We start from the raw sequence: 54927 nt of genomic DNA, 5'->3' as shown, positions 1-54927 counted from the left end.
GGCCCTCGGGCTCGGTTGCCGTTGCCATGCCCCGGCGCGACAGGGCGGCGTGGTCGGGGTAATGGCGCTGAATGGCAAAGAGGCGATCCTGCGGCAGGGCGGCAAGATCGGTTTCGGCCCGTGGATTGAAGAGCGCGATGCGTCCTTCCCTGGGCAAGGCGATGCCGCCAGATGACAGGGCGTGAGAGAGGCGGGAGGCGCTCATCGTGCGGCGACCGGGCGGAGCGCGGTCACTCTTTCTCCATGGTGCATTGCAGCGGGTGCTGATGGCGGCGCGCGAAATCCATGACCTGGCCGACCTTCGTCTCCGCGATCTCGTGGCTGAAGACGCCGACCACGGCGACGCCCTTCTTGTGCACGGTCAGCATGATCTCGAAGGCTTGGGCGTGGTTCATTCCGAAGAACCGCTCGAGCACATGCACGACGAATTCCATCGGCGTGTAATCGTCATTCAGAAGAAGAACCTTGTAGAGCGGCGGACGCTTCGTCTTGGTCTTCGTTTCGACAACGACGCCCGCGTCGCCGTCATCATCGCCGTCGCCGGGCGGACGGGCCGCCTGGAGGAGGGGCGTGTCGCTTTGGGGCAAATCGGTCATACGAAGGAAATTCTGTCTGCTTTGCTCGGGCCTGCTCCGGCAGTATATAACCCACGTCCGCGTTAAAAAAAGTCCCAAGACAAGGTGGAAATCGATCCGATGCGAAATCTCAGGACGCTGGCTTTCGATGCGGACGACACCCTCTGGCACAACGAGCGGTTCTTCAAGCTCACTCAGCAGCGGTTCGCAGAACTCTTGGGCGACTACGCCGATCCCGAAGACCTGGGCCAGCGGCTGATGGAGGCCGAGCGGCGCAATCTCGGGCGCTACGGTTTTGGGGTGAAGGGGTTCACCCTGTCGATGATCGAAACCGCGCTCGATGTTACGGAGCACCGCGCACCCGGCCATGTCATTCGCGAGTTGCTGGATGCCGGCCGAGAGATGCTGACCCATCCGGTCGAGCTTCTGCCCCATGCCCGCGAGACGATCGAGGCGCTCGCGGAGAGTCACTATCTCATGCTGGTGACGAAAGGCGATCTTCTGCACCAGGAACGAAAGCTCGCGCAGTCGGGTCTTGGGGATTTCTTCGACGGGGTCGAGGTCGTGTCGGACAAGACCTGGCCGGTCTACGCTCGCATCTTCGAGCACGTGCCGGGCGGTGCGGCCGGGGCGATGATGGTGGGCAATTCGATGAAATCCGATGTCGTGCCGGCCATCGAGGCGGGCGGCTGGGGCGTCTTCGTTCCGCATGAACTCGAATGGGATTTCGAGAAAGCGGAGACACCCGGTTCCGCGCGCTACCGACACATCGCAGATCTTGGAGAGCTGCCGCAGCTCGTGGAAACCATCGGCTGAGAGTCGCCATACCGCTGCCGTGATCCCGCCTTATTTGCGCCACAATCGCAGCCAGTTGTGGAGCGGCGCTTGCCTGCGTCTAGATGTAGCGCGACGCGTGAGCCACGGCGTTGAAAAAATGCCTGATATGAAGGCTTTGCGCGGCACCCTTCGTGTGCTACCTTTTCTGCAATCAAGGCAAATAGCCATACAACAAGGCCCAACCGGAACACCGGGGGTTGAGAGGCAGAGAAGGCGAGAATCGTGAAGGTACCGCGCAGGCAGGCGGGCCATCCAGGCCTGTATTTTTTCACCGCATTCTGGTTCCTCGTGCTCCTTCCGCTGAGCGCCATGGCCGCCCCCTATGCGGGGATGGTGATGGATGCGCGGACGGGCGAGGTCTATTACAGCGAGAATGCCGACACCCAGCTTCATCCGGCGTCCCTGACGAAGATGATGACCCTCTACATTGCCTTCGAGGCGGTGAAGAACGGCGAATTGTCGATGGACACCGAGGTGACCATCACCCGCAACGCCGCGGCTGAGCCGCCGTCCAAGCTTGGGCTGCGCTCAGGCCAGAAGATCGCGCTGCGCTACCTCGTCCGCGCGGCGGCGGTGAAATCGGCCAACGATGCCGCGACCGCGATCGGTGAGGCGATCGAAGGGTCGGAAGCGGCCTTTGCCCGGCGCATGAACCGCACCGCCAAGGCGATGGGCATGACGCGCACCAACTTCAAGAACGCGCATGGGCTCACCGAAAGCGGGCACCTCTCGACCGCGCGGGACATGACGATCCTCGGACGACACGTGCTTTACGATTATCCCGAATACTACAATCTCTTCAGCCGCATCACGGCGGATGCAGGAATGCACACGGTCTCCCACACCAACCGCCGGCTCCTGCAAAGCTACTCCGGTGCGGACGGCATCAAGACCGGTTATACCCGCGCGGCAGGCTTCAACCTCGTTGCCTCTGCCGAGCGCGGCGGCGAGCGGGTGATCGCCACGGTCTTTGGCGGCCGCTCCACCGCGACGCGGAACGCGCAGGTGGAAAAGCTGCTCGATCTGGGCTTCTCCAAAGCGCCGACGCGGGTGGCTTTCAACGCTCCCAAGCGACCCGCTTACATGGGCAAGATGGGCGATATTCAGATTGCCAAGGATGCCGATCCGTCGACGGGCCACCGCGCGAAGTCGATCCGTGTGGCATCGGCTGCCGTGACACGTTCCTTGCGGCCCGCGCTGCGTCCGGGCTCCGAGCCTGCGCCGCTTCTCGTCGCCGAGGTCGGTGCGGATATCCAGGCCGTGGTCGAGGAAGCTCAGGCGCTTGCCATCGCCGAGGCCGCCGCGACCGACAGCGCGCCCAGCCAGGACGAGATCGCGAAGATGCCCGAGGTTGCCTCGCTCAATACCGACGAGATCGTGGCGGCGGTTGCCGCGGCGAGCGAGGGCGCGCCTGCAGCATCGCTCGCGCCGAAATCGCGGCCCGAAGGCGTCGTCTTGGCCTCTCTTGGCGGGGAGACCGCGATGGCCGAGGCCGCGACGGCCGCCCCCGCACCCGAGCGTGAAGTCGTCAGCCGTATCTCCACCTCCGGTGGGCGGCATTGGGGCATCAATATCGGGACCTATCCGAGCCGGTACTCGGCAGAGCGCATCCTTCTGAAGACCGCGCTGCAGGAGACCGGGACGCTTGGCGGATCGCTCCGCAAGGTGGTCAATCGCGGCAACGGATTCGACGCGAATTTCATGGGGCTTTCCCAGGACACGGCGCAACTCGCCTGTCAGCGTCTTGCGGCGCGGCAGATCGAATGCACGGCCATCGGCCCGAGCTGACAAGAAAAGAACGAGGGACAGCTCGTAAGGCAACGAGAGCGCCGGGGGATCACATCCCCCGGCGTTTTCATGTGCGCTGATCCCGTTTCGCCTCGCGGATCACCCATCGCAGGAAGTCCTTGACCGGCGGGCGCTTGGCACCGGGCAGGGTGACGGCGTGATAACCGGCGTCGCGGCGCTCCTCGAAGAGCAGCCGGAGACGACCGGCGCGCAGGTCTTCCTCTACCGCGACGCGCGTCGAGACCGCGATGCCCTGACCGTTCCGCGCCCCGTCGAGCATGAGGTTGCCCGGCACGTGGATGCCCCGGATCCGCGCGTCCTCGAGGCCGCGGCTCTTGAGCCACTCGGTTGCTTCGGTCGTCCCGAGCTCCTGCAGCCAGGGCAAGCCGGCAAGCTCCTTGAGGTCCGGGATCGGGCCATCGCCGACGAGGCTCGGTGCGGCGACGATGTTGATGGGCGAGCGCATGAGCTCGGTGCTGTCCATGCCTGGCCAATTCCCGTCGCCATACCGGATCGCGATGTCGGTGCCGCCGGGTTCGAGCGGCACGAGATGCGGCGTCGGCGCGATCATGACCTCGACGTCCGGGTGCTCTCCCGCGAACCCCGCAAGGCGCGGCATCAGCCAATTGGCGGCGAAGGTCGGTGACGTGGTGACCTGCAAAGGCCGCGCGGCATCCGCCCCGGTCAGCGCCTCGATCGTCCGGGCGATAAGGCCAAACCCCTCGGACAGCGCACCCGCCAGCTCGTGCCCCTCATAGGTCAGAGACAGTGAGCGCCCGCTGCGATCCAGAAGCTTGAGGCCGAGATGCGTCTCGAGTGCGCGCAACTGCTGGCTGATCGCCGCGTGGCTGACATTGAGCCGCCTCCCCGCCTCGGTGACAGAGCCAGTCTCGGTATAGGCCGAAAAGGCGCGCAAGGCAGAGAGCGGCGGCAGGCCATTCCATTCCATATGTCACCCCAGCTTACATGTAGTGAGAATTCCTGATTGGCGTTCCGGCATTGAAAGCACGATATGGAAGGTACGCAGCGAAGGAAAGGATGCGTATCAATGTTGGATATTCTTGCAAAAAGCCTGATGACGGCAGCCGGCAATCACAAGAGCGACTTCACGCCTTGGGAGCGCCGCATCGAAACCCCCACGCAGGAGCGGATCCGCTTCCGTGCTCCAAAGGAGGTCAGCAAATGAGCCTGAACCACATCCGCAAAACCGGTCAAAGCCTCTGGAACCGCCTGCCGACGGTGCAGCAGATCAATGCCTACCTGCCGCCGTCACTCTGGTCCGAAGGACGTCCCGACCGGCCTTGGCACGAAGATAAAGGGTCGCGATGACCCCTGAGCGCGATGCGCTATCCGATCGGGTCGAAAGCGGCCGAAATCAACGTCCGGGTATACTCGGTTTGCGGGGCCTCGAAGATGTCTTCCGTGGCCCCGTATTCGACCACGTCGCCCTGCTTCATCACGATGACCTTGTGTGACATCGCCCGCACGACCTTCAGGTCGTGGCTGATGAAGAGATAGGCGAGGTCGTATTTGCGCTGAAGCTCGCGCAAGAGATCCACGATCTGCACCTGCACCGTCATATCGAGCGCCGAGGTCGGCTCGTCCAGCACGACGAGACGCGGACGCAGAACCATTGCGCGTGCGATGGCGATGCGCTGGCGCTGACCGCCGGAAAATTCGTGCGGGTAACGATGCATCGTGGCGGGATCGAGCCCCACTTCCCGCATCACTTCCTCCACCAGCTCGCGGTGCGGGCGCCCGTCCGGGGAGCCGTGCACGCCAAGACCTTCGGCGATGATCTGCTCGCATGTCATCCGCGGGCTGAGCGAGCCATAGGGATCCTGGAACACGATCTGCATCTCGGAGCGCAGGCGACGCAGCTCCTTCGTCTTCCAGCTTCGTACGTCGCGGCCGCGAAAGGTGATCCCGCCTTCGGACTGGATGAGCCGCATGATCGCGAGCGCGAGCGTCGTCTTGCCCGAGCCGGATTCCCCGACGATGCCAACGGTCTCGCCGGCCCGCACGCTGATCGTGGCGTCGTTGACCGCCTTCACGTGCCCAACCGTGCGCTTCAGAAGGCCTTGCTGGATCGGGAACCAGATCTTGAGGTTGTCCGTCCGCGCGACCTCTTCCGCGCCATCCTTGACCGGGTCGGGCGTGCCCGTGGATTCCGCCGACAGAAGCATCTGCGTGTAGGGATGCGAGGGGGCGTCGAAGATCTCCTTCGTGGGGCCGCTCTCCACGATCTCGCCGTTCTTCATCACGCAGACGCGGTCGGCGATGCGACGGACGATGCCAAGGTCGTGGGTGATGAACAGGAGGCTCATGTTCTCGTCGCGCTGGATCTCGGCCAGCAACTCGAGGATCTGGGCCTGGATCGTGACATCGAGCGCGGTGGTCGGCTCGTCAGCGATCAGAAGTTCCGGACCGTTCAGAAGCGCCATCGCGATCATCACGCGCTGGCGCTGCCCGCCCGATAGCTGGTGCGGATAGGCGCCAAGGCGGCTTTCCGGCTCGCGGATGCCGACACGGGTCAGAAGGTCGATAATGCGCTTGCGGGCCGCATCGCCCACCAGTCCCTGATGGATCGCAAGGCTTTCGGAGAGCTGCTTTTCCAATGTGTGCAGCGGGTTGAGCGAGGTCATCGGCTCCTGGAAGATGAAGGAGATGTCGTTCCCCCGAACCTTTCGCAAGAGTTTGTCTTCCGCGCCGACCATTTCCTGCCCGTCATAGACTGCCGAGCCCTCGACATGCGCCGAGGGGCCGAGGAGCGAAACCGTGGAAAGCGCCGTGACCGACTTGCCTGACCCGGACTCGCCCACGAGCGCGACCGTCTCGCCCGGCGCAATGTGAAACGACACGCCCCGCACAGCTGGTATAGTCACGCCATCCTGCGTGAAACTCACCCGCAGATCGGTCACATCGAGAAGGCGGCTCATGAAAAGGTCTTTCTGGGGTCGAACGCGTCCCGCACCCCTTCGAAGATGAAGACGAGGAGCGAGAGCATCACCGCGAAGACGGTGAAGGCCGTGAAGCCGAGCCATGGCGCTTGAAGGTTCTGCTTGGCCTGCAATGTCAACTCACCGAGGGAGGGCGCGGAGGAGGGCAGGCCAAAGCCCAGGAAGTCGAGGCCCGCCAGCGTCGAGATCGTGCCGGTGACGATGAAGGGCAGCATCGTGACCGTCGCCACCATCGCGTTCGGCAGCATGTGGCGGAACATGATCTTGCCGTTCGACACCCCGAGCGCCTTTGCCGCGCGCACGTATTCGAGGTTGCGGGCGCGCAGGAACTCGGCGCGCACCACGCCGACGAGCGCGATCCATCCGAACAGGACGGTCAATATGACCAGAAGCCAGAAACTTCGCCCCAGGATCGCGAAAAGGATGATGATGATGTAAAGCGACGGGGTCGACGCCCAGATCTCGATGATCCGCTGGAAGATCAGGTCCGTCCAGCCGCCGAAATATCCCTGCACCGCACCGGCGACGATGCCGATGAGGGACGATGCGGTGGTGACGATGAGCGTGAAGAGGATCGACAGCCGGAAGCCGTGGATCACCCGCGCTGCGACGTCCCGCTTGGTGTCGTCGGTTCCCAGCCAATTTTCCGCGTTGGGCGGCAGCGGCGCCGCGCCGGGCCGGTCCACGGGCGTGTCGTAGCTGTAAGGGATCGGCGGCCAGAGCATCCAGCCTTTCTGAAAGTCCGGGTCTTCGATCGTGCCGGCTTCGGCGGCTTCGATAAAGCCGTCCGGATCATCGAAACAGTCGACCAGCCCGCCCGTCGCGATGAGGCAGCGCACCTCTGGGTCGCGATAGGCCGCCTCGGTGCGGAAATCGCCGCCGAAATCCGTCTCGGCATAGAAGGAGAAGATCGGCATACGGATCTCGCCGCGATAGCTCACGAGGATCGGTTTGTCGTTTGCGAGAAACTCGGCGAACAGCGACAGCCCGAAGAGGACCAGAAAGATCCAGAGCGACCAGAAGGCGCGGCGGTTCTTCTTGAAATTCCGCCAGCGGCGCTGATTGAGCGGGGAGAGCGCGAAGCGGCCCTTGGGCGGCTGCGGCGCGACGGTCTGTCCGGGCATCGGCTCGGGCGCAGCCGTGCTCACGCCGGGCTCGGTCTTGTGGGGATCGGGCATCTGCGACATCTCAGCCCTCCCGCTTCTCGAAGTCGATGCGCGGATCGACAAGGACATACATCAGGTCCGACAGGATGTTCACTACCAGCGCGATGAGGCCGAAGATGAAGAGCGTGCCGAAGATCACCGGGTAGTCTCGCGCGACTGCCGCTTCGAAGCCGAGCCGCCCCAGCCCGTCGAGGGAAAAGATCGTCTCGATGATGATGCTGCCCGAGAAGAAGACGCCGATGAAGACCGCCGGGAAGCCCGCGATCACGATCAGCATCGCGTTGCGGAAGACGTGGCCGTAAAGAACGCGCCGTTCCTCGAGGCCCTTGGCGCGCGCCGTCATCACGTATTGCTTCTTGATCTCGTCGAGGAAGGAATTCTTGGTCAGAAGCGTCAGCGTTGCAAATGCGGCGATAGTGGATGCGAGCACCGGAAGGGTGATGTGCCAGAAGTAATCCGCGATCTTGCCGATCAACGAGAGCTGGTCCCAGTTGTCCGAGGTCAGCCCCCTTAGCGGGAAGATCTGGAAATAGGACCCGCCGGCGAAGAGAACGAGCAGGAGAATCGCAAAGAGAAAGCCGGGAATCGCATAGGCCACGATGATCGCCGCCGAGGTCCAGGTGTCGAAGCTCGTGCCGTCTTTCACCGCCTTGCGGATGCCGAGCGGGATCGAGACAACATACGCGATCAGCGTCGACCATAGCCCCAGCGAGATCGAGACCGGCATCTTTTCGAGTATGAGGTCGATCACCGAGATCGAGCGGAAGTAGCTCTCGCCGAAGTCGAGCCGCATGTAGTCCCAGAGCATCGAGAAGAAGCGTTCCAGCGGCGGCTTGTCGAAGCCGAATTCACGCTCGAGCTCTTCGATGAAATCGGCCGGCAGGCCGCGCGCACCGGCGTAATCCTCACTGCCGCCGCCTCCGCCGCCCGCATCGCCGCCGCCGGCAAAGCCCTGGAAGACGTCGCCATCGCCCTGCACACGTGCGATCACCTGTTCGATGGGCCCGCCGGGCACGAACTGAACGAGCGCGAAATTGATGATCATGATCCCGAGTAGCGTCGGGATGATCAAAAGCAGGCGTCGAAGGATGTAGGCGCCCATGACTGCTCCGGTCCGGTGTTGTTATCGCTCAGAGAGCGCCCGCCTCGCGCAGCGCCTCGGCCTTTTCCTCCGAGTACCACCAGATCGATATCTCGCCAATGCCGAAGCGCGGCGGCGTGTCCTCGTAGGGGCGCTCGAACACGTCGAAATACGCGATGTTGTGCACGCCGCTATACCATTGCGGCACCCAGATGTGCAGCGCGCGGAGCACGCGGTCGAGCGCGCGGGTCGCCACTTCGAGCTCCTCGCGGCTTTCTGCAGTGGCGATGCGCTGGATGAGGCCGTCGACGGCCTCGTTCGCAAGGCCCGCGACATTGTTCGAGCCTTCGACATCGGCATTGTCCGAGCCGAACACGCCGCGCAGCTCGTCGCCCGGCGTCGAGGACATCGCATAGCGCCGCGTGGTGATATCGTAATCGAACCGCTTTTCGCGCTCGAGCGATTCAGCGGCATCGACACGGGTCGCGTCCGCTTGGATGCCAAGCCGGTTCAGATTCTCGATATAGGGGTTGATGATCCGATCGAAGGAGGGGCTGTCGTTCAGGACAGAGATGGTGAACCGCTCTCCGTCCTTGTAGCGGAAGCCATCGTCGCCCACTTCCCAGCCGGCCTCGTTGAGAAGCCGTCCGGCCTCGCGTAGCGCACGGCGGTCTGCGAGTTCGGTGGACGAGGATTCCGCCGGGCTGAAGGCCTCTTCGGTGAAGACGGAGTCCGGTAGCTGGTCGCGATAGGGCTCGAGCAGTTCAAGCTCGGCCTCGGACGGCATGCCCTCTGCCTGAAGCGTATCGGAGTTCTCGAAGAAACTGTCCGTGCGGTTATAGAGCCCGTAGAAGAGGGACTCGTTCGACCACTGGAAGTTGAAGGCCATGCCGATCGCTTCGCGCACGCGCGGATCCTGGAACTTGTCTCGGCGCAGGTTGAACCAGAACCCCTGCGTGCCCGAGGGACGTCCGTCTGGCAGCACCTCGACTTCGACCCAGCCGTTTTCGACCGCCGGGAAGTTGTAGGAGGTCGCCCAGATCCGAGACTGGTATTCCTGCCGGAACAGGTACGCCCCGCCCTTGAACGCTTCGAAAGCGGTCGTGTAATCGGCGAAGTATTCGATGGTGATGCGGTCGAAATTGTTCTGTCCGACATTCACCGGCAGATCCTTGCCCCAGTAATCGTCTCGGCGGACATAGGTGACAGACCGGCCTGCATCCACGCTTTCGAGATCATACTGCCCCGACCCCATAGGCGGCTCGAGGCTCGATTCCGCGAAGTCGCGATCCGCGTAATAGGCCTCGGAGAGGATCGGCAGACCGGCGGCGGTCATCAGAAGCTCGCGCAGCGGACCGTCTGGGTTGAAGGTGAACTTCACGCGATGGTCGTCCAAGGCTTCGACGGATTCAAAGTCCTTGAGCGAGACGCGATAGGATGGACGTCCCTCGGTCACGAGGATGTTGTAGGAAAAGACCACATCGGAGGCAGTGACCGGCGTGCCGTCCCGGAACGTCGCCTCGGGACGCATGTTGAAGATCGCCCATTCGCGGTTTTCGGGATACTCGACGCTTTCGGCGACGAGCCCGTACATCGCGTCCGGCTCATCGAGATTGCCGGTCATCAGGCTGTCGTAGAACACCGTGGACAGCGCGGCGGGATTGCCGCGCAGGGTGTAGGGCGTGAGGCTGTCGAACGTGCCGAAAGCCCAGGTCGAGAACTCCCCGCCCTTGGGGGCGTCCGGGTTCACGTAGTCGAAATGTTCGAAGTCGGGGCCGTATTTCAGCTCCCCGAAGGAGGAGACGCCATGCGCGGTGATCGTCTCTTCGCCGGTGTCCTGCGCCGAGGCGAAGGTCGCCGCGAGGGCCAGTCCCGTGACAAGCGCGCCCGCGAGCCACAGGCGGAGCGGTCTGTCGCGGTCCTCCCGGCGAACCTTGGCGTCGGATCTCGACTTGTCGTCCTGAGCACGGCGGATCAGCGCCATCGGCTCCTCCCTGTCTTTGAGTTGAGACATAGGCTAAGAGCGGGATCCGGCGATGTTCAAGTTTCTATTGCGTGAAGTGCCTGTAATCAGGCTGTGAGAAAGCGTCTCGCCTGGCCGGAGAGCACGAATCCTGCACGCGCCCCATCATGGAGTTGTCTCGCCACTTGCCGCGGGAATAATCTCGCTGGCATAGGCGGAGGGGATCAAAAGGGCGGTCGCGGCGGGCAGAAGCGCCGCTCCAAGGAACATCACGACCGGGCCGACCGCGCCCGAGGCCAGACCTGCCAGCGCCGGACCCAGAATGCTCCCGGCCGCCGTCGCGAGCAGCGCTGCGGTGAAGCTGAGCGAGGGAACCGTGGGGAACAACCGGTCCGACCAGAAGGCCAGGATCGCGCTCGTCATCATGATGTGCAGGCCCTGGAGGCCCGCCGCGGCGACGATCCCGGCCCAGCTTTGAGGGAGCAGAGCAACGAAAGCGAGGGATGCCGCGCCGGTGCCCAGCACGAGGCGCAGGAGCAAGGGCAGGCCGATGGCTTGCTTGAGGCTCTGCGTCGCAAGTCCTGCAAGCCCGAAGATACCCAGCACGATGTAAACAAGGGCCGGGATGGCACGTTTGGGAACGGAGTTGAGAGAGCTTTGCTCGACCATCCGGTCCGCCGCGAACGAGATGAAGATCGACGAGGTCGTCCCGTAGACAAATCCCACGACAAAGAGAGGGATCGCGGCGACATGCAGCATCAGTCGCCAGTTGCGGCCGCGCTCGCTATCGGGGTCGCGATCCATGTCGCGCATCGCGGCCCAGTTTCCCACAAGGGCCAGAGCGCTGGCTGCGGCGAAGATTCCCCAGGCGATCCGCCAGGAAAAATCCGTCGCCACCATTACGAAGGCGGCAAGTCCTGCACCGGCGATACCCGCCGCGGTGCCGGAGCTGATCGCCGACAGCGAGGTTGGGCGCCACGGGTCGATGACCTTGCGGTGAACCGCATCGTTGAACGGTGTCCAGGCAAAGCCCGCGCTCGACATCGCAAGGAAGATGCCGAGACAGAGGACCCACAGGCCCGTGGCCAGCGCCGCGATGCCGAGCCCCAGTGTGGCGGCGAATAGCCCCGTGAGGATCGGTGTCTTCGGCCCGAACCGCGTCAGCGTCTCTTGCGCGGCAAGAAGGCCAAGGAAGAAGCCGAGAAAGCCGAGGCTCGAAATCAGGCCGATCTGCGATGTCGAGAGGTCGAAGGCGTCACGAAACTCGAAGGCGAAAAGCCCAAAACCCATGCGCGCGGGGCCGTAGCTGATCGCCGTCGCGGCGAAGCCGGCGGCGGACAGGGAAGTGAAAAAGGAAACGCGTCCACCGCTCATGCCCGAAAAACGCGATGCATCCCGCTGCGTTCCTGAACGAAAAAGGGCGCGCGGCATTGCCGCACGCCCTTAGGGACTAGCGTGATCCGGGATCAGTCGTCGGTTTGATCGAGATAGGCGATCAGGTTCGCGCGATCCTCGGGGTCGGACAGGCCGTTATAGGACATCGAGGTGCCGGGCGCCCAGCCACGCGGGTTCTCGAGGAAGGCGTTGAGGTTCTCGGGAGTCCAGACGTCGCCCGCTTCGGAGAGCGCGCCGGAATAGCTGCCATAGCCGTCAGCGGTGCCGATGTCGCGGCCGACGACGCCGTAGAGGTAGGGACCGACAGCGTTCGCGCCCTCCTCGAGCTGGTGGCAGGCGCGGCATGCGCTGAAGACCCGCTCGCCCGCGCCGGCATCGGCGTTTTCCATCAAGGTGGCGAAATCGACTTCTTCTTCCTCTTCGGCCTCACCGCCTTCTTCGGCGACCTCGATCGGGAAGCCGCGTGCGACCTCTTCCTCGCCTTCCGCATGTTCGCCGCCGTGGCTTCCGCCGACGTGATAGACCGTCTCGGCCGCCCAGCCGCCGAGAAGGAACACAAGAAATGCGCCGCAGAAGCCACCAATGATTTTGGTGAAGGTCATCGTGTCAAACATGGGGTGCGTGTCCGTCGTACCTGAAGATTTGCGCCGCTATCTATTGGTTCCCATTCCGAGAGGCAAGGTATACTGACCGCGACCAAACGCCCAAGCCGCAAGAGTTGCAGAGACCGCTCATGACCGAGACGAAACGCATCGCGTTCCAGGGAGAGCCTGGAGCCTACAGTCACGAGGCCTGCCGGCACGCTCGGCCCGATCACGAAGCGCTGCCATGCCGGACGTTCGAGGACGCCGTGGAGGCCGTGAAGACCGGTGCCGCGGACTTGGCGATGCTGCCGGTCGAGAACTCGACCTACGGGCGCGTCGCCGATATTCATTCGCTGCTGCCGCAATCGGGTCTGAGGATCATCGACGAGGCGTTCGTGCGGGTGCACATCAACCTTCTGGCGCTGCCGGGCACGACGCTCGAAGAGATCACCGAGGCGCAAAGCCACACCGTTCTGCTGGGCCAGTGCCGGCGGTTCCTGAAGGAGCATGGCATCCACCGGATCACCGGGGCGGACACCGCAGGGTCGGCGCGGGCTGTGTCCGAGGGCGGAATCGCGCATCGTGGTGCGCTCGCTGCCGAGCTTGCGGCCGAGATCTACGGGCTCGACGTGCTCGCACGCCATATCGAGGACGAGGGCAACAATACCACGCGCTTCCTCGTGATGTCGCCCGAGGCCGATGACAGCCGCCGCGGCGATCACGGGATGCTCACGACGCTCGTTTTCCAGACGCGGAACATTCCCGCCGCGCTCTACAAGGCGATGGGGGGCTTCGCGACCAACGGCGTGAACATGACCAAGCTCGAGAGCTACCTCATCGGCGGCTCCTTCGAGGCGAGCCAGTTCTACGCCGATATCGAGGGCCATCCCGAGGATCCCGCTGTCGCCCGCGCGCTCGACGAGCTCGATTACTTCACCGAAAGCATGACGATCCTCGGCACCTATCCCCGCGATCCGCGCAGGCCCTGAAGGCGGGAGCGAGGGGCCAGCCCCTCGCGCTCCCCGCGGGTATTTGGGCCAATCCAAAGAGGGGACGTGTCGCTAGGCGTCCTTCCCGAGCGACAAGCGGATGGGGCCTTTCGCTTCTGCGGGGTCGACCGGGCGTCCCTTTTGCGTCGCCGCGAGCGGTAGCCCGGTCGCGAGGGCGCGGATTCTTGGCATAAGTGGGCGCCAGTCCTCCGCGAGGCTGCGCGCGACTTCGGACGGGCAGAAACTCTTGTCGGGTCCGCGCGCTCGGGCGAGGCGCATCATTTCGCTGCGGAGTGTCGCATCATCGGGCGTCATCGCCATCAATCTAGCGGGATTGCAGAATTTTCCCGCAAACGCGGCGGCTTGAATGGCAAGCGGCGCGAATTATGCCTTACCCTCCGGTTGTCGCGGTGTATCATGACAGTCGGGCTTGAGTTCGGGGGGACGGCCATGCAGCTCCGAGGGGTGCGGCGCAGCGACGATATCGAGATATTTCGCCGTTCGGTCGGCAGCGTGACGCGGTTCAAAACCGCCGCGGCCGGTCGGCTTTGAGGGGAGGCCGCGGATGGACGTGATCCATGCCCTTCCCGTGGGCGGAGGTATCCTCGCCATAGCGCCGATGCCGGGTGCGAGCGGCAGCTACGCGGACGATCTCGAACACGTCAAGAACTGGCGGCCCGCGCTGGTTCTGTCCCTGGTCACGCGGCTCGAGTTATACATGGCTGGCGCGGAGCGTTTCGGAAGCGATATGATGGAGCGGGGCACGCGCTGGGACCAGCTCGAGATCGAGGACGGTCAGGCACCCGATGCCGCCTTTGATACGAGGTGGGTCGCGGTATCGGGTTTTGCGCGGCGCGCGCTCCTGGGCGGTGGGCGCGTGCTGGTGCATTGCAAGGCCGGGTGCGGGCGTTCGGGCATGGCCGCGCTGAGGCTGATGATCGAGATGGGCGAGGCGCCGGACGAGGCGTTGCCGCGGCTCAGGGCCGTGCGGCCCTGCGCGGTCGAAACCGAGGCGCAGATGCGCTGGGCGCTCGCGGCGAAACCCGAGCCATCACGCTTCGTGAGGCATTCCTGAGGGGAGGTGAGAGGCTGGAACGCGACCCAAGCGGGACTCGTTACGGCTGCTTCCTTCCGGACCTGACCGGGTTGGCGAGGCGCTCGCCCGCGCCAGCCTCTCAACGGACGACTTAGGCGCCGCGCGGCGGATTCGCAACCCTCAGAGCGCGATGCGGACGCGGCCCCGATCTTCGCCGGGACACTCCTCCCACTGGAGGCCCGCGGCCTCTGCGACGGCTCTCGCGCGTCCTGGCAGGCTGAAGAGCGCCGTTCTGCCTGGCTGGGGCAGGAAGTGCCATCCGGGTTCGGGTGCGGGCCGAACGGGACCGGACGTCTGGATATGATGGATCAGCATGTCGCGGATAAGGCCGGGGCTTTCATAGATGATGCGGTCGTCCGCGAGATCCGCCCAGATCCGGGCGCGATAGCTGCTTGCGGCGAGAAGGAGTTCGTCATGTGGGCCAATCGGCTGTCCGCAAGGCAACGCCATCTCGCGGATGCGGCGACCGGGCGCGGCTGAGAGGTCGATGGCGAACCGCATCCCGTGCGCCAGATCGAATCCGTAGCCCGGTACCGACGGGTCTAGGATTTCCGTGTCCTCTGTCTCCGCCGGCATCGGGCGGTAAAACCGCGCGGCCCGTTCCAACCAGTCGCGTAATTCGGAGCCGGTCATCTTCAGGATCGTGAGGCGGTTGGCGAACGGGTAAAGCAGATAGGCGTGGCGCAGCAGCAGGGGTCCGGGAGGGATCTGCACGAAATTGTCCGGGCTGCCGTCATGGCTGGTCCGGTAGGGCGCCGCCGAGGCAAAGAGCGGCGTCTCGCGCCACCTTTCGCCCAGCCGCTTGCGCGCCTCGCGCTGCATGGCATCGGCAATGAGCTGCGTTGCCGCGAGCGGCCTGATCCCTGCAAGGCAGGTCTCCAGCGTCAGGGAGGTCTCGCCGATCCGTTCCGATAGGATCGATCGGACGCGATCGTGCAGCGGCGCTGCGAGGTTGGAGACGGTCCTCGCCGCAGGTCCGGGTTCGCGCGTCGCCGGTCTCAATTCGCAGTGCTTCTGGACGATCTTCCATCCTGTCGCCTCGGAGAACGTCAGGTCGAGGTCAATGAGCCCGAGATGCGAGCCGAAGGCACCGGGCGCGACGATCGGTGCGACGCCTTCGGACCCGGCTTCTGCAGCTTCCTGATGCCGATGACCCGAGACGACCGCGTCAATGCCGTCCAGCCGGGCAACCTTGCGCGCGTGATCGTCCCCGGATGCGTCCGATGCGTCGGACCCCAATCCGCAGTGACAGAGTGCCACGACGAGATCCGCCCCGTGGCGGCGAAGTTCCGGGATCCAGGCCCGTGCCGTATCGGTGATATCGCGCCCCTTCAGCCGGGCGACCGGCCGACAGTTTGCGGCGAGCGGCATGCGCGGTGGAATGAAGCCCAGGACGCCAAGGCGAATGGTCCGCACGCGGTCCGGCCCGGTCCGCACCTTCCTCTCGAAAAGGGCGAATGGGCGCAAGAACGATGTGTCCGCGATCGGGTCTTCAGCAAGCTCCGTGACGAGGTTGGTCAGAATGAACGGGAAGGGCGCCGAGGCGACTATGTAGGTCAGCCTGTCGACGCCGAAATCGAAATCGTGGTTTCCGGGCACGGCAGCGTCCAGGCCGAGATCTCCGAGCGCGCGGGCCACCGGGTGCGGCGTCAGACCAAGCGCGCTGTTCGCCACATGCTCGGCCAGAACGTTCCCCTGGTAAGTGTCACCGTTGTCGAACAGGAAGGACGTTTCGGCCTCGGAACGCGCATCCGCGACGATATCTGCGAGACTGGCCAGCCCGAGACCGACATTCGGGCAATCCCTGTCGTAGTCGAAGGGCAGGAGCCAAGAATGCAGGTCGGTGATGGCCATGAGGCGTATGCGGCCGTGCTCCGTGTCACCGGCTGGCATATTGCTGGTTGCGCCGGGCAATCTCATCCCCTTGAGTGTGCCGGACAGACGATACGGGCGGCAGACGATTAGTGCAATCTCGGGTTGTATATTTTTGAATAGTGTCGCCTTTTTGTAGTTGGGTTGGATACGATGGATCATGCGGAAACAGTGACGTTTGGCGGCTCCGGGTTGGATCGTGCGGCGGAATGCCGCGCGGATACCGGGGGCATCGCACGGTTGCGCTCGCATAAAAGCGGGCGGTTTGCTTTGCTCTGGCGCGGCAAACCGTTGCTCAGCGCGGGGAATCCGGCGCGACTTCTGTTGCTCCCGACAGATCACCCGGTGATGCGCGACAGCGGGCCCGAGATCTTCATCGGGCGTGACGACATTGGCCCGCTTTTTGCGGCCGATCTTTCGGGCTGGGAGCCGGAAGATATCGACGAGGAGGCGTTGCGCCGCTTCGCGGACACGAGCGAGCAGGTGCATCCCGACTGCCCCGAAGGACGCTTCGCCGAATTGCGGCGGGTCATGACGTGGCTGACGCCCCGCGAGGCTGAGATCGCGGCGACCGCTCGCGCGCTTTTCAGTTGGCACGGGACGCATGCGTTCTGCAGCAAGTGCGGCGCGCCTTCCGAGATCGCGATGGCGGGGTGGCAGCGCAAATGCCCATCCTGCGGCGCGTCACACTTTCCGCGCACCGACCCGGTGGTGATCATGCTGGTCACCCACGGCCCGCACACGCTTCTCGGGCGCGCGCCGTTCTGGCCGGAGAGCATGTATTCCTGCCTTGCGGGGTTCGTGGAGCCCGGAGAGACCGTCGAGGCCGCCGTGCGCCGCGAGGTCTTCGAGGAAACGGGCGTCAGGACGGGCCGGGTGCGCTATCTTGCGAGCCAGCCCTGGGCATTTCCGAACTCGCTCATGATCGGGTGCCATGCAGAAGCGCTCAGCACCGAGCTGACGCTGGATCCGGTGGAAATCGAGGATGCGCAATGGGTGACGAAGGAACGGTTGGTCGCTGCTCGTGCCGGAGAGGACACGGGTCTGATGCCGGCGCGCGAGGGCGCTATCGCGCATTTTCTGTTGACCAATTGGCTTGCAGACAGGCTCGATTGAGGGAAGAGTTCGCGCAAACCTGGCGGCACGGCCAGGGTGTGCAGGGAGCGGAACATGCAATTTTCCCACAAAGAGGATATCGAGGCCCCGTTGGACGAGGTTTTCGCGGCGCTCAGCGATTTCGACACGATCGAACGCTCCATCCTGCGGCGCGGGGTCGAGGTGGCGCGGACCGATCGGCTCGCGGGCCCCTGCGCCGGGATGACCTGGCGCGCGACATTCTCTTTCCGGGGCAAGAGCCGCGATGCCGAGGTCGTGCTTAGCCGGTTCGAGCCGCCGACGCTGATGGTGTTCGACAGCGTCTCGGGCGGGCTCGAGACGCGAACCATCGTGGAATGCGTGGCTTTGTCGCGGAGCCGTACGCGGGTCGGGATCGACACGACGCTCACCGCGAAGACCCTTTCGGCGCGGCTGATCCTGCAATCGATGAAGCTTGCCAAGGGGCGCATCGACCGGAAGTTCAAGGATCGCGTGGCCTCCGCCGCGACGGAGCTGGAGCGCCGCCTGAAACGGACCTAACGGCGCGCCTCCCTCGTCAGACGCGGTTGTCGATCCAGTCGAAGAAATTCGGCCCGCCGAGATCCAGAAGTTCGCGTGCAAGGTCGCGGCCCATTTCCGGCCCGTCTGAAACCGCGCCGTCCCGTTCGCCCGAATGGGCTTCGCTGCCATCGGGGCGCAAGACTTCACCGCGCAGGTGCAGACGGTCGCCGGTGACGACAGCGAGCCCTGCGATGGGCGTCTCGCAAGAGCCGTCAAGCGCGGCCAGGAAGGCGCGTTCGGCCACGAGCTGATCTGCCGTGGCCGGATCGTGGATCGCGGCCAGCATCTCGGCCACGCGCATATCGTCCTCGCGTCGCTCGATGCCGATGGCGCCCTGGGCAATGGCGGGCAGCATGTCGGAGGTCTCGATCGGGTGCTGCGGCACGTCGCTCATGCCGAGGCGGTTGAGTCCGGCCCGCGCCAGGAACGTCGCACGGGCCACGCCGTCATCGAGTTTCTTCAGACGTGTCTGCAGGTTGCCGCGAAACTCAACCACGTTGAGATCGGGCCGCCGCACCAGAAGTTGCGCGCGCCGGCGCAGGCTCGACGTGCCGACGGTCGATCCCTCGGGCAACTCCGCAATGGCCGTGAACTCGGGCGAGATGAACGCGTCGCGCGGATCCTCGCGGGGCAGGTATGTGTCGAGCACCAGTCCCTCGGGCTGCAGCGTCGGCATGTCCTTCATCGAATGGACCGCGATGTCGATCTTGCCCGACAGCATGTCCGCCTCGATCTCACGGGTGAACAGGCCCTTGCCGCCGATCTCTTTCAGCGGCCGGTCGATGATCTTGTCGCCGGTTGTCTTGATGACGACGATCTGGAACGCCTCGTGCGGCAGGTTGAACGCCTCCGCCAGCCGGTCGCGGGTTTCGTTCGCCTGTGCCAGAGCCAGCGGCGATCCGCGTGTGCCGATCTTCAGGGGTGCGTCGGGGGTGGGAAGTGCCTCGGTCATGCGCCCTGATTAGACGTGGCGCGCGGCACTGACAAGCGAACTTGACACTCAGCGCGCGGCAAGGGACACCCGGAGAGATTGATGAAGGGCAAGGACTGGCGATGACGAAGACGATCCTGAGAGCTCTGGCCGGTGAGGCGCAATCCACACCGCCGATCTGGATGATGCGCCAGGCGGGCCGCTACCTGCCCGAATACCGCGCGACCCGGGAGAAGGCCGGGGATTTCCTGTCGCTCTGCTACAATCCCGAACTTGCCGCCGAAGTGACACTGCAGCCGATCCGCCGCTACGGCTTCGACGGCGCGATCCTGTTTGCAGATATCCTGCTGCTGCCGCAGGCTCTGGGCGCGGATCTGTGGTTCGTGAAAGGCGAGGGGCCGCGCCTGTCGACCGTGACGACCGAGGCGGATTTCGAGAAACTGAAGCCCGTTCACGCCATCGACGAGATATTGTCGCCGGTCTACGAGACGGTGAGCATCCTCTCGCGCGAGTTGCCGTCCGAGACGACGCTGATCGGCTTCGCCGGTGCGCCGTGGACGGTGGCGACCTACATGATCGCAGGCCAGGGCACACCGGATCAGGGTCCGGCCCATGCGCTCAAGGACGAGAACCGGCCGCTCTTCGAGCAGCTTCTCGGAAAGATCACCGAGGGGACGATCGAATATCTGTCCAAGCAGATCGAGGCCGGGGCCGAGGTCGTGAAGATCTTCGACAGCTGGGCCGGATCGCTCTCGGGCGAAGACTTCGACCGCTACGCGACCGAGCCTGCGCGGATCATCACCGAAGCGCTGAAGCGGCGGCATCCGGGCGTGCCCGTCATCGCCTTCCCGCGCCAGGCGGGCGATAAGTATGTCGGCTTCCACGCCGCGACAGGAGCCGATTGCGTCGCGGTCGACGACAGTGTCGAGCCGGAATGGGTGGCCGAGCATGTCCAACCCTCGGGCTGCGTTCAGGGCAACCTCAAGTCGTCGCACATGGTGACGGGCGGCGAGGATCTCGTGCGCGAGACGCGCCGCATCGTCGAGGCGCTGAAGGGTGGGCCGCACATCTTCAACCTCGGCCACGGGATAACCCCGGACGCGGACCCGGACAACGTTCAGCGGATGATCGACGCGGTGCGCGGCGGCTGAGGCCGCTCAGCGCAGCCGTCCGCGTCCGCGCGGCGGCGTGACCGGACGCGCCTTGGCGCGCTCTCGCAGGAACACCGTCAGACCCGCGCCGATGATGATCGCGGAGCCGATCCAGGTTGGCAGGACCGGCCATTCGGCGAAGAAGATCCAACCCCAGAGGATGGCGAGCGGCAGCCCGAGATATTCGAAGGGCGCGATGATGGACGCGTTCGCGAGCCGGTAGGCCGCCGACAGGCAATAGCCCACGAGGCCCGAGGCGAGCCCGAGCCCCGCGAAGACCGTGATATCGCCGGTTGCAGGCCAGACCCAGGCGCGCAGCAGGAACACGAGGCTGTCGCTCTCGAACCCGTCGGCGAATCTGCCGCTGCCCGCGATCAGGAAGAACAGCATGGAGACCGCAAGGAAGGTCGTCTGGATATAGACCGCGAGCGCGGCGGCAGGCGCCGTCGCGCCGAGCTTTCGCGTCAGCACCTGGAGCATCGCGTAGAGGAAAGCCGCGACCACTGGCAACAGGTAGGTCACCCGCGGCACATCCGCGGCCACGGCGCTGCCCGGAACCTGCATCAGTGCGACGCCCGAGAACCCCGCGAGAACGGCGAAAAGGCGCACCGGTCCTACCGTCTCTCGCAGGATCGGGATCGACAGGAGCGTGATGAAAAGCGGTGCTACGAAGAACAATGCCGTTGCCTGTGCCAGCGGCAGCACCGCCACCGCAGCATAGAAGGTCATGTTCGCGGAGACGACCAGAAGTCCGCGCATCAGGTGCAATCCGGGCGTACTCGTTTTCAGGCGCGCCCACCCGCCTTCGAACTGCAGGATCACGAGCGTGATCGCCAGCCCGATGGCCGAGCGGATGCCGACGATCTGGTGCAGCGGATAGGCACCGGAGAGGCCCTTGATGAGGACGTCATTCACGGAGATCGCGGTGACGCCGAGACAGATGAGGGCAATGCCGAGGGCGGGGCGGTCGGTTGTGGACATACAAAGCCCTTAGACCGGCGCGCGCGGCAAGGGAATGGGGCGCGGTCCGCAGGACATGCGCGAAGCTCCCCCTGCGCCAGCGCACATTGCCGAACCCTGCTTGGCCGCCTAGCTTGCCCGCGAGGCGAGCAGAGGGAGTGTGCCGATGCCGGCGATGGTCGAAATCACGAATGCCGAGAAGACCTACAAGGGCGGCTTTCAGGCCTTGAAGGGCGTCAATCTCGAGATCCGCGAGGGTGAGATCCTGGCGCTCCTCGGTCCGAACGGTGCGGGCAAGACGACGCTCATTTCCACGATCTGCGGGATCACCATGCCGACGGGCGGGACGATCCGCGTCGGTGGCCACGATGTCGTCACCGAATTCCGCAAGGCCCGCGCGCTGATCGGCCTCGTGCCGCAGGAGCTCACGCTCGAGCCGTTCGAGACGGTCTGGAGCGCGGTCCGCTTCTCGCGCGGGCTTTTCGGTGCGGCGCCCGATGAGGCCTATCTCGACGATCTGCTGAAGCGGCTGTCGCTCTTCGACAAGAAGCACAGCCAGCTTCAGGAGCTTTCGGGCGGGATGAAGCGGCGGGTGCTGATCGCCAAAGCGCTCAGCCACGATCCGAAGGTGCTGTTCCTCGACGAGCCCACGGCCGGCGTCGACGTGGAACTGCGCCGCGACATGTGGGAGATCGTCTCGGCGCTCAAGGAAACCGGCGTCACGATCATCCTGACCACCCATTACATCGAGGAAGCCGAGGCGATGGCCGACCGGATCGGCGTGATCTCGGACGGCCAGCTGCTGCTCGTCGAGGAGACGGCGTCGCTGATGGCGCGTCTCGGCAAGAAAGAGATGCGGATCAGCCTCGCCGAGCCACTGACGGAGGTGCCCGCGTCGGTATCCGACTACGAGCTGACGCTCGAAGAGGATGGCGCGCTGTTGATCTACACCTACGACACGCGCGCCGAGCGCACGGGAATCGCCCGGCTGGTCGCGGCGCTGGCCGAGGCTGGCGTCGTCATCTCTGATGTGGAAACGCGGCAAAGCTCCCTCGAGGACATCTTCGTCGGACTCGTACGCAAGAACGACAAGGAGGATGCGGCATGAACTGGACGGCTGTCTGGTCGATCTACCGCTTCGAGATGGCGCGGTTCGTTCGCACCCTTCTGCAGAGCCTGATCTCGCCCGTGATCTCGACTTCGCTCTACTTCGTTGTCTTCGGCGCGGCGATCGGCAGCCGGATCGACGAGGTGGAAGGCGTGTCCTACGGCGCATTCATCGTGCCGGGGCTCATCATGCTCACGGTAATGACGCAGGCGATCTCCAACGCGTCCTTCGGGATCTACTTTCCGAAGTTCATCGGCACGATCTACGAGCTTCTCTCGGCCCCGATCAGCTTTCTCGAGGTGATCCTCGGCTATGTCGGCGCGGCGGCGACGAAATCGCTCTTCATCGGGCTGATGATCCTGCTGACAGCGTCCTTCTTCGTCGAGCTCGAGGTCCAGAACTGGCCCGCGATGCTGGCCTTCCTGGTCCTGACCTGCACCAGCTTCGCGCTCTTTGGGTTCATCATCGGGATCTGGGCCTCGAATTTCGAGCAGCTCCAGCTTGTCCCGCTTCTGGTGGTGACGCCGCTCGTCTTCCTCGGAGGCTCGTTCTACTCGATCTCGATGCTGCCCGAGGCCTGGCAGACCGTGGCTCTGTTCAACCCGGTCGTCTACCTCGTCTCCGGGTTTCGCTGGTCCTTCTTCGGCATGGCCGATGTGCCGGTCGCGGTCAGCCTTCTGGCCATCGCGGGCTTCACGCTTCTTTGCACGCTCGCGGTCTGGTGGATCTTCCGCACCGGCTGGCGGATCCGCAGCTAAGGCTCAAAATCGACCTTTCGTCAGTCGCACGTGAGACAGACGGCCTCCTCGTCTTATGGCACTTCGTCCGAAATTCAGCGTCAGGAGGAGGCGCATCATGGACTTCGCGGAACTGACCACGGGCGATTTCGACCAGATCGACCTCGGGGCCTTGCCGGTCGTGGCGAATGCCGACCACGCCCCGCTCGAAGGCGGTGAAGACCCCGCCTTCGGCACTGTGCGGTGGCGGACGCTGTTCTCGGCTGACCGGACGGCAACCTCTGGCATGACCCTCGGCGTTGCGGAATTCGGCGCGGGCGGCACGCTCAGGCCGCACCGGCACGGCCCGGCGGAGTTCTATTTCGGTCTCGCGGGCTCGGGGATTGTCACGATCGACGGCGTCGCCCACGAGATCGCGCCGGGCGTTGCGATCTTCATCCCGGCAGAGGCCGAGCATGGCACTATTGCGGGCGAAGAGGGGCTGCGGTTTCTCTACGGGTTCCCGAAAGACCGCTTTGCTGACGTTGACTACCGGTTCACGGCCTCGGCCGGCGAGAGTTCGACCGTCCAGGCTTGATAAGGCTCAGGCTGCGGCCGCTTCAGGCCGCGCCTTCAGTACCATGTGCGTGACCATGCCGCCGACCCACATGGCCGTGAGCGCGACCCAGGCTGTACCGGCGAAGATCGCCCCGCCGGTCACGCCCGCGCCAATCGCACAGCCGCCGGCAAGCATGCCTCCGAACCCCATCAGAGCCGCGCCGATCATCGCGCGGCGCATCGGCGCGGGACCATCGAAACCTTGAACGCGCAGCTCCCCCGTCAGGGCTGCCGCGATGAAAGCCCCGAGGAACACGCCCGGCACGAGTCCGACATCGAATCCGAGAACCGGGCTGCGCTCCAGGAAGAACATGAGCGTATTGGCCGAGGGCCCGGTGAAGGTGGCCGATGTCACCACAACCGGCTCGAACGCGACCTGGGACAGCGCATGGGTCAAGCCGTAGCCAAGCGCGACTGCGAAACCCACGCCCGAGGCGAAGGCCAGCCGCCAAGCACCGATGCGCCGCCGCCGTGACAACTCAAGCGCGACGAGCGCAATGAGGCATCCGAGGACGAGGCCTGACCCGCTCGGCAGTCCGAGCGCGGGCAGAAGGTCGAGGTTGCGGCCTCCTTCGGTGGTCCAGGCCCGCGCGATGCTGTCGCGCAAAGGTGCGAGCCATCCCGAAAGGCTCATCTGCGCGACGACGGCGAAAATCAGGCCCGAGACGACCGAGCGCAGGTTGCCAGTCGCGGCAAGGACGAGCAGCCTGCCGGAACAGCCCTTGGCCAGGATCATGCCGACACCGAACAGCGCACCGCCCACGATCGCGCCCGACCAGCTTCCGGGCACGGCCATGATGCGGGCCTGGGACGGATCGAAAAGACCGAGCGCCCGTGCGCCCTGCACCCAGACCAGAGCCGTCGAAAAGGTCAGAAGCCAGACCGCGACCCGGTCCCCCAGGCGGCCCTCGGCGAATTCGGCCACGGCCGCGCGCAGGCAGAAACGCGATCTTTGCGCTGCGACGCCGAAGACAAGTCCGGTCACGAGACCGAAAAGCGCTGCTGTCCTCGGCTCTCCGATCCAGTCGAGAAGTGCGATAAGGTCCATGATGGGCATCCCGAGTTTCCGGGAGGATATGCACCGGACGGTCGCGCGCGACCTTGATCTGGATCATGTGCCGACCCGCAACGATCTTCAGGCGCATGATTTGCCATCTCGCCAAGCTCTCCAAATCGGCGTAACCGCTTGAGCATGAAAGTCGTGCCTCTTTCCGAAGCCCGGACCCTGCCGATCTGGCGGCGTCCCGTGACGCTTCTGTTCCTGATGGCGATCGCCATGCCACTGTCCTTCGCGACGTGGTCGGCGCTGCTGAACAACTTCGTCATCGAGGCGGCGGGATTCGACGGTGCCGATATCGGCTGGCTGCATACGGTGCGCGAGATTCCGGGCTTTCTGGCCGTGGGCGTGATCGCCGTGATCATCTTCGTGCGCGAGCAGGTGCTGGCGCTCGTCTCGCTGGCGCTTCTGGCGGTCGCGACCGCGATCACCGCCTTTTTCCCGACGATGGGCGGGATCCTGACGGTGACGATGCTCTCCTCCATCGGCTTCCACTACTACGAGACGGTCAACCAGTCGCTGCAGCTGCAATGGCTGCCCAAGGCGGACGCGCCGCGCGTCCTCGGCCTCTTGCTCGCGGCGGCCTCGGGCGCAACGCTGCTGGCCTATATCGCCATCGTCATGACCTGGGAGGCGCTCAATCTGTCCTACGCCTTCGTCTACATGGTTTCGGGCGGGCTGACGCTGGTGATCGTCGCCTATTGCTGGTTCGCCTTTCCGCAATTCGAAGCGCCGAACCCTCAGGTTAAGAAGTTCATCCTGCGCCGCCGCTATTGGCTTTACTACGCGCTGCAATTCATGTCGGGCGCACGGCGGCAGATCTTCGTCGTCTTCGCAGGCTTCATGATGGTCGAGAAGTTCGGCTTCGAGGTCCACGAGGTGACGGGGCTCTTCCTCATCAACCTCGTCGCCAACATGATCTTCGCGCCGCTCATGGGGCGCGCGGTTGGCCGGTTCGGGGAACGCAACGCGCTCAGTTTCGAATATGTCGGTCTGACACTCGTCTTCCTGGCCTATGGCGGGCTCTACTGGTTCGGCTGGGGCGTGATCCTGGCGGCGTTCCTGTACGTCGTTGACCACATCTTCTTCGCGCTCGCCCTCGCGCTGAAGACCTATTTCCAGAAAATCGCCGATCCGGGCGACATCGCACCCACCGCAGCGGTTGCCTTCACGATCAACCACATCGCGGCGGTCTTTCTGCCCGCGGCGCTCGGGTATCTCTGGCTCGTCTCACCCCAGGCGGTGTTCACCCTTGCGGCCTGCATGGCAATGACCTCGCTCGGCCTTGCGCTTTTGATCCCGCGCCATCCCGAGCCGGGGCATGAGACGATCTTCGCCCGCCTCGCGCCAGCCCCGGCAGAGTGATGCCTCACCAGAAGCCGATCAGGATACCCAGCATCGCGCAGCCGAGGAGCACCGCCCAGAGCTTCACATTGGCCCAGATCGGCGCATCGTCCCGCAGTGCTTCCGTCGCCATCTCGCGTGTCCAGGTGACACCTTCGACGTCTTCACCCTGTCCGTGTGTGCCTGACAGGCTGACGGCGGTGAAGATCACGCAGGAGACGAGCGTCATCAGACCCACATTCGCGGTGAAGTGGATGGGCCAGTAGCCGAGCTGCGTCGCGATGAAGACCGCGATGGCGATGCCGTGCCCGGCCCAGAGCGTCGTGAAGGCTGCGGTATCGGTGCCGCGCTTCCAGAGCGCGCCCAGGATGAAGATCGCCACGACCGGCGGTACCAGGACCGAGAAGGCCTGCTGCAGGTAGTCCCAGAGCCCGCCCATGTCGTCGATGAACGGCGCCCACAGGATCGCGATCGTCATCAGCACAAGCGTGGTGATCTGGCCGATCCGGCGCTGCTCGGACGGTTCGCGGTCGGCGATGTTCATGAAGTCATGCCCGATCAGCGTCGAGGACGAGTTGAGCGTGGAGTCGACGCTCGACATGATCGCGGCGACAAGGCCCGCGAGCACGAGGCCGGTCAGGCCGGCGGGCAGCACGGTGGTGGTGATGGTGGGGAACACCATGTCGGCATTGCTGAGGTCCGGCACGACCGAGATCGCCATCGCCCCCGGCAGGACCATGATGAACATCGGAATGATCTTGAGAAAACCGCCAAGGATCGCGCCGCGCTGGGCCTCGCGCAGATCGCGTGCGCCGAGGACGCGCTGCACGATGTACTGGTTCGTCACCCAGTACCAGAAGCCCAGGAGCGGCACGCCGAAGAACAGGCCCGTCCAGGGCAAAGTCTCGTTGTCGCGCGGCAGAACGAGGTTGAGCTGGTCTTCGTTCGGCATGCTCTCCTTGACGTTCGCCCAAGAGAAGTCGTTTCCCTGAAAGAGGATGAAGGTCATCGTCGCGCAGCCGATGATGAGGACAACCGCCTGCAGAACGTCGGTATAGACCACGGCCTTGAGGCCGCCCGCAGCCGTGTAGACGCCGGCGAAGATGCCGAGACCGACGCAGGTCTGCCAGATCGGAATATCGGGGAAGAAGGTCTTCACCACGACGCCGCCCGCATATAGCCCGCCCGCCGTGTCGACGATCACGGTCAGAACGATGGTCACCGCCGAGAAATAGAGCCGCGCACGTCGGTCGAAGCGTCGCTCGAGCCATTCGGGGATCGTGGTGACGCGCGACTTGAAGAACAGCGGCGCGAAGATGAACGCGAGCAGGATCAGCGGAATACCCGCCATCCATTCATAGGCCGAGGTCGCAATCCCGGTCGTGTAGGCTGCTCCTGTCAGGCCGATCAGCGTCGTCGAGGAGATGTTCGATGCGAAGAGCGAAAAGCCGACAATGCCCCAGGTCAGTGTGCGTCCGGCAAGAAAAAGATCCTCGCCGCTCTCGGTTCGTCGGCTCACCCACACACCGATCGCGATGATCACTAGGAAGTAGGCGGCGAGAACCCAGAGATCGAGCGACGTGATCGCACTCTGGACCGCTTGCGACGCATTGCCTTCCATGGAACAACCTCCCTGGAAATTTCAGCCCGTGAACATGGAACCGGCGAAAACCCGCTTTGTTCCCACATCTTTTCGCCAAGCCGAGGATCGATCGCCCGATGCCCACATTCACCGCCTTTTCCACGACGCAAGGCAAAGCCGGGGCGGAAGCGCTGGGCGACGCCCTCGAGGACATGGATCCCGCACCGACCGGCGTCGGGGTATTCGAGATCGAAGACGGGTCCGGGCGCTGGGAGATCGGCGGCTATTTCGAAGAGGCCCCGGACGAGATCGAGCTCGCGCTCCTCGCCGCCGCCTACGAGGCAACGCCCTTCGTGATCTCGGAGCTGCCCGAGACCGATTGGGTCGCGAAAGTTCGGAGGGATCTCAGCCCGGTCGAAGCCGGGCGGTTCTTCGTCTATGGCAGTCACGACGCGGACAAGGTGCCAAGCACCTCCATTCCGCTCCTGATCGAAGCGGCGATGGCGTTCGGGACGGGACATCACGGCACGACGCTCGGGTGTCTTCGGGCCCTCGACCGGCTGATCGCGGCAGGCGAGACCAAGCACAATACGATCGATGTCGGCTGCGGCACCGCCGTTCTTGGTATGGCTGCCGCGATGATCTGGCCCGAAACGGTGCTTGCCTCCGATATCGACGCGGTTGCGGTCGAAGTGGCCGAAGCCAATGTCGCGGCGAACAGACTTGTCGGCCGGGTCCGCTGTCTCGAGGCGACGGGCTTCGACCATGACGACATCGCGGCGGCTGCGCCGTTCGACCTCGTCTTCGCGAATATCCTGATGGCGCCGCTGATCGAGCTTGCGCCCGACATGGCGCGGCACACGTCGAAAGGGGCCCACGCGATCCTGTCGGGCATCCTGAACCCGCAAGCGGACGAGGTCGTGGCGGCCTATGTTGCAGCCGGATTCAGCCTCGCGCATCGCGAGGAAATCGGCGAATGGACCACGCTGACGCTCACCCGGGACTAGACGCGCGCCCAGACCCGTCGGACTTGTCTAAATTTCGCCTTAATCTGATACTAAATGCGGGAGTGCAGGTGGGGGCCTGCCATCGAGGTACCAGTTCTGCCATGGATACCGCACACAAGTCTTTCATTCAGCGTCAGAAGAAGCTGAACAAGAAACACCGTCGCCTCGCGTCGGGATATGTGAATCGTCTCAACGAGAACGGCGTGATCGAGCATCGTCCGAGCCGCGATTACCTGCGCCTGACGCTCGCACCCTTCGTGATCCTCGTGGCGTTCTTCTTTGCATTCAAAGCGCTGCTGCTGACGCATCTCGGCGACGCGGATTACCTGGCGCATCTTGCCGCGCTGGAAACCGGTAACCTCACCGAGCAGGTCGGCGCGCGCCTGATGTCGCTCGATCCCGTTACGCAGTTCCTCGCCGATATCGCCGCGCAGCTCATCTGAGCCCATCGCGACAAAGAAAAACCGCGCCTCTCGATCCGAGGGCGCGGTTTTTTTTGTTCGCACGGGGCGGAGACTGTCACCAGCGGCGACGCGACACCCGTGCAATATCGGCGCGTGTCAGCCCGATATCGTCGAGTTCGCGATCCGTCAGTGCGGACAGCGCCTTGTGAGTTCGGCGGGTTTCTTGCCAGTCCGTGGCAACGCGAGTAGCAGCCGTGAGGACGGAGCCGATGCGGCCAGCCATGTCGGCGGGCCCCAGGAGCGGGTTGTGTGTGTCGATGGACGCCATTGGAAGACCTGTACGAAGGAGGAGTTTGCCGTGTCGCACAGGGCAATTAGGGATTCGTAAATGCCCGGACAAGCTGCAAAAAATGCATGGCTCGCATGCTAATTGTGCAGAATGAAAACTGCCGGAAACGCCGCGTCAAACGTCGCAAATCGCCCAGCCCCGCGGAGCCTTCGCACGAAAGCGACATTGCGTGTCGCAAATGGAGTGGCTCGGCAATCACACTTGGCGGATGTTCGCCTTTCGTGCTAACCCAGTGGAAACAACAAACGGGGCGGCAGTGGCACGAGTTCTGGGAATCGATCCGGGGTTACGCAACCTCGGCTGGGGGGTGATCGACGCCGATGGCGGGCGTCTGCGCCATGTTGCGAACGGCACCTGCCATTCGGAACCGGGCGAGTTGGCGCCGCGGCTCCTCTCGCTTTACCGCCAGCTCTCCGAGGTCGTGCGCCGCTATGCGCCCGACGCCGCCGCCGTCGAACAGACCTTCGTCAACAAGGACGCGGTCGCCACGCTGAAGCTTGGCCAGGCCCGCGCCATCGCGCTGCTCGTTCCGGCGGAGTTCGGCCTAGAGGTCGGCGAATACGCCCCGAACAAGGTCAAGAAGACGGTGGTCGGCGTCGGCCACGCGCAGAAGCAGCAGATCGACCACATGGTGCGGATGCAGCTGCCAGGCGTGGAGATCGCCTCTCCGGACGCCGCTGATGCGCTTGCCATCGCGATCTGCCACGCGCATTACTCCCGCGCCCCGCGTCTGAAAGAAGCCGGAGGCGCGGCATGATCGGGCGCATCGCGGGCCGCGTCGAATACAAGGCCGATGATCACGTTCTCGTCGATGTGCGCGGGGTCGGCTACGTCGTTTACTGCTCCGACCGGACTCTCGCCCAGGTGCCCGGTCCTGGGGAGGCGGTTGCGCTTTTCACCGACCTTCTCGTGCGCGAGGATATCCTGCAGCTCTTCGGGTTTCTCAGTCTTGTCGAGAAGGAATGGCACCGCCTTTTGATGTCTGTGCAGGGGATCGGCGCGAAAGCCTCGCTGGCCATTCTGGGCACGCTCGGGCCCGACGGGGTCAGCCGCGCGATTGCGCTCGGCGACTGGAACGCGGTGAAGGCCGCCAAGGGCATCGGCCCCAAGACGGCGCAACGCGTGGTCATCGAGCTCAAGGACAAGGCGCCGACGATCATGGCCATGGGCGCGCAGGTGAGCGCTCCCTCTCCCGCCGCTCAGGACGAGGTGCTCGATCCCGGCGATACGGCCGCACCGCGCACTCCGGCGCCGCGCCCCGCGACCAGCCAGACCGCGCAGGCGGAAGCGCTCTCCGCGCTCGGACATCTCGGCTACGGGCCAGGCGAAGCCGCCTCCGCTGTCGCCGAAGCCGCCGCAAGCACGCCCGAGGCGGATACAAGCACGCTCATCCGCGCGGCGCTGAAACTTCTTGCGCCGGCATGACGCGATGAGCGATCCCGATCCCATTCTCCGCCCCGAAAGCACGCCAGAGGATCGCGACCGCGCGCTGCGTCCGCAAGTTCTCGACGATTTCGTCGGGCAGGCGGAGGCGCGTGCGAACCTGCGCGTCTTTCTGCAATCGGCCCGCACCCGCGGCGAGGCGATGGACCACACGCTCTTTCACGGGCCTCCCGGCCTCGGCAAGACGACGCTGGCGCAGATCATGTCGCGTGAGCTTGGCGTCAATTTCCGCATGACCTCGGGGCCCGTCCTGGCCAAGGCGGGCGATCTCGCCGCGATCCTGACCAATCTCGAGGCGCGCGACGTTCTTTTCATCGACGAGATTCACCGCCTGAATCCCGCCGTCGAAGAAGTGCTCTACCCGGCGATGGAGGATTACGAGCTCGATCTCGTGATCGGCGAAGGCCCGGCCGCCCGCACCGTGCGGATCGAGCTTCAACCGTTCACGCTGGTCGGGGCCACGACGCGGCTCGGGCTTCTCACGACGCCGCTCCGCGACCGGTTCGGGATCCCGACGCGCCTTCAGTTCTACACTGTCGAGGAACTCGACATCATCGTCAGCCGCAACGCCGAGAAGCTCGGCGTGCGCGCCGACCCCGAGGGCGCGCGGGAGATCGCGCGGCGGGCACGCGGCACGCCCCGGATCGCCGGGCGGCTCCTGCGCCGGGTCGTCGATTTCGCGGTGGTGGAGGGCGACGGGACGATCACGCGCGCTCTTGCGGACAACGCGCTGACCCGCCTCGGTGTCGACGGGCTGGGCCTCGACGGGGCGGATCGCCGGTATCTCTCGCTCATCGCCGAGAATTATGCCGGTGGCCCGGTGGGGATCGAGACGATCGCCGCGGCGCTTTCGGAGGCGCGCGACGCGATCGAGGAGGTGATCGAGCCCTACCTTCTCCAGCAGGGCCTCATCGCCCGTACGCCGCGCGGACGGATGCTCGCGCAGAAAGGCTGGGCGCATCTCGGTCTGCCGGCGCCGCAGACGCCGGGACAAGGCGCGCTCTTCGAATAATCGCCTCTGTTCTTGGGTTGGCTGAAATACTGCGGGGAGCGCGAGGGGCCGCGCCCCTCGCCTGCGGGATGATCGGAACGATCAGCCCGCCAGAGATGCGCGGGCGGCCTTGCCGCCCGCACGCTTGTCTCACGTGCAAGTCGCTTGCTCCGAAGCGCGCGGGATGCCAAACCCGCGCCCATGATGACGCCCGAGGATATCGAAGCGCTGTTCACGCGCGCGGACGGAAGTTACGTCTTCGCCCGCTGGGGGCGGCCGATTGCGCCCATCGTCTTCGGTGTCGAGGACCGGACGCTCTCCACGGTCAAGGGCGCGTTCGAGGCGGTGATGGCGCTCTCTGGTCACAAGATGGCAGAGACCGATCCCGAGCTTGGCTCGAACACGATGGTCTTCTTCCTGCGCGACTGGGACGAGCTGGCCGCCGTGCCCGACCTCGATCGCCTGGTCGAGGGGCTGGCACCGCTTCTGGAGCGGCTGAAATCCATCGAGGCAAACCAATACCGCGTTTTCCGCTTCGACGAGGCAGGTGCGATCAAGGCCTGTTTCATCTTCATCCGCATGGACGATGAGCTGTCCCAATTGCCCGCCGAGACACTGGCACTGAGCCAGGTTGTGCAATCGGTGCTGCTATGGTCCGATCTTGCCTTCACCAAGCGATCCGCGCTCGGTCAACTCGACGACGGACGCGTGGTGCTACGGCCCGAGATCGCCGGCCTCATCCGCGCGGCTTTCGATCCGGTGATGCCCTCCTTCGCCGATGATCCGAGCCACGCTCTGCGCCTGCATGCGCGTCTTTCGACGCAAGCCCCGAGCCAATAGGAAAGCGCGATGGTCCATACCTTCCCGATCCGGGTCTATTACGAAGACACCGACATGGCGGGGATCGTCTATTACGCCAATTACCTCCGCTACATCGAACGCGCCCGGTCCGACTGGGTGCGTGCGCTCGGGGTCGATCAGAACGCGATGCGCGAGAAGGACGGCGTCGTCTTCGTCGTGCGCCGCGTCGAGGCCGATTACATCGCGCCGGCCAAGTTCGACGACGAGCTTGTTGTCCGCACCGAGACGAAATCGGTGACCGGGGTGCGGCTCGTCATGCACCAGGAGGTCTGGCGCGGCGATACGCTGCTCTTTCAGGCAGAAGTGCTGGTCGTCTGCGTGAACGAGGCGGGCGGCGCGGCCCGCCTGCCGGCGAATATCCGCCAAAAGCTGCACTGAATACCGCTTTCACCGCGGTTTCGGCGCGTTGTCACCCTAATGTGTTGGCCTTGAGAGGCGACATCGCGTATGCCTGCCTGTAAAGGCGGCCCGGAAAGAGGCCGCATCGGCAGTAAAGAGCAGGCTCATGGAAACGGAAACCCTCGCGCTCGCGTCGGAGATTGATTTCTCCATGTGGGCGCTGTTCGCCCGCGCCACCTTCACCGTCAAGCTGGTGATGCTCGCGCTTATCCTCGCAAGCTTCTGGTCCTGGTCGATCATCGTCCAGAAGATCATCTCCTACCGCGCGGCCAAGGCAGAGGCCGACCGTTTCGACCGGGCATTCTGGTCGGGCGAGCCGCTGGACGAGCTGTTCGACCAGATCGGCATGGATCCTTCGGGCCGGTCCGAGCGCGTCTTTGCCGCGGGCATGATGGAGTGGCGCCGCTCGCACCGCGATGACGGCAACCTTATCGCAGGCGCGCAGGCCCGGATCGACCGGTCGATGGACGTCGCCATCCAGAAAGAGGCCGAAGAGCTTCAGGCGGGCCTCGGGGTTCTCGCCACGGTGGGGTCGGTCACGCCCTTCGTCGGTCTTTTCGGCACGGTCTGGGGCATCATGCACGCCTTCGTCGAGATCGCCCAGCAGCAGAACACCTCGCTTGTCGTGGTCGCGCCCGGTATTGCCGAGGCACTCCTCGCGACGGGTCTCGGCCTGCTGGCGGCAATTCCGGCGGTGATCTTCTACAACAAGCTGTCGACGGATGCGGAACGTCTGATCGCGGGCTACGAGGCCTTCGCGGACGAGTTCTCCACCATCCTGTCGCGGCAACTGGATAGCTGAGCCATGGGCGCAGGGGTCAGACAGGCGGGAGGCAGCGGCGGCAGCCGCAGGCGGCGGCGCCGTTCGGGCCGCGCGCAGCCGATGTCCGAAATCAACATCACGCCCTTCGTGGACGTGATGCTGGTGCTCTTGATCATCTTCATGGTCGCCGCGCCGCTGCTGACGGTCGGCGTGCCGGTCGAGCTGCCGAAAACGGCCGCGACCGCGCTTCCGTCGGACAACGAGGAGCCGCTCACCGTCACCATCTCGGGCGACGGAACCGTGACGATCCAGACCACCGAGGTCGCGCGCGAAGAGCTGGTCGGCAGGCTTCGCGCCATCGCAGAGGAACGCTCCGACGATCGCGTCTATCTGCGCGCCGACGGGGCCGTGCCCTATGACACGGTGGCGCAGATCATGGGCGCGCTCAATGCGGGCGGCTTCAGTTCGATCGGGCTTGTCACCGATATCGGCGGACCTGCGCTCGACGGCACCGGAAACTGAGGAGAGGCCCCGTGACCACGGGTCAGATCATCTCGGGTATCGGCCATGGGGTCCTGATCCTGTGGGTTCTGTTCGGCGGGCTGTTCCGACCGAACCCGGACCCCGTGCGGGTTCAGGACGTCTCGGTCCTGTCCGAAGAAGATTTCGCGGCGCTCTCGCAGCCGTCCGCGCCGCCCGAGGCCGCCGAGGAGATCGACGCGCCGCCCGCGCCCGAGACGGAGGAAGCTCCGCCGCAGCAGCCGACGCCGGAAAGCGTGCGCCCGCCGCAGGCCCGTCCCGAGCCGACACCCGAGCCCGAACCCGAAACGCCGCCTGAGCCTGTGCAGCCGACGCCGCCCGCCGAGGTGACCGACAGCGTGCCGGAGCTGCCTCAGCCCGAGCCCGAACCTGAAAGCACCGCGCCGGACGTCGCCGACACCCCGACACCCGAATTCGCCCCGCGCGTCGCGCCCGATCCGGTGCCGCAGCCTGAACCGGATGCACAGGTTGCCGAAGACGTGCAGGACAGCGTCTCCCCCGATGCGGACTCGCCTGACACGGCAGAGGTTGAAGAGCAGGAAGCCACGCAGCCCGAGGCCGCGACAAGCGAGATCGTGACCGAGGCCGAAGAGCCTGCGCGCGCGCCCGACAGTTCGATGCGGCCGCAAACCCGGCCGAACCGGCCGACGCCGCAGCCGGCTCCGGAACCGGAGCCCGAAACGCAGACGGCCGAGACATCGGAGCCCGAGCCCGAACCCGCCCCCGAACCGGCGCCAGATCCAGAGCCCGCGCCTGAAAGCCCCGATGGTGTAGAAGCCGCGCTCGCCGAGGCGCTTGGCGGCGGCACGACGGACCCGCAGCCGGACCTGCCGACCGGGCCACCACTCACTGGCGGCGAGCGCGACGCGCTTCGGGTGGCGGTCCAGCGCTGCTGGGTGGTCGATGTCGGCAGCCAGGCCGCGAACGTGACGGTCGTGGTCGCCATGCGAATGGAGCAATCGGGCCAAGTCGTGAGCGACTCGCTGCGGATGATCGAGTCGTCGGGCGGCGACAACCAGGCAGCCCAGACTGCCTACCAGGCCGCCCGACGCGCGATCCTGCGCTGCCAGGGAGATGGCTTCCCGCTGCCTCCCGAGAAATACGCGCAATGGCGCGAGATCGAGATGGTCTTCGATCCATCCGGCATGAGGCTGCGCTGATGGGCGGCCTCGCGTCGTTGTCTGTTTTGTCCCTTCCGCCCGCGCGATATGGTCGCCCGAGCGCATCCCTCCCGAGGAAAGGCACGCCGATGAAACTCATTCTCTCCTGTCTCATGGCGCTGACGCTTGTCATCTTCGGCGCCCCGTCCCAAGCCCAGGACGGCCCGCTCCGGATCGAGATCACCGAAGGCGTGATCGAGCCCTTGCCCTTCGCCGCGCCGACCTTCGTGGCCGAAGGCGCGCAGGCGCAGCAATACGCCCAGGAGATCACGCAGGTCGTGCGCAACGATCTGACCGGGACAGGGCTCTTTCGCCTCATCTCTCAGGATGCGTTCATCAGCCAGATCACCAGCTTCGAAAGCCCGGTGCAGTTCGCCGATTGGCGCGCGATCAACGCGCAGGCGCTCATTACCGGCGCGGTCAGCACGGACGGGGCAGGGCGCGTCGTCGTGAAGTTCCGCGTCTACGATGTCTTCGCCGGAACCGAGCTCGGCCAGGGGATGCAGTTCGCGGGCACCGCGGACGGGCTGCGACGGATGGGTCACAAGGTCGCCGACCAGGTCTATTCGCGGATCACCGGCGAGGGTGGTTACTTCGATAGCCGTGTGGTCTTCGTTTCGGAAAGCGGGCCCAAGGATAATAGGGCCAAGCGGCTCGCGATCATGGATTACGACGGCGCGAACCTGCAATACCTGACCGACAGTTCGTCCATCGTTCTCGCGCCGCGGTTCTCACCGAACGGAGACCGGGTGCTCTACACGAGCTACCAGAGCGGCGAGCCGAGGGTGCATGTGCTCGACGTGGGCTCTGTCCAGAGCCGCATCCTGCCCTCGCAATCAGGCACGATGAGCTTCTCGCCGCGTTTCGCGCCGAACGGTCAGCGTTTGCTCTATTCCGCGACGAACGGGGCGAACACAGACATCTACTCGATGGAAATCGCGACCGGACAGGCGGCGCAGATCACGACGGCTCCCTCGATCGAAACAGCGCCCAGCTTCTCGCCGGATGGCAGCCAGATCGTTTTCGAGAGCGACCGCTCGGGCACGCAGCAGCTTTACATCATGCCCGCCGGCGGCGGCGAGGCGCGGCGGATCTCGTTCGGGGAAGGGCGTTACGGCACGCCGGTCTGGTCGCCGCGCGGCGATCTCATCGCCTTCACCAAGCAGAATGCGGGCCGTTTCCACATCGGCGTGATGCGGACGGACGGTTCGGAGGAACGCCTCCTGACGGCTTCGTTCCTCGACGAGAGCCCGACCTGGGCGCCGAACGGCCGCGTTTTGATGTTCAGCCGCGAGACGCAAGGGGAAACCGGCTCCTCGGCCCTCTACTCGGTGGACATTTCCGGGCGGAACCTCAAGCGGGTGACGACGCCGTCGGGCGGGTCCGATCCCAACTGGGGACCGCTGCAATGACGTCACTGGCGGAGCGAGGGGCCAGCCCCTCGCGCTCCCCGGAGTATTTTTTGCCAGATCATGGGGAAAGAACGCGAGCCGAAGCGGCCGACGATTCCCTTGGGCCGGTGGCTGTGGTAGCCTTCCGGCAAACAAAGAGCAGGACCTAGAACATGCGTATCACGACATTCACGAGCCTTGCGCTCATTGCGACGATCGCCATCGCCGGCTGCACCCGCGCGGACCGTTTCGGCGAGGGGGCCGATGGCGCCGGCGGGGCTGGCGGAATGGCCGGTGCCAACGCGGGCGTCGTTCCAGGCAGCGCGAACGATCCCACCTCGGCGGCCTATTTCAACCAGACGATCGGAGATCGCGTGCTCTTCGCGGTCGACCAGTCGACGCTGAGCCCGTCGGCGCAGGACACGCTTCGCCAGCAGGCGCAATGGCTGACGTCGAACCCGTCCTACCAGGCGGTGATCGAGGGCCACGCGGACGAGCAGGGCACACGCGAATACAACCTCGCCCTCGGCGCGCGGCGCGCGAATGCCGTCATGGAATACCTTGTCGCCCAGGGTGTTGCGGAAAGCCGTCTGCGCTTCGTCTCCTACGGCAAGGAGCGGCCCATCGAGGTCTGCTCGACCGAGAGCTGCTACATGCAGAACCGGCGCGCGGTGACCGTCATCGCCGGCGGCGCGCTGAGCTGATCCGATGATCCGCGCCGTCTTCCTTTCCTTCGCGCTTCTCGCCACGCCTGTCGCCGCACAGGCGCAGGACGGCGAGACGCTGGCTGATATCCGGCAGGACCTGTCGGTCCTGAATTTCGAGCTGCAGAAGCTCCGGCGCGAATTGTCCACGACCTCGGGCTCGGACGTACAGGTCGGCGGCGGCACCATCGACCGGGTGAATACGATCGAGGCCGAGCTTCAGCGTCTGACCTCGCGGACCGAGGAGCTGACCTTTCGCATCGACCGCGTGGTGCAGGACGGCACGAACCGGATCGGCGATCTGGAGTTTCGTCTCTGCGAGCTCGAGGACGACTGCGATATCGGCAGCCTCGGGGAGACACCGTCGCTCGGAGGCACCGCGCCCGCAACGGGCGGCTCCGGCGATCTCGGCGATGTGCCCACCGACGGCACGGCGACGCCGTCCGATATCGAGGTGGGCCCGGGCCCCGCGCCGGCGGAAGGCAGCGCGTCATCGGGCGGCGACAGCCTTCCGATTGCAGGCGGCGCACAGCTTGCCGCCGCCGAAGAGGCCGATTTCCGCGAGGCGCAAGCGGCGTTGAACGAGCAGAACTGGCAGGCGGCGGCCGATGCCTTCGCATCGTTCCGCCAGACCTATCCTGGCGGCCCGCTCGATTCCGCGGCGCTTCTGGGCCGGGGGCGAGCGCTCGAGGGGCTGGGGGACACGCGGGAGGCCTCGCGCGCCTATCTCGAAGCCTGGAACACCTATCCCGACGCGCAGACCGCGCCGGAAGCCCTGTTCCTTCTCGGACGCGGGCTTGGCCGGCTGGGCTCCACCCAGGAAGCCTGCGTCACGCTGTCCGAAGTTGCGACGCGCTATCCTGGTAGCGACGCGGTTGGACGCGCCCAGCAGGAACGCCAATCCCTCGGCTGCCAGTGAATCACGCCCCGTCGCTCGACGATAGGTTCGCCGCGGCGATGGGGCAGCTCCTCGGGCCGGATTTCCCGAGCGAGATCGGGCTCGCCGTCTCTGGCGGTGGCGACAGCATGGCGATGCTTTCGCTCGCGCATAATTGGACGCGGGCCTGGGGCGTGGGCCTTCGGGTCGTCACCGTCGATCATGGCCTGAGGCCGGGCTCCGCCGACGAAGCCCGCCTCGTTGCCGAGGAATGTCGGGTTCTGGGCTGGCCGCACGATGTGCTGACATGGAAAGGCTGGGACGGGCAGGGCAACCTTCAGGACGCCGCCCGCCGTGCGCGGCTTTCCTTGATCGATGCCTGGCGCGGCGGAATGCGTGATGTCCTGTTCGCCCATACGGCTGACGACCAGGCCGAGACGATCCTGATGCGCCTCAGGCGCGGATCCGGTGTCGAGGGACTCTCGGGCATGGCGATGGTCCGCCAGGCGAGCGACATGCGAATCTTGCGCCCTCTCCTGAACGAGCGCCGGGAGACCCTGCGCTTCCATTTGCGCGTGCTGAGGATGCCTTTCGCGGACGATCCTTCCAACGATGACGATCGCTTCGAGCGGGTGCGCCTCAGGAGGCTGCTGATGGCGCTCGACGAGGAAGGACTTGGCGTGGAGGCGCTGACGCGGACGGCGGCGCGGATGCAGCGCGCGCGTGCCGCGCTCCGGGCGCGGACAGCGGAGGTGGCGAGCCGCATCGCGACGGAGGAGTGGGGGCAGGTCGTGATCGCGCGCGACGGCTTCGCCGACATCGAACGGGACACGCAGATGCGGCTTCTCGCCGCCGCGCTCCAATTTGTCGCGGGCTCGGAATATCGCCCGCGCACCGAAGCTCTCGAAGCGCTTCTGGACTCGTGCCTCGGCGGGAGGGGCGGCACGCTCGGCGGGGCGCTTTTGCGGATCGATGGTGCGGTACTGCGTATCCAGCGCGAGCCAGCCCGGCTCGAGAGTCTCGCGACGCGCGTCGGGGACGGTGCGCTCTGGGATGGGCGATGGCAGGTGGAAAGCGTGGATTTGCAAGGGTTTGAGGTGCGCGCGCTCGGCTCGCTCGGATGGTCGCAGGTTCCCGACAAGCCGGAACACGGCCCGCGCTTCCACGACGCGCTGACGCTGCCTGCGATCTTCGACGAGAGCCGGCTTGTCGCCTGTGCCGCCCTGTCCTTCGGACCGGCACATGTCTGCCGCGCCATTGCCCCGGCTCACAGCTTCGCCGCCTTCATCTCGGCGCATTGAACGAATAGGCGACATGCCTATGTTACACGCAACGCGGCTGTGATAGAGCCGCGCCAAGGTTTCGTGGGAGATTATCCTTGAACAACGCGCGCAATATCGCCTTCTGGGTCGTGCTATTCTTGCTCGTCCTGGCGCTCTTCAACCTCTTCTCGGGAGGCAATTCCACGCTTCAAAGCCGGGAATCGACCTATACCGAATTCGTGCAGGCGGTTGAGGACAACTCGGTCTCGTCGGTTACGATCGACGGCGAACAGGTGCGCTACCGCACGTCGGACGGCACCGATCACGTCACGATCAAGCCCGAAGATGCAGAGGTCACGAACCTGCTTGTCGACAACAACGTGCCGGTGCGCGCGGAGCCTCAGGAGCAATCGGGCTTCCAGTCCTTCCTGATCTCGCTCCTGCCGTTCCTGCTGCTGATCGGTGTCTGGATCTACTTCATGAACCGGATGCAGGGTGGTGGCCGCGGCGGCGCGATGGGCTTCGGCAAGTCCAAGGCAAAGCTCCTGACTGAAAAGCATGGCCGCGTGACCTTCGACGAAGTCGCGGGCATCGACGAGGCCAAGGAAGAACTCGAGGAAATCGTCGAGTTTCTCCGCAACCCGCAGAAATTCTCGCGTCTTGGCGGCAAGATCCCGAAAGGCGCCCTGCTTGTCGGTCCTCCGGGCACGGGTAAGACTCTGCTGGCGCGCGCCATCGCGGGCGAGGCAGGCGTGCCCTTCTTCACCATCTCGGGCTCCGACTTCGTCGAGATGTTCGTCGGGGTGGGTGCGTCCCGCGTGCGCGACATGTTCGAGCAGGCCAAGAAGAACGCGCCCTGCATCGTCTTCATCGACGAGATCGACGCGGTCGGCCGCAACCGGGGCTCCGGCTACGGTGGCGGCAACGATGAGCGCGAGCAGACGCTGAACCAGCTTCTGGTGGAGATGGACGGTTTCGAGAGCAATGAGGGTGTCATCATCATCGCGGCGACGAACCGCCGTGACGTTCTCGACCCCGCGCTTCTGCGTCCCGGCCGCTTCGACCGCCAGGTGACGGTGCCCAATCCCGACCTCAAGGGCCGGGAGAAGATCCTCGGCGTTCATGCCCGCAAGACACCGCTGGGGCCGGACGTGGATCTGCGGATCATCGCGCGCGGCACGCCCGGTTTCTCCGGCGCGGATCTTGCAAACCTCGTGAACGAGGCGGCGCTCATGGCGGCGCGCGTCGGTCGCCGCTTCATCACGATGGTCGATTTCGAGAACGCCAAGGACAAGGTGATGATGGGTGCCGAGCGCCGCTCCATGGTCCTCACCGCCGACCAGAAGGAAAAGACCGCCTATCACGAGGCCGGTCACGCCATCGTCGGCCTGACGCTTCCGCAATGCGATCCGGTCTACAAGGCGACGATCATCCCGCGTGGCGGCGCTCTGGGCATGGTGGTTTCGCTGCCCGAGATCGACCGGCTGAACTGGCACAAGTCTGAATGCGAGGAAAAGCTCGCCATGACGATGGCCGGCAAGGCGGCCGAGATCATCAAGTATGGTGACGGCAACGTCTCGAACGGCCCGGCCGGGGACATCCAGCAAGCCTCCGCGCTTGCACGCGCGATGGTCCTGCGCTGGGGCATGTCGGACAAGGTCGGCAATATCGACTACGCAGAAGCCCACGAGGGTTACCAAGGTAACACTGCCGGTCTGTCGGTGTCCGCCCATACCAAGGAACTGATCGAGGACGAGGTCCGGCGCTTCATCCACGAAGCCTATGAACGGGCGTACCAGATCCTGACCGACCGCAAGGAAGAATGGCAGCGTCTTGCAGAGGGTCTTCTCGAATACGAGACGCTGACCGGCGAAGAGATCCAGCGCGTCATCAAGGGTGAGCCGCCGCACAAGGGTGACGACGAAGGCGGCGCGGCCGCTCAGGAGGACAAACCCTCGGTCACGGCGATCCCGAAGACCAAACCCAAGGCCAAGCCCTCGGGCGATCTGGAACCCGAACCCTCTGCATGAACGCGCCACGCGATACAGGCGATTGGGACCCCGGAACCTACCACAGGTTTCGGGGTCTGCGTTTGCGACCCGCCCTAGACCTTCTGCGCTCCGTCGGGCCGTTGCCCGAGGGCGACGTGATCGACCTCGGCTGTGGATCGGGGGCCGTGGGTCCCGCGCTGGGTCAATTGCGACGCCGCGTGATTGGGGTCGACACGAGTCCGGCCATGCTCGATCATGCGCAACGCACGGGCTGTTACGCCGTGACCGAGAAAATGGATCTGGCGGAATGGCAGCCGGAGACGCCGCCCGCGATGATCTTCGCCAATGCCGTCCTGCACTGGGTGCGGGATCACGACACTCTGATGCACCGGCTCGCCAGCCAGCTCGCGCCGGGTGGCGTGCTGGCGGTACAGTTGCCGAACCAGAATCGCGCGCCGTCGCATAGGCTCTGGCTGCAGATCGCGGACGAGATGTTCCCTGACCGGATCGACCATGACCGGCTTCCCTCGATCATGCTGCCCGCCGAATACCACCGCCTCCTGCGGCCTCTCGGGCAAGTGACGATCTGGGAGACGGAATATTACCAGGAGCTTGCGCCTGACGCCGAAGGCCATCCGGTCCGCCGCTTCACCGAGGCGACATACGCACGGCCGATCCTTTCGGCCCTGTCCAAGGAAGAGCGCACACAGCTCATCACCGCCTATGAGAGCGCGATCAGCAAGGCCTATCCCGAAAGCGCACGCGGCACCGTGCTGTTCCCCTTCCGCCGCCTGTTCCTGACGCTCGAGGTCTGATGGCGATGCCCGCGCTTGCACCCACCGATTTTTCCGCGCGGATCGTCTGGCTCGGGCGTGTCACGTCCGAAACACAACGCATCCGTTCGGAGCCCAACACCGAGATCGCGCTCGATTGGGACGGGATACCCGGCGACACCCATTCGGGGCTCAACCGGCCGTCCTGTTCGCGCCTTCTGTCGCAATACGCGCGCGGCACAGAGATCCGGAACGTGCGGCAGCTCGCTATCATGTCCGAAGAAGAAGTGGCCGAGATCGCGCAGGAGATGGGGCTTGAGTCCTTACAGCCCGAATGGCTCGGTGCATCGCTCGTTGTGTCCGGTCTGCCCGATTTCTCGCATCTGCCGCCGTCGTCCCGGCTGCAGCTCGAGGATGGCGGTATGCTGGTCGTCGACATGCAAAACCGCCCCTGTCAGCTTCCCGCGCGCGAAATTGCAGAGGATCATCCGGGCGAGGCCAAGAGGTTCCAGGCTGCGGCGAAGGGTCGGCGCGGCGTGACAGCCTGGGTGGAGCGGCCAGGCGTGCTCCGGCTCGGTGAGAGCCTGCGCCTGCATGTGCCGGACCAGCGGCCTTGGGCGGGCCGCGCGACGTAGGGCGCGCGGCGAAGGTGGAGCGATCCTCGGGGCGAGCTTGAGGACGACGGTCTTTACCGTGTCGGCACGGGCTCGTCGCCGCGATAATCGTAGAAGCCGCGCTTCGTCTTCCGGCCGAGCCAGCCCGCCTCGACGTATTTCGACAGAAGCGGGCAGGGGCGGTACTTCGTATCCCCGAGCCCGTCATGCAGCACGTTCATGATCGCAAGGCAGGTATCGAGCCCGATGAAATCAGCAAGCTCGAGCGGGCCCATCGGATGGTTCGCGCCGAGCTTCATCGCCTCGTCGATGGAGCGGACGTTTCCGACGCCTTCCAGAAGCGTGTAGCAGGCTTCGTTGATCATCGGCATCAGGATGCGATTGACGATGAAGGCGGGGAAGTCCTCGGCGCTGGCGGCCGTCTTGCCGAGCTTGTCGACCACGGCCAGGCAAGCCTCGTAGGTTTCCTGATCGGTGGCGATTCCGCGAATGAGCTCCACGAGGCTCATGACCGGCACCGGGTTCATGAAGTGGAAGCCCATGAAGCGTTCCGGCCGGTCCGTCTTCGATGCGAGCCGCGTGATCGAGATGGAGGACGTGTTCGAGGTCAGGATCGTCTCCGGCTTGAGCGATGGCACGAGCGTTTCGAAGATCTTGTTCTTCACCTCCTCGCGCTCGGTCGCGGCCTCGATCACGAGATCGGTCTCTCCGAGATCGGTGAGGGTTTCGGTCGTGCGGATCCGCGCCATCGCCGCGTCGCGGTCTTCGGCGGCGATCTTCTCGCGGCTGACCTGCCGGTCGAGATTCTTGCGGATCGTCGCGACTGCCTTTTCCAGCGCCTCGCCACTGATATCGTTCAGAAGGACGTCATATCCAGCCACGGCCATGACATGCGCGATGCCGTTGCCCATCTGACCCGCGCCCACGACGCCGACACTCTTGATTTCCATGGACTGCCTTTCCCTCTGACCGGTGGAAGCTTGGCCCCGTCTCGCCCGGATCACAAGGGCGGTGCAACCGGGATTCGCGCGCATTCGAGCTTTAACCGATCCGCAAGGGAATCGGCGCAGCCTGCGTATCGGGTGAGAAATGGGTGTGAGATATGTATGCCACCGAGATTCGGGGTGGGCTGGACTATGCCCCGTGCCGTTATGGCAAAAGCCGCGTGACCTGCAGAGGGCCGAAAGCGCCGGAGACGGGCTATATCGCCTGCCTCGGCGGTACGGAAACATTCGGGCGCTTCGTACCCGATCCTTGGCCCGTGCTTCTTGGTGACGGTCTTGAACGGCCGATCGCGAATTTCGGGCAGATCAATGCCGGGCTCGATCTATACCTGAACGATGCTGTCATTGCTGGGCTCGCAGCCTCGGCGGATGCGGCGGTCCTGCAGGTGATGGGCGCGGCGAACATGTCCAACCGGTTCTATTCGGTGCATCCGCGCCGGAACGATCGCTTCGTGAAAGCCTCCGATACCTTGCAGCGCCTTTATCCGGAGGTGGATTTCAGCCAGATCAGCTTTGTCGGCGCGCTCATCGCCACCTTGATCGAGGCGGATGCGGAGCGGTTCGGCTTCGTGATGCACGAGGTTCAGACTGCCTGGGTCGCGCGGATGAAGAAGCTGCTCGACAGCCTCAGTGGGCCTGCATGGCTCTTGTGGATGGGCACGGCGCCGCCGCCCGACGCGATGCCGCTCGACTACGGGATCGGGCGTGAGCCTGCATTCATCACGCGCGACATGCTGGATGCGCTGAAGCGGCGAATCCGGGGCTGCATCGAGGTCGTCGAGCCGTCCGATCACGCGTCGACCGAGGGTATGGTGTTCTCTGAATTCGACGCGGTGATCGCGCGGCAGATGCTCGGCGTGGCGGCGCATGAGCGCGCGGCAGACGCGCTGAGCGCGGCCATGAGCGAGACGGTCTCGCAATGAAAAAGGCCCGCCAGGTTAGGCGGGCCTTCGAGCTTGAGTGATCGCGCGGATCAAAGCTTCTCGGTCAGTTCCGGCACGACATCGAAGAGATCGCCGACGAGGCCATAATCGGCCACCTGGAAAATCGGCGCTTCTTCGTCCTTGTTGATCGCGACGATGACCTTGCTGTCCTTCATACCCGCAAGGTGCTGGATCGCCCCCGAAATGCCGACCGCGATATAGAGATCGGGCGCAACGACCTTACCGGTCTGGCCGACCTGCCAGTCGTTCGGGGCAAAGCCCGAGTCGACCGCGGCCCGCGATGCGCCGACCGCCGCGCCGAGCTTGTCGGCGAGCTTCTCGACGATCGCAAAATTCTCTTCGGAGCCGACGCCGCGGCCCCCAGAGACGACGATACCTGCCGAGGTAAGCTCGGGGCGGTCGCTTTCGGCAACCTTGTCCTTGACCCACTCGGACAGCGCCGGATCGTCCGCTTTCGCCACATCCTCGACGGGCGCGGCGGATTGCTCGCCGGCGGCATCGAAGGTCGACGTGCGGATCGTCAGCACTTTCTTGGCGTCCTTGGATTTCACCGTCTGCACCGCGTTGCCGGCGTAGATCGGGCGTTCAAAGGTGTCGGCATCGACAACACCGGTCACGTCCGTCAGCACCATCACGTCCAGCAGCGCCGCAACGCGCGGCAGAATGTTCTTGGCATCCGTGGTCGCGGGGGCGGCGATGTGGTCGTAATCGCCCGCGAGCGAGACGATGAGCGCCGCGACGGGCTCGGCGAGACGGTGACCATAGAGGTCATCCTCGGCGACAAGCACCTTGGCGACGCCCTCGATCTTGGCGGCTTCTTCGGCGGCTGCTTTGGCCGACGCACCGACCGCGAGAAGCGTCACGTCTCCCAGATCCTTGGCAGCGGTGACGGCTTTCGAGGTCGCGTCGAGCGACAGCGTGCCGTCGTTGATTTCAGCAAGCAGAAGAACGGCCATTACACGACCCCCTTGTCTTTCAGCTTCGTCACGAGTTCGTCGACCGAACCCACCATTTCGCCCGCGGCGCGCTCCGGCGGCTCCGAGGTCTTTACGACCTCGAGGCGAGGCGCAGCATCGACGCCGTAATCCTCGGGCGTCTTCTCCTCGAGCGGCTTCTTCTTCGCCTTCATGATGTTCGGAAGCGACGCATAGCGCGGCTCGTTGAGGCGCAGGTCGGTGGTGACGATCGCGGGCAGCTTGACCTTGATGGTCTGCAGGCCGCCATCGACCTCACGCGCGACCGTGGCGTGATCGCCGTCGATCTCGAGCGAGTTGGCATTGGTCGCCTGCGCCCAGCCGGTGAGCGCGGCCAGCATCTGGCCTGTCGCGTTCAGATCGTTATCGATCGCCTGTTTGCCGCAGATCACGAGGCCGGGCTCTTCTTCCTCGATCACCTTGGCGAGGATCTTGGCGACGGTCAGCGGCTCGATGTCGTTGTGAACGTCGTCGGTCGCGGTGACGAGGATCGCGCGGTCCGCGCCCATCGCGAGACCGGTCCGCAGCGTCTCCTGCGCCTGCTTGACGCCGATGGAGACGACGATCACCTCTTCGGCGGTTCCGGCTTCCTTGAGGCGGATTGCCTCCTCGACGGCGATTTCGTCGAACGGGTTCATCGACATCTTGACGTTGGCGAGATCGACACCCGATCCGTCCGCTTTGACGCGAACCTTCACGTTGTAGTCGATCACACGTTTGACAGGCACGAGTACCTTCATCGGCGTGAAACTCCCTTGGTGACGGCATGGACGAGCCCATGCCCTGTGACTTCCCGGTGAGAGATAGCGCCTCGTGACGCGCTCTGACAGGGGGAAATCGACACATCGGTGCCGCTGAACGTCGCGTTTTTAGCCGAAATGGCCCTGTTTCGTTGCACTCCGCGCAAGGTTCAGTCGCAGATGCGCTTGAGATCGCGGAACGCATCGGGACTCAACAGGGGGCGTGGTTCGAACCCGTCCGGCGTGGCCTCGTCCGCGGCCACGATGCGGTCGTCGAGCTCTGGATGGGACATGAAATGAGACATGATCCGGGGCGGCTCACCGCCCATTTCGCGAAAGCGCTCGAACATCGCGCCAAGCGCGTCGGGCGCGATCCCGGCATTGGCGAGCATGTCGTGAGCATAGGCATCCGCGCCGATCTCGGCGGCCTGGCTGTATTGGGCCTCGATCAACTGATTGGCGAGGAACAACACGGCCGCGCCACCGGCAAAATCGCCGAAGATCAGCCCCAGAACCCCGATTGAGCCTGCCGAGCGCAAGGCGTGCCGCGTCGGGTCTCGACTGACCACGTGCCCGACTTCATGGGCGAGGACGGCGGCAATCTCCTCGGCACTGCCCGCTTCCTCGATCAGACCTCGGAAGAGAACGACGAAACCGCCGGGCAAGGCAAAGGCATTGACCATCTCGTGGTCGAGAACATGCACCGACAGCTCCTGCGGCAGTTCGGCCCCTTCGGCCAGACGGTCCCGGATCGTGTTCAGCGCCGCCAGCCCGGCCGGATCGTCGCAGAAGGCGACCGGCCCCGCGGCGCCCGGATCGAGCGCACCGCGGATCTGTTCGAGCGTCACTTCGCCCAGTGCCCGCTCGCCTTCAGGCGGGATGAACCGGGCGAGCTGATCGGCCATGAGCGGCACCAGCCCGAAGATGATGAGCGCGACCGACGCGAGAGCGGCCACCGCCCAGCCCGCGATGCGGCCGCGATTGGTCACCGGCGCCCGGCGGTGGCGATAGGGCAGGCGCGAGGCAAGACTCTGGTCGGGCAGGACGAGCCGCGTCACCGGATCGTCCTTCAGACGCAGTACCATGATGTCGCCGCCCGCCTGGTCGGGCACCTGGCGGATGTCTCGGAACGGCCAGGACAGGCGTGGTCCTGCGCCGTCGATCCAGAGCGCCTGCGCGGGTTCGTCGATGCCGAGCTGAACGGCGCGCGGCTCTGGCGTGATGCCGTCGAAGAACGTCGCCTCGCTGCGCCAGCTGTCAGGTGTCGGGCCGACCCGGAGGATCGTGCTCATAGCGATGCCCCCACATCGAGCGCCTCGGCAAAGCCTTCGGCCTGCTCCGCGTCGTCGCGCGGGCGCTGACGCAGCGCGCTCAGGTCATCGGCGTTCAGGATGGCGAGGTTGAGCGCGAAATGCCGCATCGTCGGCATGGTGACGAAGACATGGGTGAAGGCGGACCACATCAGGAAGATGGTGAAATAGAGCGCGAGCGAAATCGCCACCAGCGCCACGCGCGGCACAGCCCCAAGTTCCGGGATTGGGGCGTCGATATCCATCTCGGCCAGCAATTCGAGAGATTGGACGCCGAGAAGCGCGATGCCAAGTACGCTGAACGGTATCAGAAGGATCGCGACCGTCGCGGCGTATCCCAGACCCTGGATCACCAGAACGCGCATGGCGCTCGGATCGAAGGCGAGGCGCATATCGCCAAGCCGTTTCGTTTCGGTCAGAAGGCGCAGGCTCTCGATCCTGTAGAAGACGAGGCCGTAGAGTCCCGACGCAAATGCCGCTGCTGCCAGCGGTGCGCCGAGTTGCGCGTCCGAGGCGAACGCCGCTGCCGCACAAAGTGCCAGCGCCAGCGCGACCGCGATCCAGCGCAGCGCGGGGTAAAGCATCGTCCAGCGCCCCTCCTGCACCATGCGGGCATTCCCGTAGAAGGTCCGGTCGGTCTTGTATTTCTCGAGCCAGAAGGTCATCCGCGGCCAGAGCAGGCCAAGGCTGAGGATCGTGAGCGTCCAGTGGGTGAGGGCGCGAAACGCATACCCCCATGCGCCGGGTTCGAGGCCGAAGCGCAGCCCCCGCCAGCGGGTGCGCGCGAGGACATAGCGGCGCGCGCGGTACTGCGCGTAGAACCAGAGCGGGATGACCCCGACGAGGCTCAGCGCATAGGCCGCGACGTTCCCCTGGAAGAGCGAGAAGCTCAGGAACATCAGGATCAGGTTCACGATGCCGATATAGAAGGCGAGGATCACCACCGCGATCAGGAAGCCGAGCAGTTTCTCCCACGGGTCGCCCACATATTCGAGCGGGTGCCCGCCCGGACGGATCGCCGACCAATACCAGCGGCGCAGGCGCGTCTTCATCCAGAAGCGATAGATGCCGAGCGTGAGGACGGTCAAAAGGCCGGTCTTGACCGCAAGCCAGAGCAGCGGGCCGCGCCGCCCGACGAAATCCGTCTTCAGCGCGCCGTCAGGTAAACTTGTTGTCTCTCGGGAAGCCGCGCGGCGCCATGCGCCCGGCGCTGGCGCGCTTGGCGATCCACTCGTCAAGCTCGGGCCGCTCGACGGTGCGGGTGCGTCCGGCGGGGTCGCGCCATGCGAGGCCTTCCCCCAGGGTGAAGGTCTTGGCATCCGACAATCCCCCGTCCTTGTATTTCTGGAGCCTGACGCCCTTGCCGCGTCCCATTTCCGGAAGCTCGTCCAGCGGGAAGACGAGAACCTTGCGGTTCTCGCCGACGACGGCGACGGCGTCGCCCTCGACGGGTCGGACGATCCGCGCTGCGACATCGCCGCGCACGTTCAGCACCTGCTTGCCGGCGCGGGTCTGCGCGACCACCTCGTCCTCGGGGACCACGAACCCATCGCCCGCCGACGAGGCCACCAACAGTTTCCGCCCCGGCTTGTGGACGAGAATATCGAGGATCTCGGCTTCGTTCGGCAGATCGACCTGCAGGCGCAGCGGCTCACCCATGCCGCGACCGCCGGGCAGGGCAGAGGCCTGCATCGTGTAGAAGCGCCCGTTGGAGGCCGCGACCAGAAGCCGGTCGGTGGTCTCGGCATGGAAGGTGAAGCGCGGCCCGTCGCCATCCTTGAACTTCAACTCGCGGGCGAGGTCGATATGGCCGGTCATCGCGCGGATCCAGCCCATCTGGGAGCAGACGACCGTGATCGGCTCGCGTTCGATCATCGCCTCGATGGGCACGTCCTCGACAGACGTCGCCTCGGCGAAATCGGTGCGCCGCGCGCCGCCGGGATAGTCCTTGCCGAACGCCTTCTTGGTCTCTTTCAGCTGGTCGGAAATGCGGGACCATTGCAGATCCTCGCTCTCGAGCAGGTCTTCGAGACCGGCGCGCTCTTCCATGAGGCGATCGCGCTCGGCGACCAGCTCCATCTCTTCGAGACGGCGGAGGGAGCGCAGGCGCATGTTGAGAATCGCCTCGGCCTGCACCTCGGTGAGGCCCAGCTCGTCTCCTTCGCTGCTCGGCGGTGGCGGCACATAGTCCTTCTCGGACGTGGCGCGCACGTGATCCTTGCCCCAGTCCTCGCGGCAGAGCGCGGCCTTGGGATCGTCGTCGTAGCGGATGATGTCGATCACGCGGTCGAGGTTCAGGAACGCGACGATCAGGCCTTCGAGCACCTCGAGACGGTGGTCGATCTTCTCCATCCGGTGCTGCGAGCGGCGGATCAGAACTTCACGGCGGAAATCGAGGAAGGCGCGCAGCACCTCCTTGAGCGAGCAGACCTGCGGCGTGACCCCGTCGATGAGCACGTTCATGTTCAGGCTGAACTTAACCTCGAGATCGGAATGCTTGAACAGCATCCCCATGAGGATCTCGGGCTCCACGTTCTTGGAGCGCGGCTCGAGAACCATTCGCACGTCTTCGGCGCTTTCGTCGCGGATATCGGCGAGGATCGGGACTTTCTTGGTCTGGATAAGCTCGGCCAGCCGCTCCACCAGCTTCGATTTCTGCACCTGGTAGGGGATCTCGGTCACGACGATCTGCCACTGGCCTCGGTCGAGCCGCTCGACGTTCCACTTGGCGCGCAGCCGGAAGGAGCCGCGACCGGTGCGATAGGCCTGCGCGATGCTTTCGGGCGGCTCCACGAGTGTGCCGCCGGTCGGGAAATCCGGCCCTGGAATGTAGTTGAGGAGCGTGTCGTCGCGCGCATCCGGCGTCTTGATGAGATGCAGGCAGGCATCCACCAGTTCGGAGATGTTGTGCGGCGGGATGTTCGTCGCCATGCCGACCGCGATGCCGCTCGCCCCGTTGGCCAGAAGATTCGGGAAGGAGGCGGGCAGGACAACGGGCTCGGTCAGGGTGCCGTCATAGTTCGCCCGGTAATCGACCGCGTTCTCGTTGAGCCCGTCGAGCAGCGCTTCGGCCACGACCGTCAGCCGCGCCTCGGTGTAGCGCGAGGCTGCCGGGTTGTCGCCGTCGATATTGCCGAAATTGCCCTGTCCGTCGACCAGGGGGTATCGCACCGCGAAATCCTGCGCGAGACGGGCCATCGCATCGTAGATCGCGGCATCGCCGTGCGGGTGATAATTGCCCATCACGTCGCCCGAGATCTTCGCGGATTTGCGGAATCCCCCGGTCGAGGACAGGCGCAGCTCCCGCATGGCAAAGAGGATCCGCCGGTGCACGGGCTTCAGCCCGTCGCGCGCATCGGGCAGCGCACGGTTCATGATCGTCGACAGCGCGTAGGTCAGATACCGCTCGCCGATCGCGCGCCGCAGCGGTTCGGCCACATCGCGAGGGTTCATATTGGGGTCGAGCGCGTCATCATCCATAGATCCGGTGATACCGCCGGGATCGGGCTGCGGCAAGCGACGAACCTGCTGCGATGAAACCTTTTGGCTTAGGCCCGAGTTGAGAATCGAGTAAGCTGAAACTTGCCGATGCTGCTGTCGGCTTTGTTTCAGAGTGATTCCTTTTCCGGGGGGTGGGCGCCATGCCCAAATTCATACTTTTGACATTCGGCTTTTTGGGCTGGGCGTATTTCGAGATGTCCGGCGGCACCGATTTCGAGCCGGGATGGTGGCTTGAAGCCGAGGCTGCGACCACGGCGCCGGGCGATGCTGTCGAGACCGAGGAGCTTGTCGCCCGCGCGGCCAGCGGCGCGGCAGAGCTGACGCAGGTCGCAGCGCCAGCGGATGACACGAGCACCGAGGGCGACAACATAGAGCTCGCCAGTCTCGAAACCTCGGTAACCGACGCCGCGCTGACGGCCGTCGCGACACGGCCCGAGCCGCGCACGCTCGGTCTCGACATCGCCCGCCGCGACCCCGAACGCGCCATCGCGCCCGAGACGGCGCGCACAGAAGATGCCGCGCCCGCGCCCGATCTGCGCGAGGTATCCGGAAGCCGCGTGAACCTGCGTCAGGGCCCGGGCACGCGCCATTCGGTGCTGACCCAGCTGACCGGCGGGACCGAGGTCGAAGTGCTGCGTCAGGAAGGCGGCTGGGTGAAGCTCCGTGTGGCCGAAACGAACCGCATCGGCTGGATGGCAGATTACCTCGTGACGGCTGCGGCTGAGTGACATTGCCAAAGCCGCTCTGCGCGGGCAGAACCGGCGCATGAGCGGCGGCAAGTCCATACTGATTACCGGATGTTCGAGCGGTATCGGGCGTGATGCGGCGCATCGCCTCCGGGATCTTGGGTGGCAGGTCTTCGCCAGCTGCCGCCGAGATGAGGATTGCGCCCGTCTCGAGGCTGAAGGATTTGTCACTCCGCGCCTCGATTACGAAGAGCCGGGGACTTTCTCATCCGCGCTTGCGCGTGTCTTCGAGGCGACCGGCGGAACGCTCGATGCGGTGTTCCACAACGGTGCCTACGCCATCCCAGCGCCGCTTGAGGACGTTCCCGCGGAGGCGATGGAGGCGATCTTCCGTGCCAATTTCCTCGGCTGGCACGGCCTCACCCGCGAGATCCTGCCCGCGATGCGCGCGGCGGGGCAGGGTCGCATCGTGCTCAATTCGTCGGTTCTCGGGCTTGTCGGCATGAAGTATCGCGGGGCCTATTGCGCGACCAAATTCGCGCTTGAAGGCTGGGCGGATGTGCTGCGCCTCGAGATGGCGCCGGAGAATATCCATGTCAGCCTGATCGAGCCCGGTCCGATCCGCACCGAGTTTCGCCAGAACGCCATTCGCCAGTTCGAGCGTTGGGTCGACTGGAAGGCGAGCCCCCGCGCCGATCAATATCGCGCAGAGCTTCTGGATCAGCTCTACCAGGGATCGGGCGGAAACCGTTTCGAGCTGCCCGCCTCGGCAGTCACGGAAAAGCTCGTCCATGCGTTGACCGCCCCGCGTCCCAGGCCGCGCTACTACGTCACCAAGCCGACGCACATCATGGGGGCCCTGCGCCGCGCGCTCCCGGCCCGCGCCCTTGACTGGGTGGTCGACAAGGGGTGATCTCCGCCAAGAAAGTGATGGATCACGTGGGCGCGTCACCTAGCTCATGGCCTCACAAGGGAACATTGCCGGAAAGGAGCCCCGATGCTCAACGATCCGCTTTTCATTGTCATGGCCGTGGTCATGCTCGCCGTCGTCGTCATCCTTCTCGTTGGGATCGGCGGCTTCGCCAAAGGCGGCGAGTTCAATCGCAAGCACGCCAACAAGGTGATGCGTCTGAGGATCGCGGCGCAGTTCGTGGCGGTGCTTCTGATCCTGTTGTTTGTCTGGGTTCGCAGGGGAGGCTGAACTGTGGTTGTTCTCAATCGTATCTACACCCGCACCGGCGATGCCGGGGAAACCGCGCTCGGTGACGGCACGCGGGTGGCCAAGCATTCACCGAGGGTCGCGGCCTACGGCACGGTCGACGAGCTGAACGCGGTCCTCGGTGTCGCGCGGCTTCATGCCGAGGATGACCTCGACGGACAGCTCGCGCGGATCCAGAACGATCTCTTCGACCTCGGGGCCGATCTCTGCCGACCGGACATGCACAAGGACGAGGAGGCGGAATATCCCGTCCTTCGCATGGTGCCCAGCCAAGTCGACCGGCTCGAGTCCGAGATCGACGCGATGAACAAGCGGCTCGAGCCACTGCGGAGCTTCATCCTTCCGGGCGGCTCGCCGCTTGCCGCGCATCTTCATCAGTGCCGGACGGTGGCGCGGCGGGCCGAGCGCAAGACCATCGAGCTTGCGGCGGTCGAAGGCGTGAACGAGGACGCGGTGAAATATCTCAACCGCCTGTCCGACTGGTTCTTCGTCGCCGCGCGCATCGCCAACGACGAAGGCCGCGCAGACGTGCTCTGGGTTCCGGGTGCGAACCGCTGAACGCGGCGAGGTCTTCTGAGTGAATTGCAAGCGGCGGCTCAGATTGCCCTGAGCCGCCGCTTATCGTAGGTGTCGTTGCGATCCGACCTTAAGGAAAGGCCGCTGCCCGTGAAGATCCTGCGCGCTCTTACTCTTCTCGCTTTCGCGTTCACGCTGTCTGCATGTGCCGACGGGGCCCGGGAACTCCGAAAGCCGGTCGAGCCGATCGGCAATTTCAAGATGGGCCACGGCATTGTCGTTGCGCCGAACATCGTCAAAGGGCCCGCCTCGCGCGATGCCTCGGACGAGGAATGGATCGAAACGCTCGACGCGGCGATCGAGGAGCGGTTCCGCCGCTACCAGGGCGATAACTTCTATCATCTCGGGATCTCGATCGAGGGCTACGTGCTGGCGCAGCCGGGCATCCCGCTGGTCTTCTCGCCGAAATCGGTGCTGATCGTGAATGTCACGGTCTTCGAGGACGCGACCGGCCAGAAGCTGAACGAGGAGGCCGAGCAGCTCACCGCGCTTGAGGCGCCCTCGGCTGAAACGGTGATCGGCTCCGGCGTAACGCAAAGCAAGGAAGAGCAGATGCGCAATCTCTCGGCCAATATCGCCTTGGTGATCGAGAACTGGATGCGCCGTCAGCAGCGAGAAGAGGGATGGTTCGGCGGTCCCGATGCAGGCCGGCCGATCGTTCCCGACGCCGAGGAGGCAGCCGAGGCGGAGGCTGCCGAGGCGCAGCCCGCCGCCTCCACGCCAGGATCGGCGAGCGTCTTCGATCCGACGCTCGAGCCCGAGATCACCACTCCGGGCGGCTGAGCCGAACATCGGCTTGATTTTCCTGTCGCGACTCAATATTTCGCCCGCGATGCAAACCGGGCCGCAGGCGGCCCCAGAAAGACGAGGCGTCTGACAAGATGGCAAAGGAAAAGTTCGACCGCTCGAAGCCGCACTGCAACATCGGCACGATCGGTCACGTTGACCACGGCAAGACCACGCTGACGGCTGCGATCACGAAGTATTTCGGCGACTTCCGCGCCTATGACCAGAT

Annotated in this window: 59 protein-coding genes and 1 other RNA gene (1 of these 60 only partly in view); 37 read left to right on the top strand and 23 right to left on the bottom strand. The window is 65.0% G+C overall.

The window, feature by feature from the left end; all coding sequences use genetic code 11:
* Positions 1-205, bottom strand: the start of a protein-coding gene (locus BM171_RS00290; RefSeq protein ID WP_093008807.1) for a class I SAM-dependent methyltransferase. It extends 785 nt beyond the left edge of the window; only the first 205 of its 990 coding nucleotides appear in the window; it begins with the start codon at positions 203-205; the stop codon falls past the left edge of the window.
* Positions 206-230: 25 nt separating this feature from the next.
* Complete coding sequence (gene clpS, locus BM171_RS00285; RefSeq protein WP_093008806.1) at positions 231-596, bottom strand: ATP-dependent Clp protease adapter ClpS; 366 nt, start codon at positions 594-596, stop codon at positions 231-233.
* A 99-nt stretch (positions 597-695) separates the two neighbouring features.
* Here clpS and BM171_RS00280 point away from each other — a divergent pair, with 99 nt between their 5' ends.
* Both BM171_RS00280 and BM171_RS00275 read left to right on the top strand, forming a co-directional pair.
* The gene (locus tag BM171_RS00280; RefSeq protein WP_093009244.1) at positions 696-1391 is read left to right on the top strand and encodes an HAD family hydrolase; all 696 of its coding nucleotides are present in this window, start codon (positions 696-698) and stop codon (positions 1389-1391) included.
* A gap of 243 nt (positions 1392-1634) precedes the next feature.
* A complete protein-coding gene (locus tag BM171_RS00275; protein ID WP_425438925.1) occupies positions 1635-3200 on the top strand; it encodes a D-alanyl-D-alanine carboxypeptidase family protein in 1566 nt (521 codons plus the stop codon).
* A 67-nt stretch (positions 3201-3267) separates the two neighbouring features.
* On the opposite strand, the gene BM171_RS00270 is transcribed toward BM171_RS00275, so the two are convergent.
* Entirely contained in the window at positions 3268-4149 is an 882-nt protein-coding gene (locus tag BM171_RS00270) for a LysR family transcriptional regulator (RefSeq protein WP_093008805.1), read from the bottom strand.
* A 99-nt stretch (positions 4150-4248) separates the two neighbouring features.
* Between BM171_RS00270 and BM171_RS18810 the strand changes: the two genes are divergently transcribed.
* Together BM171_RS18810 and BM171_RS18805 are read left to right on the top strand one after the other, a co-directional pair.
* Positions 4249-4386, top strand: coding sequence for a hypothetical protein (locus BM171_RS18810; protein WP_172975036.1), 138 nt, complete (start codon positions 4249-4251; stop codon positions 4384-4386).
* Positions 4383-4529, top strand: a complete 147-nt coding sequence (locus BM171_RS18805; protein WP_172975035.1) for a hypothetical protein — start codon at positions 4383-4385, stop codon at positions 4527-4529. The genes BM171_RS18810 and BM171_RS18805 overlap by 4 nt, the downstream gene beginning before the upstream one ends.
* Positions 4530-4546: 17 nt before the next feature.
* Here BM171_RS18805 and BM171_RS00265 read toward each other — a convergent pair whose 3' ends face one another.
* From BM171_RS00265 to BM171_RS00240, 6 genes are all read right to left on the bottom strand, one after another.
* Positions 4547-6139, bottom strand: coding sequence for an ABC transporter ATP-binding protein (locus BM171_RS00265; RefSeq protein WP_093008804.1), 1593 nt, complete (start codon positions 6137-6139; stop codon positions 4547-4549).
* Positions 6136-7284, bottom strand: coding sequence for an ABC transporter permease (locus BM171_RS00260; protein WP_245760163.1), 1149 nt, complete (start codon positions 7282-7284; stop codon positions 6136-6138). Before BM171_RS00260 ends, BM171_RS00265 begins: the two co-directional genes overlap by 4 nt.
* A 64-nt stretch (positions 7285-7348) precedes the next feature.
* A complete protein-coding gene (locus BM171_RS00255) occupies positions 7349-8428 on the bottom strand; it encodes a microcin C ABC transporter permease YejB (RefSeq protein ID WP_093008802.1) in 1080 nt (359 codons plus the stop codon).
* A 28-nt stretch (positions 8429-8456) separates the two neighbouring features.
* Complete coding sequence (locus BM171_RS00250; RefSeq protein WP_093008801.1) at positions 8457-10391, bottom strand: extracellular solute-binding protein; 1935 nt, start codon at positions 10389-10391, stop codon at positions 8457-8459.
* Between the two features lie 144 nt (positions 10392-10535).
* A complete protein-coding gene (locus BM171_RS00245; RefSeq protein WP_245760139.1) occupies positions 10536-11744 on the bottom strand; it encodes an MFS transporter in 1209 nt (402 codons plus the stop codon).
* Positions 11745-11836: 92 nt separating this feature from the next.
* On the bottom strand, positions 11837-12379 hold the full coding sequence (locus tag BM171_RS00240) for a c-type cytochrome (protein ID WP_093008800.1): 543 nt from the start codon (positions 12377-12379) through the stop codon (positions 11837-11839).
* Positions 12380-12498: 119 nt separating this feature from the next.
* Here BM171_RS00240 and BM171_RS00235 point away from each other — a divergent pair, with 119 nt between their 5' ends.
* Positions 12499-13338, top strand: coding sequence for a prephenate dehydratase (locus BM171_RS00235; protein WP_093008799.1), 840 nt, complete (start codon positions 12499-12501; stop codon positions 13336-13338).
* Between the two features lie 72 nt (positions 13339-13410).
* Here the strand turns inward: BM171_RS00235 and BM171_RS00230 are convergent, their stop codons facing one another.
* Positions 13411-13653: a DUF3253 domain-containing protein gene (locus BM171_RS00230; protein ID WP_093009241.1), complete on the bottom strand. Its 243-nt coding sequence runs from the start codon at positions 13651-13653 to the stop codon at positions 13411-13413.
* 250 nt (positions 13654-13903) lie between these two features.
* On the opposite strand from BM171_RS00230, the gene BM171_RS00225 reads away from it, so the two are divergent.
* Positions 13904-14413, top strand: coding sequence for a protein-tyrosine phosphatase family protein (locus BM171_RS00225; protein WP_093008798.1), 510 nt, complete (start codon positions 13904-13906; stop codon positions 14411-14413).
* A 5-nt stretch (positions 14414-14418) separates the two neighbouring features.
* Here BM171_RS00225 and ffs read toward each other — a convergent pair.
* Together ffs and BM171_RS00215 are read right to left on the bottom strand one after the other, a co-directional pair.
* An RNA gene (gene ffs, locus BM171_RS00220) (signal recognition particle sRNA small type) lies at positions 14419-14515 on the bottom strand.
* A 39-nt stretch (positions 14516-14554) separates the two neighbouring features.
* Positions 14555-16288, bottom strand: coding sequence for a bifunctional metallophosphatase/5'-nucleotidase (locus BM171_RS00215; RefSeq protein WP_175497461.1), 1734 nt, complete (start codon positions 16286-16288; stop codon positions 14555-14557).
* Between the two features lie 171 nt (positions 16289-16459).
* On the opposite strand from BM171_RS00215, the gene nudC reads away from it, so the two are divergent.
* Both nudC and BM171_RS00205 read left to right on the top strand, forming a co-directional pair.
* On the top strand, positions 16460-17422 hold the full coding sequence (gene nudC, locus BM171_RS00210) for an NAD(+) diphosphatase (RefSeq protein WP_093009240.1): 963 nt from the start codon (positions 16460-16462) through the stop codon (positions 17420-17422).
* Between the two features lie 54 nt (positions 17423-17476).
* On the top strand, positions 17477-17941 hold the full coding sequence (locus BM171_RS00205) for an SRPBCC family protein (RefSeq protein WP_093008796.1): 465 nt from the start codon (positions 17477-17479) through the stop codon (positions 17939-17941).
* A gap of 16 nt (positions 17942-17957) precedes the next feature.
* Here BM171_RS00205 and hemC read toward each other — a convergent pair whose 3' ends face one another.
* Positions 17958-18914 carry a hydroxymethylbilane synthase gene (gene hemC, locus BM171_RS00200; RefSeq protein WP_093008795.1) on the bottom strand — a complete coding sequence of 319 codons (957 nt, stop codon included), beginning with the start codon at positions 18912-18914 and terminating at the stop codon, positions 17958-17960.
* 95 nt (positions 18915-19009) lie between these two features.
* On the opposite strand from hemC, the gene hemE reads away from it, so the two are divergent.
* A complete protein-coding gene (hemE, locus tag BM171_RS00195; protein ID WP_093009239.1) occupies positions 19010-20044 on the top strand; it encodes a uroporphyrinogen decarboxylase in 1035 nt (344 codons plus the stop codon).
* A gap of 6 nt (positions 20045-20050) precedes the next feature.
* Here the strand turns inward: hemE and BM171_RS00190 are convergent, their stop codons facing one another.
* Positions 20051-21025, bottom strand: a complete 975-nt coding sequence (locus tag BM171_RS00190) for a DMT family transporter (RefSeq protein ID WP_093008794.1) — start codon at positions 21023-21025, stop codon at positions 20051-20053.
* A gap of 145 nt (positions 21026-21170) precedes the next feature.
* On the opposite strand from BM171_RS00190, the gene BM171_RS00185 reads away from it, so the two are divergent.
* From BM171_RS00185 to BM171_RS00175, 3 genes are all read left to right on the top strand, one after another.
* The gene (locus BM171_RS00185; RefSeq protein WP_093008793.1) at positions 21171-22112 is read left to right on the top strand and encodes an ABC transporter ATP-binding protein; all 942 of its coding nucleotides are present in this window, start codon (positions 21171-21173) and stop codon (positions 22110-22112) included.
* Positions 22109-22870: an ABC transporter permease gene (locus tag BM171_RS00180; RefSeq protein WP_093008792.1), complete on the top strand. Its 762-nt coding sequence runs from the start codon at positions 22109-22111 to the stop codon at positions 22868-22870. Before BM171_RS00185 ends, BM171_RS00180 begins: the two co-directional genes overlap by 4 nt.
* 97 nt (positions 22871-22967) lie before the next feature.
* Positions 22968-23426, top strand: a complete 459-nt coding sequence (locus tag BM171_RS00175) for a cupin domain-containing protein (protein WP_093008791.1) — start codon at positions 22968-22970, stop codon at positions 23424-23426.
* Between the two features lie 6 nt (positions 23427-23432).
* On the opposite strand, the gene BM171_RS00170 is transcribed toward BM171_RS00175, so the two are convergent.
* Complete coding sequence (locus tag BM171_RS00170; protein WP_093009238.1) at positions 23433-24494, bottom strand: YeeE/YedE family protein; 1062 nt, start codon at positions 24492-24494, stop codon at positions 23433-23435.
* Between the two features lie 144 nt (positions 24495-24638).
* Here BM171_RS00170 and BM171_RS00165 point away from each other — a divergent pair, with 144 nt between their 5' ends.
* Entirely contained in the window at positions 24639-25868 is a 1230-nt protein-coding gene (locus tag BM171_RS00165; RefSeq protein ID WP_093008790.1) for an MFS transporter, read from the top strand.
* Between the two features lie 4 nt (positions 25869-25872).
* On the opposite strand, the gene BM171_RS00160 is transcribed toward BM171_RS00165, so the two are convergent.
* Positions 25873-27468 (bottom strand): sodium:solute symporter, encoded by a 1596-nt coding sequence (locus BM171_RS00160; protein ID WP_093008789.1) that lies wholly within the window; start codon positions 27466-27468, stop codon positions 25873-25875.
* A gap of 98 nt (positions 27469-27566) precedes the next feature.
* Here BM171_RS00160 and BM171_RS00155 point away from each other — a divergent pair, with 98 nt between their 5' ends.
* Entirely contained in the window at positions 27567-28436 is an 870-nt protein-coding gene (locus BM171_RS00155; RefSeq protein ID WP_093008788.1) for a 50S ribosomal protein L11 methyltransferase, read from the top strand.
* A gap of 101 nt (positions 28437-28537) precedes the next feature.
* Positions 28538-28879, top strand: a complete 342-nt coding sequence (locus BM171_RS00150; RefSeq protein WP_093008787.1) for a hypothetical protein — start codon at positions 28538-28540, stop codon at positions 28877-28879.
* A gap of 76 nt (positions 28880-28955) precedes the next feature.
* On the opposite strand, the gene BM171_RS00145 is transcribed toward BM171_RS00150, so the two are convergent.
* Positions 28956-29168 (bottom strand): DUF1127 domain-containing protein, encoded by a 213-nt coding sequence (locus BM171_RS00145; RefSeq protein ID WP_093008786.1) that lies wholly within the window; start codon positions 29166-29168, stop codon positions 28956-28958.
* A gap of 229 nt (positions 29169-29397) precedes the next feature.
* Between BM171_RS00145 and ruvC the strand changes: the two genes are divergently transcribed.
* From ruvC to BM171_RS00070, 15 genes are all read left to right on the top strand, one after another.
* Entirely contained in the window at positions 29398-29946 is a 549-nt protein-coding gene (gene ruvC, locus BM171_RS00140; RefSeq protein ID WP_093009237.1) for a crossover junction endodeoxyribonuclease RuvC, read from the top strand.
* Positions 29943-30614 carry a Holliday junction branch migration protein RuvA gene (gene ruvA, locus BM171_RS00135; RefSeq protein ID WP_093008785.1) on the top strand — a complete coding sequence of 224 codons (672 nt, stop codon included), beginning with the start codon at positions 29943-29945 and terminating at the stop codon, positions 30612-30614. Before ruvC ends, ruvA begins: the two co-directional genes overlap by 4 nt.
* A gap of 4 nt (positions 30615-30618) precedes the next feature.
* Positions 30619-31644, top strand: coding sequence for a Holliday junction branch migration DNA helicase RuvB (ruvB, locus tag BM171_RS00130; RefSeq protein WP_093008784.1), 1026 nt, complete (start codon positions 30619-30621; stop codon positions 31642-31644).
* Positions 31645-31827: 183 nt separating this feature from the next.
* Positions 31828-32463: a hypothetical protein gene (locus tag BM171_RS00125; protein WP_093009236.1), complete on the top strand. Its 636-nt coding sequence runs from the start codon at positions 31828-31830 to the stop codon at positions 32461-32463.
* Positions 32464-32472: 9 nt separating this feature from the next.
* Entirely contained in the window at positions 32473-32862 is a 390-nt protein-coding gene (ybgC, locus tag BM171_RS00120; RefSeq protein WP_093008783.1) for a tol-pal system-associated acyl-CoA thioesterase, read from the top strand.
* Positions 32863-32989: 127 nt separating this feature from the next.
* A complete protein-coding gene (gene tolQ, locus BM171_RS00115; protein WP_093008782.1) occupies positions 32990-33685 on the top strand; it encodes a protein TolQ in 696 nt (231 codons plus the stop codon).
* A 3-nt stretch (positions 33686-33688) separates the two neighbouring features.
* On the top strand, positions 33689-34168 hold the full coding sequence (tolR, locus tag BM171_RS00110) for a protein TolR (protein WP_093008781.1): 480 nt from the start codon (positions 33689-33691) through the stop codon (positions 34166-34168).
* 11 nt (positions 34169-34179) lie between these two features.
* Complete coding sequence (locus BM171_RS00105; RefSeq protein WP_093008780.1) at positions 34180-35346, top strand: hypothetical protein; 1167 nt, start codon at positions 34180-34182, stop codon at positions 35344-35346.
* 89 nt (positions 35347-35435) lie between these two features.
* The gene (gene tolB / locus BM171_RS00100; protein WP_093008779.1) at positions 35436-36758 is read left to right on the top strand and encodes a Tol-Pal system beta propeller repeat protein TolB; all 1323 of its coding nucleotides are present in this window, start codon (positions 35436-35438) and stop codon (positions 36756-36758) included.
* A gap of 152 nt (positions 36759-36910) precedes the next feature.
* Positions 36911-37441, top strand: coding sequence for a peptidoglycan-associated lipoprotein Pal (pal, locus tag BM171_RS00095; RefSeq protein WP_093008778.1), 531 nt, complete (start codon positions 36911-36913; stop codon positions 37439-37441).
* A gap of 4 nt (positions 37442-37445) precedes the next feature.
* Positions 37446-38360 carry a tetratricopeptide repeat protein gene (locus BM171_RS00090; protein WP_093008777.1) on the top strand — a complete coding sequence of 305 codons (915 nt, stop codon included), beginning with the start codon at positions 37446-37448 and terminating at the stop codon, positions 38358-38360.
* A 38-nt stretch (positions 38361-38398) separates the two neighbouring features.
* Positions 38399-39619 carry a tRNA lysidine(34) synthetase TilS gene (gene tilS, locus BM171_RS00085; RefSeq protein WP_093009235.1) on the top strand — a complete coding sequence of 407 codons (1221 nt, stop codon included), beginning with the start codon at positions 38399-38401 and terminating at the stop codon, positions 39617-39619.
* Between the two features lie 77 nt (positions 39620-39696).
* The gene (gene ftsH, locus BM171_RS00080; RefSeq protein ID WP_093008776.1) at positions 39697-41610 is read left to right on the top strand and encodes an ATP-dependent zinc metalloprotease FtsH; all 1914 of its coding nucleotides are present in this window, start codon (positions 39697-39699) and stop codon (positions 41608-41610) included.
* Positions 41607-42386 carry a methyltransferase domain-containing protein gene (locus BM171_RS00075; RefSeq protein WP_093008775.1) on the top strand — a complete coding sequence of 260 codons (780 nt, stop codon included), beginning with the start codon at positions 41607-41609 and terminating at the stop codon, positions 42384-42386. Before ftsH ends, BM171_RS00075 begins: the two co-directional genes overlap by 4 nt.
* A gap of 5 nt (positions 42387-42391) precedes the next feature.
* The gene (locus BM171_RS00070) at positions 42392-42979 is read left to right on the top strand and encodes an MOSC domain-containing protein (RefSeq protein ID WP_093009234.1); all 588 of its coding nucleotides are present in this window, start codon (positions 42392-42394) and stop codon (positions 42977-42979) included.
* Between the two features lie 53 nt (positions 42980-43032).
* Here the strand turns inward: BM171_RS00070 and BM171_RS00065 are convergent, their stop codons facing one another.
* Entirely contained in the window at positions 43033-43908 is an 876-nt protein-coding gene (locus BM171_RS00065; protein ID WP_093008774.1) for a 3-hydroxybutyryl-CoA dehydrogenase, read from the bottom strand.
* Between the two features lie 152 nt (positions 43909-44060).
* Here BM171_RS00065 and BM171_RS00060 point away from each other — a divergent pair, with 152 nt between their 5' ends.
* Positions 44061-44885, top strand: a complete 825-nt coding sequence (locus BM171_RS00060; RefSeq protein ID WP_093008773.1) for a DUF6473 family protein — start codon at positions 44061-44063, stop codon at positions 44883-44885.
* 50 nt (positions 44886-44935) lie between these two features.
* On the opposite strand, the gene BM171_RS00055 is transcribed toward BM171_RS00060, so the two are convergent.
* From BM171_RS00055 to BM171_RS00035, 5 genes are all read right to left on the bottom strand, one after another.
* Positions 44936-45862: an electron transfer flavoprotein subunit alpha/FixB family protein gene (locus tag BM171_RS00055; protein ID WP_093008772.1), complete on the bottom strand. Its 927-nt coding sequence runs from the start codon at positions 45860-45862 to the stop codon at positions 44936-44938.
* On the bottom strand, positions 45862-46620 hold the full coding sequence (locus BM171_RS00050; RefSeq protein WP_093008771.1) for an electron transfer flavoprotein subunit beta/FixA family protein: 759 nt from the start codon (positions 46618-46620) through the stop codon (positions 45862-45864). Before BM171_RS00050 ends, BM171_RS00055 begins: the two co-directional genes overlap by 1 nt.
* A gap of 170 nt (positions 46621-46790) precedes the next feature.
* A complete protein-coding gene (locus BM171_RS00045) occupies positions 46791-47912 on the bottom strand; it encodes a M48 family metallopeptidase (RefSeq protein ID WP_093008770.1) in 1122 nt (373 codons plus the stop codon).
* Complete coding sequence (locus BM171_RS00040; RefSeq protein WP_425438924.1) at positions 47909-49168, bottom strand: DUF898 family protein; 1260 nt, start codon at positions 49166-49168, stop codon at positions 47909-47911. The genes BM171_RS00045 and BM171_RS00040 overlap by 4 nt, the downstream gene beginning before the upstream one ends.
* Positions 49089-51410, bottom strand: a complete 2322-nt coding sequence (locus BM171_RS00035) for a DNA topoisomerase IV subunit A (protein WP_093008769.1) — start codon at positions 51408-51410, stop codon at positions 49089-49091. Before BM171_RS00035 ends, BM171_RS00040 begins: the two co-directional genes overlap by 80 nt.
* Positions 51411-51571: 161 nt before the next feature.
* Here BM171_RS00035 and BM171_RS00030 point away from each other — a divergent pair, with 161 nt between their 5' ends.
* The 6 genes from BM171_RS00030 to BM171_RS00005 all read left to right on the top strand — a co-directional run.
* Positions 51572-52159: an SH3 domain-containing protein gene (locus BM171_RS00030; protein ID WP_093008768.1), complete on the top strand. Its 588-nt coding sequence runs from the start codon at positions 51572-51574 to the stop codon at positions 52157-52159.
* A 37-nt stretch (positions 52160-52196) separates the two neighbouring features.
* Positions 52197-53030, top strand: coding sequence for an SDR family NAD(P)-dependent oxidoreductase (locus tag BM171_RS00025; protein WP_093008767.1), 834 nt, complete (start codon positions 52197-52199; stop codon positions 53028-53030).
* An 84-nt stretch (positions 53031-53114) separates the two neighbouring features.
* The gene (locus BM171_RS00020; RefSeq protein WP_093008766.1) at positions 53115-53318 is read left to right on the top strand and encodes a twin transmembrane helix small protein; all 204 of its coding nucleotides are present in this window, start codon (positions 53115-53117) and stop codon (positions 53316-53318) included.
* Between the two features lie 3 nt (positions 53319-53321).
* A complete protein-coding gene (locus BM171_RS00015) occupies positions 53322-53894 on the top strand; it encodes a cob(I)yrinic acid a,c-diamide adenosyltransferase (protein ID WP_093008765.1) in 573 nt (190 codons plus the stop codon).
* A 108-nt stretch (positions 53895-54002) separates the two neighbouring features.
* Entirely contained in the window at positions 54003-54695 is a 693-nt protein-coding gene (locus tag BM171_RS00010; RefSeq protein WP_342741983.1) for a hypothetical protein, read from the top strand.
* 98 nt (positions 54696-54793) lie between these two features.
* On the top strand, positions 54794-54927 hold a 134-nt coding region (locus BM171_RS00005), incomplete at its 3' end, for a GTP-binding protein (protein WP_245760162.1).

It is taken from the genome of Roseivivax halotolerans, assembly GCF_900115815.1.
Lineage (GTDB): Bacteria > Pseudomonadota > Alphaproteobacteria > Rhodobacterales > Rhodobacteraceae > Roseivivax > Roseivivax halotolerans.
This window is presented reverse-complemented; position numbering and strand designations above follow the sequence as displayed.

Excerpts from the sequence above, each read along its gene's own strand:
- clpS (WP_093008806.1), bottom strand. The coding sequence starts at position 596 with ATGACCGATTTGCCCCAAAGCGACACGCCCCTCCTCCAGGCGGCCCGT.
- BM171_RS00280 (WP_093009244.1), top strand. The coding sequence starts at position 696 with ATGCGAAATCTCAGGACGCTGGCTTTCGATGCGGACGACACCCTCTGG.
- BM171_RS00270 (WP_093008805.1), bottom strand. The coding sequence starts at position 4,149 with ATGGAATGGAATGGCCTGCCGCCGCTCTCTGCCTTGCGCGCCTTTTCG.
- BM171_RS18810 (WP_172975036.1), top strand. The coding sequence starts at position 4,249 with ATGTTGGATATTCTTGCAAAAAGCCTGATGACGGCAGCCGGCAATCAC.
- BM171_RS18805 (WP_172975035.1), top strand. The coding sequence starts at position 4,383 with ATGAGCCTGAACCACATCCGCAAAACCGGTCAAAGCCTCTGGAACCGC.
- BM171_RS00265 (WP_093008804.1), bottom strand. The coding sequence starts at position 6,139 with ATGAGCCGCCTTCTCGATGTGACCGATCTGCGGGTGAGTTTCACGCAG.
- BM171_RS00260 (WP_245760163.1), bottom strand. The coding sequence starts at position 7,284 with ATGCCCGGACAGACCGTCGCGCCGCAGCCGCCCAAGGGCCGCTTCGCG.
- BM171_RS00255 (WP_093008802.1), bottom strand. The coding sequence starts at position 8,428 with ATGGGCGCCTACATCCTTCGACGCCTGCTTTTGATCATCCCGACGCTA.
- BM171_RS00250 (WP_093008801.1), bottom strand. The coding sequence starts at position 10,391 with ATGGCGCTGATCCGCCGTGCTCAGGACGACAAGTCGAGATCCGACGCC.
- BM171_RS00245 (WP_245760139.1), bottom strand. The coding sequence starts at position 11,744 with ATGAGCGGTGGACGCGTTTCCTTTTTCACTTCCCTGTCCGCCGCCGGC.
- BM171_RS00240 (WP_093008800.1), bottom strand. The coding sequence starts at position 12,379 with ATGTTTGACACGATGACCTTCACCAAAATCATTGGTGGCTTCTGCGGC.
- BM171_RS00235 (WP_093008799.1), top strand. The coding sequence starts at position 12,499 with ATGACCGAGACGAAACGCATCGCGTTCCAGGGAGAGCCTGGAGCCTAC.
- BM171_RS00230 (WP_093009241.1), bottom strand. The coding sequence starts at position 13,653 with ATGACGCCCGATGATGCGACACTCCGCAGCGAAATGATGCGCCTCGCC.
- BM171_RS00225 (WP_093008798.1), top strand. The coding sequence starts at position 13,904 with ATGGACGTGATCCATGCCCTTCCCGTGGGCGGAGGTATCCTCGCCATA.
- BM171_RS00215 (WP_175497461.1), bottom strand. The coding sequence starts at position 16,288 with ATGGCCATCACCGACCTGCATTCTTGGCTCCTGCCCTTCGACTACGAC.
- nudC (WP_093009240.1), top strand. The coding sequence starts at position 16,460 with ATGGATCATGCGGAAACAGTGACGTTTGGCGGCTCCGGGTTGGATCGT.
- BM171_RS00205 (WP_093008796.1), top strand. The coding sequence starts at position 17,477 with ATGCAATTTTCCCACAAAGAGGATATCGAGGCCCCGTTGGACGAGGTT.
- hemC (WP_093008795.1), bottom strand. The coding sequence starts at position 18,914 with ATGACCGAGGCACTTCCCACCCCCGACGCACCCCTGAAGATCGGCACA.
- BM171_RS00190 (WP_093008794.1), bottom strand. The coding sequence starts at position 21,025 with ATGTCCACAACCGACCGCCCCGCCCTCGGCATTGCCCTCATCTGTCTC.
- BM171_RS00185 (WP_093008793.1), top strand. The coding sequence starts at position 21,171 with ATGCCGGCGATGGTCGAAATCACGAATGCCGAGAAGACCTACAAGGGC.
- BM171_RS00180 (WP_093008792.1), top strand. The coding sequence starts at position 22,109 with ATGAACTGGACGGCTGTCTGGTCGATCTACCGCTTCGAGATGGCGCGG.
- BM171_RS00175 (WP_093008791.1), top strand. The coding sequence starts at position 22,968 with ATGGACTTCGCGGAACTGACCACGGGCGATTTCGACCAGATCGACCTC.
- BM171_RS00170 (WP_093009238.1), bottom strand. The coding sequence starts at position 24,494 with ATGGACCTTATCGCACTTCTCGACTGGATCGGAGAGCCGAGGACAGCA.
- BM171_RS00165 (WP_093008790.1), top strand. The coding sequence starts at position 24,639 with ATGAAAGTCGTGCCTCTTTCCGAAGCCCGGACCCTGCCGATCTGGCGG.
- BM171_RS00160 (WP_093008789.1), bottom strand. The coding sequence starts at position 27,468 with ATGGAAGGCAATGCGTCGCAAGCGGTCCAGAGTGCGATCACGTCGCTC.
- BM171_RS00155 (WP_093008788.1), top strand. The coding sequence starts at position 27,567 with ATGCCCACATTCACCGCCTTTTCCACGACGCAAGGCAAAGCCGGGGCG.
- BM171_RS00150 (WP_093008787.1), top strand. The coding sequence starts at position 28,538 with ATGGATACCGCACACAAGTCTTTCATTCAGCGTCAGAAGAAGCTGAAC.
- BM171_RS00145 (WP_093008786.1), bottom strand. The coding sequence starts at position 29,168 with ATGGCGTCCATCGACACACACAACCCGCTCCTGGGGCCCGCCGACATG.
- ruvC (WP_093009237.1), top strand. The coding sequence starts at position 29,398 with ATGTTCGCCTTTCGTGCTAACCCAGTGGAAACAACAAACGGGGCGGCA.
- ruvA (WP_093008785.1), top strand. The coding sequence starts at position 29,943 with ATGATCGGGCGCATCGCGGGCCGCGTCGAATACAAGGCCGATGATCAC.
- ruvB (WP_093008784.1), top strand. The coding sequence starts at position 30,619 with ATGAGCGATCCCGATCCCATTCTCCGCCCCGAAAGCACGCCAGAGGAT.
- BM171_RS00125 (WP_093009236.1), top strand. The coding sequence starts at position 31,828 with ATGACGCCCGAGGATATCGAAGCGCTGTTCACGCGCGCGGACGGAAGT.
- ybgC (WP_093008783.1), top strand. The coding sequence starts at position 32,473 with ATGGTCCATACCTTCCCGATCCGGGTCTATTACGAAGACACCGACATG.
- tolQ (WP_093008782.1), top strand. The coding sequence starts at position 32,990 with ATGGAAACGGAAACCCTCGCGCTCGCGTCGGAGATTGATTTCTCCATG.
- tolR (WP_093008781.1), top strand. The coding sequence starts at position 33,689 with ATGGGCGCAGGGGTCAGACAGGCGGGAGGCAGCGGCGGCAGCCGCAGG.
- tolB (WP_093008779.1), top strand. The coding sequence starts at position 35,436 with ATGAAACTCATTCTCTCCTGTCTCATGGCGCTGACGCTTGTCATCTTC.
- pal (WP_093008778.1), top strand. The coding sequence starts at position 36,911 with ATGCGTATCACGACATTCACGAGCCTTGCGCTCATTGCGACGATCGCC.
- BM171_RS00090 (WP_093008777.1), top strand. The coding sequence starts at position 37,446 with ATGATCCGCGCCGTCTTCCTTTCCTTCGCGCTTCTCGCCACGCCTGTC.
- tilS (WP_093009235.1), top strand. The coding sequence starts at position 38,399 with ATGGGGCAGCTCCTCGGGCCGGATTTCCCGAGCGAGATCGGGCTCGCC.
- BM171_RS00075 (WP_093008775.1), top strand. The coding sequence starts at position 41,607 with ATGAACGCGCCACGCGATACAGGCGATTGGGACCCCGGAACCTACCAC.
- BM171_RS00070 (WP_093009234.1), top strand. The coding sequence starts at position 42,392 with ATGCCCGCGCTTGCACCCACCGATTTTTCCGCGCGGATCGTCTGGCTC.
- BM171_RS00065 (WP_093008774.1), bottom strand. The coding sequence starts at position 43,908 with ATGGAAATCAAGAGTGTCGGCGTCGTGGGCGCGGGTCAGATGGGCAAC.
- BM171_RS00060 (WP_093008773.1), top strand. The coding sequence starts at position 44,061 with ATGTATGCCACCGAGATTCGGGGTGGGCTGGACTATGCCCCGTGCCGT.
- BM171_RS00055 (WP_093008772.1), bottom strand. The coding sequence starts at position 45,862 with ATGGCCGTTCTTCTGCTTGCTGAAATCAACGACGGCACGCTGTCGCTC.
- BM171_RS00050 (WP_093008771.1), bottom strand. The coding sequence starts at position 46,620 with ATGAAGGTACTCGTGCCTGTCAAACGTGTGATCGACTACAACGTGAAG.
- BM171_RS00045 (WP_093008770.1), bottom strand. The coding sequence starts at position 47,912 with ATGAGCACGATCCTCCGGGTCGGCCCGACACCTGACAGCTGGCGCAGC.
- BM171_RS00035 (WP_093008769.1), bottom strand. The coding sequence starts at position 51,410 with ATGGATGATGACGCGCTCGACCCCAATATGAACCCTCGCGATGTGGCC.
- BM171_RS00030 (WP_093008768.1), top strand. The coding sequence starts at position 51,572 with ATGCCCAAATTCATACTTTTGACATTCGGCTTTTTGGGCTGGGCGTAT.
- BM171_RS00025 (WP_093008767.1), top strand. The coding sequence starts at position 52,197 with ATGAGCGGCGGCAAGTCCATACTGATTACCGGATGTTCGAGCGGTATC.
- BM171_RS00020 (WP_093008766.1), top strand. The coding sequence starts at position 53,115 with ATGCTCAACGATCCGCTTTTCATTGTCATGGCCGTGGTCATGCTCGCC.